Raw genomic sequence first — 54,386 nt, 5'->3', positions numbered from 1 at the left:
TTACTAAGAAAAAGTAAAAGTATAAGTTTACTAATTAAAATAAAAAAACAAAAGAAAATGCTCTATGCTATTTTCTTTGTTTTTTTTCACCTGTATATATTTTGAACTACTATTATTCATCAGTTTCTCTAACCGATTTATATTCTCCGTTAATGCACCTTTCACAAGAGAGAAATCTGTATTGGATTCTTCTTTTTTTCTTTAAAAAACGAAGACTTTTGTACATTGACTTCAGCCATCTCTTCTCCCCCTTTTCAAAAAGATACAACCTTTTATTTATATTATATAGCAAATGTAGAAAGAGTGTACACTTATGATTTTCTTTTTAATTCTTCTTCTAATTCTTCTACTTGCTGCAACGTATCCCCTTTTATTAAAGAGAAATCTGTTGTATCTTCGTTATCTTCTTTAAAAAAATCATTGTCATAATCTTTTACCACTACAATCACCTCTACATGCTAGTGTAGGAATGATTGTCCAATTTTATTCAACTTTGTCGGATTTTGTTTTTAATTTATGTATAGAAGAAAAGGACAGAAAAAGATTCTGTCCTTATTTACTAAAATAACTATGATGTATTGTTAAATTATATACATTTTCAAAATCCCGATCTTGCAGGTTATTTTTCTTTCCATCAATAACAATGAAAACGTCACTTACTATTTTTGCTGGTATAATCCCGACATTTTCTACTTGCACCGCTTTCTGCTCATTCAATTGCTCCATATGTTCTAACGGGACGATAATACTAAATTGTGAGCGAATACCACGAAAGTTTGTATTTAATTCCTTCGCAGCTTCAAAAACAACAATTTTCGCGCCAATCTTTTCCCCATATGAATCTAAAAATGCATTTAAGCTCTTTGTATATTCCTCTTCCGTATGCCATTCCATCGTACCGAATACTGCTGGATTAACATTTTGAATAATTGTCGTGTATATTTCTCCTCTCGCTTTAGATGCAATTAATGATCGTTTTATGGATTGAACTGTCTTGCCAATATCGCTAAATTTTGCACCCCATATTTCTGAAATATTAGGCGTTAAAATGAACGCAATATCAACAAAAATAACCATTGCAGTAAACATTAAAAGATTTTTCCAGAGGGTTAAATCGATTCCTTTTATCATGAAATACACGGTGACAGATATGATAAACAAACCATACCAAGTCTTTCTAATACGTTGCTTCTTCTCCTCGTACAACTCTTCATTTTTCCAATAAAAGAAAACAAGGACTACAAAGACAATCGCTAAAACAAATAAGCCAATTCGAATGTTAGAGATCATTAATCACATCACCCTCCATTCAAAAACTACTCACGATATCATTACATGCGCAAGCTGCTCTCTTTATGACAAAAGACGTGGACAAGCTTCTAAAATTAGCTACATCGCATATATATTAGAAGGTACCACGTCTTTTATCCTGCTATTTGTGAGCAGTAAGACCCCACTGATTAAAATTTCACTTTACCATGAGTCTATATTGTATATGTAGACAAGCATTCATTTCAAATTTTCGTATTAAAAAGAAATATGTTTCGGAATTTCCCCTTCAGGTACTTCTCCATCCATACTTAAATAATAATGACGAATCGGACGTAAGTTTTCGTCTAATTCATAAACAAGCGGAATGCTAGTTGGAATATTTAATGAAACTACACCATCACTTGAAAGGTTGTCTAAATATTTTACTAGCGAGCGAATTGTGTTACCGTGTGATGAAATAATTACTTTATTACCACTTTTTAATGTCGGCGCAATTTCTGAATGCCAATAAGCAAGTACTCTCTTCTCCGTATCCTCTAAACATTCAGTTAATGGAAATTCACCTTTTTTGAGTGTTTTATATCTTGGATCGGTCGCTTCATATCGAGGATCGTCTTCAGTAAGAGCCGGTGGTCTTACATCAACACTTCTTCTCCAAATATGAACTTGCTCCTCACCATATTTTTGAGCAGTTTCATCTTTATTCAGCCCTTGCAATGCACCATAATGTCTTTCATTTAGCTTCCAAGATTTATGTATTGGAACCCAAGTAAGATCCATCTCATGAAGTACAATCCATAACGTCCGAATTGCGCGTTTTAATACAGATGTATAAGCCACATCAAAAGTATATCCGTTTTTCTTTAATATTGCTCCTGCTTCTCTCGCTTCACTTAATCCATTCTCTGATAGATCAACATCTGTCCATCCAGTAAAGCGATTTTCAAGATTCCATAAACTTTGTCCGTGACGAATAAGTACAAGTTTTATCATTATAATTCCCCTTTCGGAAATGTGAATTTTATTGTTCCATTGCGTACACGTATAAAGTATCTAGTAATGTATCTTTTTATCCATTCACTCTATGACCAATCGATAGTTGCCAAATGTATGGATAAAATTTGTTCTTTTTCAAACGATAAAAACAGAAGTTTTTTCATTATTTTTGATCGACTGGTATTTCACGTTTCGATATCCAAGCATCAAAACCTGATCGGCTATTTGCCATTTCATTCATAACTTGGTGCCAATTGTCCTCACATGATTCACCAAATTTTGAAAAAATAGCACCCATTTGTTGTCTTTGTACATCACTCAGTTTTTTCTCTAAATCTGTACCTTTTTCTGTTAAAGACAACTGTTTCACACGTCGATCATGCATAGCTTCATTACTCTCAATTAAGCCCTTTTCCACAAGTTGACGTAGCGGTCCGTGGAGCGCTTGCTTACTTATTTCTAATAGTGATAATAACTCATTTACACTTATCCCTGGAAAACGTGCGATAAAAAATAAAATTCGATGATGTACTCGTTGAATGCCATATTCTTTTATAATTTCATCTGGCTTTTCAGTAAATGTTTTATATGCAAAATAAAATAATGCTAATGCCTCATTCATCTGTTCTTCTTTATGTTGTGTCATCTACTTTCCCCCTGTATGTAAATTATACCACAATCTAGTAATGAATATTTTAATCAACGCATTAGAACTTGTTCAGTCTATTGAAACATTCATTGCATAATTAGGAGATGATTCATTTGAAAAAACAATATACTGTAAGTACATATTTATTGGATAGACTACACGAATTAGGAATTGAACATATATTTGGGGTTCCTGGTGATTATAATCTTGCCTTTTTAGATGATGTGGTAGCACATAAAAATTTAAAGTGGATTGGCAATTGTAATGAATTAAATGCTGCATATGCAGCAGATGGGTACGCTCGCATAAAAGGAATCGCCGCTCTTATTACTACTTTCGGTGTTGGAGAATTAAGCGCTATTAACGGTATTGCTGGCTCATATGCGGAAAACGTGCCAGTTATAAAAATTACAGGTACGCCACCAACAAAAGTAATGGAAAATGGAGCAATCGTCCATCATACGTTAGGAGATGGAAAGTTCGATCACTTTTCCAATATGTATCGAGAAATCACTATAGCACAAACAAATGTAACACCTGAGCATGCTGCTGAGGAAATTGACCGTGTTTTACGTGCATGTTGGAATGAAAAACGCCCTGTTCATATTAATTTGCCGATTGATGTATATAATAAACCAATTAATAAACCGACAGAACCTATTATAAATAAACCTATTTTAAGTAATAAAGAAGCATTAAATAAAATGCTTCTACATGCCATTTCAAAAATAAAAAACGCCAAAAAACCTGTTATTTTAGCTGATTTTGAAGTAGATCGATTTCACGCTAAAGAAAATTTACATCAATTCGTAGAAAAAACTGGGTTTCCCATCGCGACGTTAAGTATGGGAAAAGGAATATTCCCAGAAAAACACCCTCAATTTATAGGTGTTTATACTGGTGATGTAAGTTCTCCGTACTTGCGAAAAAGAATTGATGAATCTGATTGTATTATTAGTATTGGTGTGAAGTTAACTGATACTATTACAGGCGGCTTCACACAAGGTTTTACAAAAGAACAAGTTATAGAAATCCATCCCTATACTGTGAAAATTATAGATAAAAAATACGGTCCAGTTGTAATGCAGGATGTTTTACAACATTTAAGTGATTCAATTGAGCATCGTAATAAAGATACCCTTGAAATTAAGCCATTTATTTTAGAATCATCACCTTTTACTGAAGAGTTCAATCCAAAAGCACAAATGGTCACACAAAAACGTTTTTGGCAGCAAATGTACCATTTCTTACAAGAAAACGACGTCTTAATTGTAGAGCAAGGAACACCTTTCTTTGGTAGTGCCGCTATCCCTCTACCTAATAACACTGCATATGTAGGTCAACCGTTATGGGGATCTATCGGATATACACTGCCCGCTCTACTTGGTACACAGCTCGCCAATTTATCACGGCGCAACATTTTAATTATTGGTGATGGTTCTTTCCAAGTAACTGCCCAAGAGTTATCAACTATACTACGTCAAAATTTAAAACCGATTATATTTTTAATCAATAACAACGGATACACTGTTGAACGTGCCATTCACGGCCAAAACCAACTTTATAATGACATACAGATGTGGGATTACAATAAACTATCAATGGTATTTGGATCCGAAGAAAAAAGTCTAACATTTAAAGTAGAAAATGAAGCAGAATTAGCAGAAGTCTTAACAAATATAACTTTTAATAAGAATCAACTTATCTTTATTGAAGTTATAATGAGCCAAAGCGATCAACCTGAATTGTTAGCTAAACTCGGGAAAAGATTCGGTCAGCAAAATTCTTAATATAAAAGCATAACCTAATTATACAACTAGTAGTGTAAAACTTGTTTTGAGAATAGTTTCGACACTCAAAATACATAAGGAAAAGGATGGAAAGCACCATCCTTTTCTATTTTAAGAGCCTTCTTCGACTAACGCCCCGTGTGACAAGCAAAAATTCTTAATCCATCTTTAACTTTATAGCTTTTGTCGCAATAAATGTTTTAATATGCTTATCTAATATCCTTGTTCCACCAAAATCATCCTCATAAAAACCTGTTATAGCAAAACCAGCTTCAATTTGACCTTGGATTTGGTCTTCTAAAGTATGCGCATATTCTATTGTTTGATTTGAATCGATGTAATCTTGAACTTCATCCTCTGGTAAATAATCCAATGTTGATGAAGGAATTGAATGTTTAACATCCAGAATACCTTTTTGCTCTTGGTTATCATCAAAAATCCATAGTAACGGATTTGTAAATCCAGCAATAAGAACACCTTTATTCTTTAAAACCCTAGAAACTTCATTCCATACAAGATGAACATCTTTTACAAACAAATAAGCTACGCTTTTTCTTTTTTATTCAGCAAGAGTTAACTGCCAAGATACACCATACTTATCATTTAACCAGCCAAACTTTTTACTAAACGGATAAGAACCTAAAGGCATAAGAATCGCTCCATCCTGCGCTAGTTTATGAAAGACCGTTTCAATTTCTTCTTCTGTCTCACAAGTTACATAAAGAGACATAGCTGGAGTGAATGTAAAATTATGATTTACATAACTATCAATACACATAAACTCTTGGCCATTTAGCGTAAAAGTTGCATGAATTACAGTTCCCTCTTTACCAGGTCCATTTTCATCGTAGCGAGAAATACTTACAATTTCTGATTGATCAAATAGTGACGTATAAAAATTCATTGCTTCCTCAGCTTTGCCCTCAAACATTAAAAACGTAGTAATTTTTTGATTTGCGTTACTCATATGGAGACAGCCCCTTGTTATGTATTTATGTAAAACATACGCCAACAAAACCAAACGTACGTTCCTTTTAATATATTGTCTATAAAAACGATGAGTTTGTCAATTATCTACTTTATTATTTCTTCTTAAATAATGCTGTCCAAAGAAATGATTCTCCAAACATTTCTTTCGGTTGTTTCATTTGTTTCATCCTTCTAATCTCAATTACCTCAAATTCTTTAAATATCTCTCTTAACTTTTCTTCCGAGTATGCAAGACCACCTTGTAGACTCCACCCTCTATATACATCCCAATCTGTTATTTCCGATCCATTTCGCTCATCTAAATCGCCTGCCGCAAAACATGTTAATCCGAAATAACCACCCGATTTTAATGAGTTTTTAATTAAATCCACATAATTTATTCTTCTATGCGGTGGAATGTGATGCAAACAGCCCGAATCGTATACAAAATCAAATTCGTTTTGAACCTCTAAATTAAAAATTGAATCACAAATAAAATGAATTTCTACCTCTTTTGCCAATGCCCTTTCTTTAGCCCAATTAATGCCTTCTACAGATAAATCCACTGCGGTTACATCAAACCCTTGAGTCGCTAAATAAATGGCGTTTCTACCTGGACCACATCCAAGTTCTAATACTTTCCCTTTTGAAACTCTCTCTTTTTGTATATACGAAACTAGGTTCTCATCTGGAACATTTTCAAAAAATGGAACATCCTTTTCTCTATTCTCATAAAATTCATTCCAAAATGGTTCTGCAGGTCTTAATAATGAATCAAGCATTTTTAAAATGTCTTCTTGTGTGTGTAACGTTTCATTTTTCATTAATACCCCTCCATAAATTAATAGTCAGAAAATTATTATATATCTTTTTGAACTTTCAAACAAAGAAAAAACTCCTACATTCAATAGGAGTTTTTCCCTTTAAAATCCAAGTATAGCTAACCATTTTAACAACTTCTCTTCTCGTACTTTCAAATGATCATGTTCCTATTTACCCATCCGTATTTCACTAACAATTTCTCCGTCTGCTAAAAAAAGAACTCTTTCTGTTTTCGCTGCTACCTATACAACATGAGTCACTTAATAAGGTTACTTTGCTGAAAAATAAAGCCGATTTCGTTAAGGTATATTTTTGCTAACGCCTCTTCTTTCATACATGATATTTCATACAATCATACTTTTCTAATAAAATAACGCTTTTGTTCACTTTTTTGATACATTTACGAAACATTCATGTGTTATCTTCATTAAGTTCTTTTCTTTTTATAATGTCGTGTGAGATATACCAACAGAGGAAGCCCTAGATCCCCTAATCCTAGGGCTTTTTTATAAGAATTTTATACATTTTATTATTTCCACTAACTCTTTAAATTGTATATACATAATATAAAATTTTCATGTTGTTATATTTTTTGATGGCCTCTTATCTTTCCTTAAAAGGCTTTTTTTCAAATAACGCTTTTATTTAATTTATATTTAAAAAGTTCCTTTTCATAAAGACTTCCCTTATGTGCTATACTCATTCTTAAATAATTGTATAAGGAATGTTAAAAATGGATGATAGATCGTCAAGACAATGGAAATTGCAACAAAAGTTAAGAGCACTGAAAACCAAAAACAACAATGACATAAACCCTTTGTTTAGTGAATGCCTTGAATCCCTAGGAAACGAAACTGTCATTTTCTCCCAAGAAAAAAGCCAGCAGATTGCTACTATTTTAATGAATTCATTTCCTATAACTGTCTCGGGAAGAATAGATTGGGAACAGATAGATAATCAATTCATTGCTTCGAACAAAGAACAACTAATTTCCCTTATTAGAGCAAACCAACTAGATTTTGACGAACAGATTTTTATAATATGGGATAACTATGAAATCCCTGTAGTAAGTACAAATCTTGATAAAGTATTCCAATCACTAGTTGACGTTGATGCAGTCAGTTTTTATTACTGGCTATTAGACAAAGAATATAGATTTGTAATTGAAATAAATGATGAAGAATTGATTAGGATTGGGTTTCGCTAATACTCTAAGCATATGAAGCTAGTTCCCTTCATTTCTTAATATTTTCTTCGTCAATATAGCTATTATTGTCATTATGAAACTAATAGCAAATATAGGTAAATAAATTTTCGTACTGAATCCTTCAAACATAAAACCATATACGACTTGCCCAATTGGTGCCATACATTGAGATACCGCTGTTATAAATGCCATCACTTTTCCTAGATTTTCATTTGGTGTTTTCTTTTGGACTACAGTAATCACATAGATGGATACAATTGTCATAATCATTGCGATTAGAAGAGAAGAAAGTATAAAGAGGATAAATGGTGGATAGTATCCTAAATTAAGAATAAACGGTGTAACTGATAGTGCCACTGGCATTACTAATAAAGCTATGATAAGCATCCAATTATATAATGTTTTCATCTGTAACTTTTTAGCAAAGAAACCGATTGACAATGCCCCTAATATGGTTGCAAAATCAATTAATCCCATTCCAGTTCCATACATCATATCGCTACTCTGCATAGTTACTCGTAACATAATAGGTCCTCCAACAACAAATAACGGTGTCAAAATTAAGTTTAATAAAGCTGCTAATAACATAGCCTTCAAAATAAAAGGTTGCTTTAAAACATAAAGAAAACCTTCTTTCATATCTTTTACAATTGTCGGTATGATATGGCTTTCTTGCGCTCTTTTTATAAAAGGTATTGTAATAAACATTTCTAAAATTGCAGATAAAAAGAAAGCAAGACAACTTGTTATTACGAGCATTTTCAAACCAATTATGCCATATAATATTCCTCCTAGTACAGGTGCAACTATATTAGATAATGCTTGCACACCATTTATGATACCGTTTGCTTGTTCTAACTTTTTCTCTGGAACTAATTGCGGAATACTTGCCATAACAACTGGTGAGTACATTGCACTAATGACTGCTAGTAAAAACATAATTGCTCCAATCAATAAAATAGATACCGATTCAGTTAATAACAAAACTATAAAACTTAATACAATAGCAGCGTTTATAAAATCCAAAATGACCATTACATTACGGCGGTTGAAACGATCTGCTATCGCTCCGCCAAGAGGAGCTAACAAAAACGGGATACTCGTTATGGCATATAACCCTGCAAATATATCGGCACGTCCTGTTATATCTAGCACATATAAAGACAGTGCAAAACGTAATAGTGTTGAACCTAAAATAGTAATAATTTGACCACTTACCATTAAGTGAAAATCTTTCAAGGAAGATTGAATACTTGCTGGCATCCTCATCACATCCTTCATTTAGCATAGACCGACTGCCGGTCTATAATACCCAAACAGAAAAAAGCTATTTCTGTTTCATTAAAACCTCGATCATATAATTAAAGGACCCTTCTTTCGCTCCAACAGATACTTCCATCATTTTAATATAAGCCTTAGCTCTTCTCATCATTTCTTCCGTTTTCCACTGGAATAAACCATCATCAAATATGACTTGTGCTGAAGAGAGTAATAATTCAATTGTTTCTTGTGGGTATGGAGTATAAAATATGCCTTCTTCTATTCCTTGCTCTAAAACTTCCGTTAATACAGGAGATAAATGTATAATGGATTGCACTAAACTTTTCTGATGCATTTCTGCATTATTTGGTTGATGGAATTGTTGGATCATTTTTTCTTTTACATCTCCTGATTTTGGTGATTGTTCCATTAAAATTTTAAATAACTTATCTAAAACGGGGATATCGGGATTGGAGACAATCCTTTTCGCCTTAGTGACATCCTCTTTAATAATCCTCATAATGATTTCATCCATTACTTCCTCCTTCGACTTAAAATAATGATAAAACGTCCCCTTTGCTATACCAATTTCTTTTAAAATATCATTCACGGTTGTTTTCGTATAACCTTTCGTAAGAAACAAACGCTCAGCTGTTTCTAAAATTTCCTTTCTACGCTCCTCATACTCCTTTACAATTCGCATTCAAGTTCTCCTTCCCACCAGACCGACTGTCGGTCTATTAAAATTATATGTTTAGTTTGCAAAAAGTTTCCTATTATCGTACATATACAACACCATACTTTCTATTTCCTTTATAAATTTTTATTTTTTAACGTCCGCTCAATTTGTTTAAAACGTATCTCATGTTTCTTATCGTCACCTTTCATTTTAGGAAAAGAACGATGCCCTCCGCTTGATCCTATTTTTCTCGATTCTTTATCCAGACGCACAACACTTTGTAGTTTTTCAGCTCCTTCACCACAAGTCAGCGCATCTCCTTTACATCGATGACTTCAAAAAATGACAATTGATTCATACGATACGGTTCCCCTCCGTTCGATCTATGTACTTATCAATGGAGTATTTTGTTGAGTTCCAATATGTAATATTGCATATTTCGCACTTTTAATTTTTGTATATGTGATAATTTATTTATAAAAATATAAATTATTAATAAGGGTGATTTATATGAGCAAGTTCCGAAAGAAAATGATTAAATATTTGCAAACATTTTGGGGATGCTTAGCATTTGGTGTATTAATGTTTGCTATCTTCTTAATTACGGATTTAGCAGATGCATCTTTAAATACATTAGGCTGGAGAGACTGGCTAGGTTCTGTAGCAGGCGCAACCATTTTATCTGTTGGGATGTTTACTTTAAATAAATTGAATTTAAAATAAATATTCGGTCAATACTGTATGTAGGCTGTATGCCAACATTCATTTAAAGTAGTCTTCTCTGTATCTCCTTGTATTGAGCAGTTAGCTTTTGCTAGCCGCTCTTTTATTTTGTTCCGGTTCTTGCCTATTAAAGAACTCTTTATCTACTTTCCCCCAATAAGTACACATATCTATTCTCCATTGCTACAAAATGAAATCTTTATTTTGTTTTACGCGTCGCTTCTTCAATCAGCCAAGATGCAATATTAAAATCATTAGCTTCACCCTTTAAAGATGTTCCGTTCCAAAAGCATTCTTTCATCACTTCAAGTAATTCTTCAACAGCTTCAATTCATCTCATATTCATTTTCCTTTTCTTCCAAATAACTATTTTGTTTTACTAATTAGCTGATTAATTTCACAAACACCTTTATCAAACATTCCACGTTTCTTCACCCCGTGAATATTTTTCAAATAAAAATACATACTATTTTCAAGCGGCCGTGTCCACGGCTAATACCTCTTTCTTTTGTTACAGCAAAAGCAGGTAGGCTCTTCACTTATCTGCTTTCTCTGTATATTTTTTAAGAAATCGAAAATAATACCAACAAGCTGTTTGAACTAGCAGCTTCACTCTTCTCGCAATGGGGATGCAAATTATCACAATTAGCTAACTCATTGAGCTCACTGGCAGACAACCAAAATCGTTGTCTGCTTTTTGTATGAGATTTTTCGTTTTACATATACTACTTTTGAACCTGCAGACCAATACGAGCCATTTTGGTGCTTGGTATTTCCCTTCCGGGGATAAGTATCTTTTACTTATCCCTTTTTTGTATAGACATGTATATTTAGGGTAAAACTAATTACAAGCAGATTTTCTGTTTATGCGTAGTTCTAAACAAGATTACTTTTTCTCCTATTAAAGGACGGCAGGTACGACTGCTAGTCCTTTTTTCTTATTTCGCATATTATCACTACATTACCTTCATCGTCATAAGCAATTTCCCCATAAGGATGGCAGTGGTGCTTCTCGAGTTCCTCATTGATCAAAACTAACAAATTAGTTTTCCAGTTTCCAACGATCGTACACCAATACGAGTTTAATCCTTCATAAACTTCTCTTGTTCTATTTCGATAATTGCGGAATGTGTAATGAAAATACTCGCTCGCTTCAATACCTTTTCTTTTAATCAAAGTGTTCTGCTGAATGATAGTAATACCCTTGCTCTAATGGTTTTGGACTATAAAATTTCCTTTATAAATTTCAAATACGGTGAATGAAATTTTGTTTTTTCTTGCCATCATCCTTGTTGTATACAAACAAAAAAAGAGCCACAATATTTTGCGACTCTTTTACAATTATAACTATTTAACGACCACGTCTTTGCTGACCTTGCTTTGTACTACCTTTTTTATTACTTGGCTTATTAAATGATCGGTTATTTTCATTTCTCGAACTATTTCTCGAACTATTTCTCGAACTATTTCTTGAATCACTTCTTGAGCTATTTCTGGAATCACGTCTTGAATCACTTCTTGAACCTTCGCGGCTATCTCTTTGACGATTTTGACCTGATTTCTTCGGAGCCGGCTTTGGTACCGGTTTTCCATTTTCATCTACACGTTTTATCTTCGGTTGTTCGATTATTTCTCTTTGTATTGGTGCACCAAGCGTTTTTTCAATTTCTTCTAAATGTTTTTCATCTTTCGCTGCAACGAACGTAATTGCAAGACCTGATCCACCTGCACGTCCTGTTCGGCCAATGCGGTGAATGTAACTTTCTACATCTTCAGGGATATCAAAGTTAAATACGTGCGTTACACCATCTACATCAAGTCCACGAGCTGCTACATCCGTTGCGATTAAGTACTGAATTTTAGCTTCGCGGAAACTCTTCATAACTCTTTCACGTTTCGCTTGAGGTATATCACCATGAAGTTCAGCACAATTATAACCTAATCCTTTTAAATTATCATAAAGCTTACTTGCTCTAACCTTTGTACGACAGAAAATAACAGCTAAAAATGGCTGATCACGATCCATAATAAAACGAAGTGCATCTGGCTTTGCACGGTCTGTCGTCTCAATGACACGCTGCTCAATTGTATCAACCGTTACTTCTTCACTTTGTACTTGAATCATTTGCGGCTCATCCATATAACGCTTCGCCAATTTTTTAATATCTTTTGGCATCGTTGCTGAGAATAACATCGTTTGTTTACTATCAGGTGTCTCATCTAAAATATCTTCAATATCATATAAGAAACCAAAATAAAGCATTTGATCCGCTTCATCTAATACAATCGTTGAAAGATTACTTAAATCAATTGTTTCACGTCGTATATGATCTAATAATCGCCCCGGTGTCGCTACAACAATATGTGTATTACCTTTTAATTTTCTCAATTGTTGTGCTACATCTTGCCCACCATAAATCGCTAGTACATTAATATCTTCTCTTTGAACAAGCTATTTTTTTAATTTCAGTTGTAATTTGCAGAGCTAGTTCCCTTGTTGGTGCAACAATTAAAGCCTGAACATCACTAGACTCTGGATCAATTTTTTTCTAAAATCGGTAACACGAATGCTAACGTTTTACCCGTTCCTGTTTTCGCCTGCCCAATAATATCTTTACCTGACATAATAACAGGAATTGCCTTCTCTTGAATTGGTGTTGCTTCTGTAATTCCATTTTCACGTAATGTATGATTAAAAGTTTCACTAATTCCTAATTCTAAAAAGTTTTTCAAATAGACCACTTCTTTTCCTTATTTTTCACATTAGCTTTCATTGTACCATTTGTTTCGCCAAATATGAAAAATAAAAAAATTCTTATCTTCTTTTTTTATATTCATCCTGTACTAGATGAACAAAATCTTTTTGCTTTTTCTCAGATTTTATTAATGCTTCCATGTTAGTAGAAGACAAAATGAACTTCTTAATTTTGCTATTACATCAAATAACGAACCCATCTTCTCCCCCCTATACCCTTGCTCAAATTATATATATTCTTCTTTACATATATATTTCAATTTTACCGAAATATAATGTTACTGATTTGGTGGAAATCGCAAAATATATGAACTAAAAAACCGATCTTTTCGATTTAGGAAAGACCGGTTTTCATTAATTTATACAGTAAGCTTTCCTCCATGATAGCAATAATACTCTGCTGCTTTAAAACTTTTAATCCTGTTTAAAGACTCTTTCGCTTTTTCTATATCCAAACAAAAATTCGGATTAGCTATTACTAACTCACGATTCTCTTGAACAGCCGCATCTCCCGTAATTACACAATCTAAATTCGGAAAATATAATGAAATATGCCCCGAAGTATGTCCTGGCGTCGCTACTATTTGACATTCATTATTCAAAATCATTTGACCATCATGCACTTTTTCATCGACGGAAATATGTTTTATATTTTTTAACTGTTGTATAAACCATTTACCAAATTCTTTTTCTTCATTTGGCATACGTTCTAACATTTCTTCAGCTTGAACTAACCTCTCTGATTTTATATCACCACTAATATAGTTAGATTCAATTTCACTAGCAATAACATTAATTTGAGGATATTTCACTTTAAAATCGTATACAGACCCTAGATGATCATCATCATAATGAGTAATAATTATATTTTTTAAGTTTTTCATCTCATATCCATGTTTTAATATTGCATTTTCAATTAAAGGTAAAAAACTTGGATATCCTGTATCGACTAACGTTAATTCATTATGTACTATAATTAAACTTGGATAAACACATTGTTTTTGCCCGTTAAATTCGAATTCAATTGGTAGTTCTATTATTTTCATTTTGCTTCCCCCATACGGCTTATAAAATGCATAATAATAACTAAATCATCCACATACATTTTACAATATATATACTATGTAACGGAACACTATGAATCGTTGCATAATCCACATTATATTATTTTAAACAGGTAATCCCCTATTTTTATGGAAATATATAATTAAGAAAAACAATAAAATTGATTAATCTCTCACTTCTTTGTCCATCCTTTTAAAAAATCTATGTTTTGTAAAAGGAGTGTTTATATGGAGAAACAGACACTTTGGAAAAAGTTCAAAAAAAGCTCTGTAAACCTCGGTAAATCTAGCGTATATGAAAGTATTATTTTATTCTACACAATGAAAAAGAAAGAATTACCTACTAAAGCGAAATTCATAATATTAGCCGCTTTATCTTATTACGTATTAACAATCGATTTCATTCCAGATATAGCTGCTATTATTGGGATTGGCTTATTAGATGATGTTTTAGCAATCGCTGTAGCGCATAAATACGTTATGAGACACGCAGATGCTGAAATTCGAGAAAAGAGCAAAGTAAAGATGGAGTCATTATTTACTTCAGCACAAGCATAATGAAATTATCTAGTCATTTACCTACCTTTTTACTTTCAAATAAAGCTAACTGTAATTAATAATAGTTCCACCTCACTGAATATTACCCTTCACCATGAGAGCATAGCAGAATAAATTCCTAAACAAAAGCATTTCTCTTAGCTCTCAAACCGTAAACAAATAGGGAATCAGCACTTGTTCCTAAGTTCTGACTCCCTTTTATTTGTTCTTATATCTATCTGTTATACAGTTTCATACGTTCCCTTATACAAAACTGCTATTGCCGCTACTATAAGAATCATACCCATAAAAGCAGGTGCGGCATGACCAAGTGATACATAGATTTGTCCTCCAATAATCGGACCAATCATTCTTGCTAAAGCTTGAATAGATTGGCTTCCACCTTGAATCCTTCCTTGTTCATTAGAACTGACAGACTTTGAAAGCATCCCGTTGAATGAAGGCCCGAAAATTGAATCCCCAAAACCAAACATTAGCATTCCAACGATAAGTAGTGGAGAGAGTGAAAATACAGCTGATGCTACAATAAAACTGTATCCTATAATCTCCGAAACCATCCCAAGAATTGCTATTTGTTTATCACTAAGCTTGATTAAAAGCTTTGGCATTATAAAACTTTGTGAAACAATGTCTTGAAAGCCCAAAATTGAAAACATAAGTCCGATTAATGCAGGTTTCCAACTGAAAGTATCCATTGTAAATTGCGTGAAAATTGCTTGTAAAGATCCGTTAGGTATCCAAAGTAAAAACGCTGAGATAAGTAACCATTTTAAATTTTTCATGGAAAGTATATTTGCTAGCTGTGCAAAAGGATTTAACCTTACAAAAGTAATCTCTTTTAACCTGTTATTTTTGTCAAGGCTCTCAGGCATGTATTTCATACCATATAAAACATTTAATAAAGTTATGAACGCTCCAAAGTATAAAGGTACAGAATGACCAAACTTTGCAAGTAAGCCCCCAAGAGTTGGTCCAATAATAGTTCCCGCACCTACAACTGCACTCACCCATCCAAAGTATTTCGTTCTCTGCTCTTTCGGAATGATGTCTGCAAAATATGCGAAGATCGTACTTATGCTTCCGCCTGTTATTCCTTCTATTATGCGTCCAGCAAATAATACCCATAAAGCTCCTCCTATGCCAAAAACCAAGTACCCAATTGCAGAACCAAATAAGCATATTAAAAGTAATGGACGACGGCCATACTTATCGCTTAAAACCCCGAGTGCTGGAGCAGCTAAAAACACGCAGGCCGCATATACGGAAGTTAGTAGTGTAACAACTAATGCTTGTTCTTCCGGATTACTTGTATATGGCTGTACTAAGAATGGGACTACAGGCATGATGATACTGAAACCTATACCACAAAGAAATACAGAAATAAGTCCGAATAGTAACGCATGTTTATCTATGCTTTTTTCTAGTTTCCCTTTCATTTTGTGATCTAAATATAGACATTTAACTTCTCTCCTTAAAATGTTTTGTTGCTTTGTCAACAAAATGATAACCCTGTTTTGTTGATTAGTCAACAAAGATGAAATAATAAAAAAGCAGCCTATTCTCATATTAGAGTAAGGCTGCCATTTTATTATTAAAATGTATTACGATTTAATATGTATACCTTGTTTCTTTATTTCTGCATCCAAATGTCTACTATACTTTTCCACAAAGCTAATTATACTGTCGAATTCTTCTTCAGTTACTTGTTCAAATACAGCTTTATCCCGCTCTTGAAACTCTTTGTGCAGATTTTCATGGATTTTATAAATTTCTTTCCCTTGTTCGGTAAGCTTAAAATAAATTTCTTTCTTATTTTCTAACTTTTGGTAACTTTCAACAAGGCCTTTTTGTATGAGCTTCTTAGTCATTCTACTTATAGCACCGCGAGTCACATAAAAAGCCTCTGCGAGTTGTGTCACGTTAGAATCTGCATTGTTTTCAATATATTCAATGCAGTGAACTTCAGAAGACTTAAACCCTTTAAGACCTTCTTCCATCTTATCTTTATTAAGCCAACCCAGCTTATTATATAATTCCCTGAAACCGTTCATGACCTGTTCTTCTTTATTCATGACCTGCCCTCCTCACCGCTCATTAGCACATTAAAACTATTATATTAAATTTCTGCTTATGTTTCGACAATATTGAAATAATTATTGTAACATTCAAGATATATGTAAAAATTGGCGCTTAAATAAAACAATTCATTAAACAGCAAATTTATTGCTACTTACAGTAAACGGTAGACAAAAAGTAAGAGCTAAGATCATTTCTCTTAGCTCTTCTTTTATAAAACTATTTCACTTCATTAGCGACAAAAAAGTGCTCACATACACTTGATATGCGCTGTAAGTCCACGTTCCCACCGGATATAACAGCTACTACTTTTTTCCCTTTTATATAACTATTAACTTTTCCTGCAAGAAGTGCAGCAGTTGCTAATGCACCTGCACCTTCTACAACAGCTTTCCCACGTTGTAATAAATCTTTCATCGCTACTTCCAGTTCTTTTTCTGATACAGTTACAATATCATCTACTAATTCTTTTACAATTTCAAATGTTAATTCCCCTGGTATTTTAACTGCGCAACCATCTGCAATAGTAGGCGCCTCATAATGTTCTACGATTGCTCCTTTATCGTAAGATGCCTTCATTCCATGAACATTATCTGCTTGGACACCAATTATATTAATCGATGGATTAAAAGATTTTAATGCTACAGAAATACCAGAAATAATTCCGCCTCCACCTATTGGTACAATGACAGTATCTACATCCCACATATCATCAAGAATGTCTAATCCAATTGTACCTTGACCAGCCATTACCTCTACATCATCATATGGATGTAAGTATGTTTCACCTGTTTCCCTTATAATTTCTTCACATTTTACCTTTGCATCATCAAAGGTTTCACCATGTAAAATCACTTCAGATCCATATCCTTTTGTTGCTTCAACTTTTGCCTGAGGTGCAGAAATTGGCATAACAATTTTACTCTTAATACCGAGTAAATGAGCAGATAATGCAACTCCTTGTGCATGATTACCTGCTGAACAGGCGATTACACCTCTTTCTTTTTCTTGATCCGTGAGCCGCGACATTTTATTAAATGCGCCACGAAATTTAAAAGAACCCGTTAATTGCATATTTTCTAATTTCAAATGTATTTCTCCGTCCGTTTTACTAGTCAAATAAAAAGATTTTACTAATGGCGTTTTACGAGCATTTCTATCTAGAATTTTGTGAGCTTTTTTAATATCGTCTATATGTAATGGTAGTTTTCTAGTTATCATACTGACACCTCTTCCAAAGTTCTATTTCTAAGTTTTCGTAAGTCGTAGCTCCTTTATACGAAAAGAAAAAATCTTTATATATGTACCCCACTCTGAAATAAACACATTTGCAAACAATTTAACATCCTCTTCATATCGCGTTCTTTATAATGATTTAAACATGCAATTTGGATCCAATTATTCTTTTGTAAATAAGATGACTCATAATGAACGATGTATCCTTGTAATGCTAATGCATCGCCTACTACTTTAGAAGAATGGTCTTCGCTTAATACAATAGTAAGTATAATTGGCGCGGCATGTTCTTTAGGTGAAACAAGCTTTAAGCCCATATCAGTAATAACTTCTTCAACATACTCGTATGTCTCTTTAATTTTTACAAATACCTTTTCATCTTCAAGTCTCTTCAACGCTTCTTGTAATGCATAAATTAAATTCCATGATTGTGAGTATGGAATGCTTTCATTTTCTTCATACATACCAATGTCCATATAGGCCGGCACAGCCTCGTTTATTTTTACAATGTGGTTATGAAAAACGAAAGAAATTCCTGTATATGATTTAATCGCTTTACCGCTAACACCACTTGCAAAATACACATCCTTCAAGTCTAATGGTATTGCTCCAATTGAGCTTATGCAATCTACACATAGTTTTATTTGATTCTCGTTACAAAGAGTATTTAGCTCGTTTAAATCGTTTAACATTCCAGTAGATGTTTCATGATGAACAAACCAAATCCATTCATAATTTCCAGTTGTCATGATTTCTTCTAATTCGGTATAAATAAATGGATCTCCCATTTCCTTTTTATACGTATCAAAATGTAACCGTGCTCGTTTTGCATGTCCAACTAATCTATTACCAAATTCCCCATTTGTTAATACTAGTCCTTTCCCTTTTAAAGAACGTAACTGTAAAGCAATCGCATCATTTGCTAACGTCCCTGTTCCTAACATAAGCTGTACATGTTTTGCTTTTGTCATGTAAAGTAACCGTTTTTTTACATTGCCCATCATCACTTGAAATGACTTAGAGCGATGCGAAATAGGCCGCGTAGAAAATGCCTTTCGAACGTTCTCTTCAATATCTACTGGACCAGGTAAAAACGTATATTCTTTCGTCATAATCCCCCCAACACTCGACTCTTCAAACATAGCAGGGGTAACATACATTGGCTGGAAGGCTGCTTCTTCTGTACCAACTAACGTATGGAAAGATTTGAATCCCATTTGCTCATATAAAGCTAGTTCACGTGTTGTTGCAGAAATGAGTGCTAATTCATATCCATTTAGAAGTAAATAACGATGTAGAAAACGAATTAATCCTAACAACGCTCTTCCATTTCTATATTCACGTTCTACTGAAAGTAAACGAATTTCATACATTTTTTCTCCATGCTCTTGCAAATAAACATCTAAATTTGAGATTTTATAATCTAACGAGAATGGTCGTTTTCCCCGCACTGCGACCATACCTACTAATCTATCCTCATCTAAACAAATTAAATATGTATTTTCTTTATGAAACCGATCTATACGAAACCGGTCTTTCGTTTCTTCATGTTGTGGTATCTCTTCCACAAAAGTTTTATAATTTAATTTATGTATACTTTCAAATTCCCAATCTTGATCAGCAACTTTATAAATTAACCCCATGCCTTATCTCCTTTATCTATTTAATAAAAAATGATAAGTGGAGATTATCCCCACTTATTAAACATTCATTTTATTCTCGATTCACATATAGAATAAGTACAATAATCATTCCACTTAATATAGTGGTAACAATAGAATAAGAATAAAGAATCATACAAATTGGTAAACAAGCAATTGTAATTAGTCCTGGCTTCGTAAACCCTTTAAATATTAAATAAAATACAATAAAAATGCCTAAGAGGGTAAGCGCTATCAAATAATCAAATGCGATTAGTCCTCCTATAAATGTTGAAATACCTTTACCGCCCTTGCCTTTAAATACAACTGGATAAATATGTCCAATAATAACGGCCAATAATGTTAACATTACGAATGTAGGATCTTCAAAAAGATATTTTGCTACAGCAACAACGATTGCCCCTTTAATCGCATCACCTAAAAATGTAGCGATGAAATACCCTTTTCCATATACGCGCCCCATATTTCTTGCGCCAGGATTTCCGCTTCCTTCATCCCTAATATCAACGTTATGTCTCAATTTTGTTACTATATAAGCGGTCAATATGTTTCCAATTAAATAAGAAGCCACCAAATATAAAAACTGCATACTATTAATCATGTAATCATTCACTTTCTACATGGGATTACATATACAATATTCAATTACTACGTATATTGTACGTTTTTAACATACATCCCTTTATACATTTTAACAAATCATACAAAAATTCTCATACACTATTTTTAAAAATATATATCCCTCATTAAATAATATGTTCCTTTCACTGCCATTTCTGCTTTTGATACGAATGTAATTTCTTTCATACTATCTTCACAGCATTTCTTAAATACAGCAAATATTTCAGGAACTAAACGCAATATACTGCCACTTACTGCAATTGGCGTTGAGTGCTTAAAGTTCAACTTGTTATAAACACTTACTGTAATCCTTGCCAATTCCTTTCCAGCTTGCATCATAATTTCATGCGCATCATCATTGCCATTTCTCGCTTCCTGAATAACTAATGGCGCGATTGCTGCAATTTTATCTTTAGAAGAAGTATATACTAAGCTTTTTATATGAGACGGTGTCAAAAGTTGAAACTGCCTTTGAATGTTCAAACTCAATGGACAAAGACTGATTCCTTGATCGAACTGAATTGCCATTTTCTTTAAAGCTTGTAATGCAATCCAATATCCGCTCCCCTCATCTCCTAAAATATGTCCCCATCCACCGCTATACTGATATACTTCCCCTTTCTTTCCTATACAAATTGCACCTGTACCACCTATAGTTAATATTCCCTCCTTACCTTTTAAAGCAGCTGCATGCGCGATCATTGCATCATTAAAAATTTCAATTTTTGTTCCGTATTTCTTTTTTAAACGTAATATTAATTCATTTGTATTCCCTCCGCTTATACCAGCTAATCCTAAACAAATACAAACGCAATGCTCATTCATTAAACTCTTCTGGCATTGATTAATTGCTTCCATAATATGCAAAAGTGCCTGATCAAAATCTATTAATACATTTCCAAATCTGCTCGTACCTCTTACAACTTCATTTCCATCTTGATCAAATGCAATTGCCTCTGTCTTCGTTCCCCCGCCATCTACTCCAATCATATACTTCATATGTTCGCCTCATTTTCATCTGCGTATGGAGGGAATGTTATATTCCCTAAAATTACGGAATTCTTAGCACCTGTTGCGCTCGGCACATTACTTGAATTACGATGATACGTTTCGTTTGCTAAAATAGCAAACGCAATTGCTTCTTTCGCTGCTGAAGAGTGACCAATATCTTCTTGTATACATATGCTACATTTCTCTTCTCTTAATCCATTCCGTAACATTTCAACAAGTGTATTATTATAACTTCCACCACCTAAAATCACCTCATCAATTTCATAATACGGCAAAATAAACGCCTTATAATGATGAACAATTGAACATGCTGTAAACATCGTGACAGTTGCCAATATATTTTCTTTACTATGCTTTTTAAATCGATTCAATAATCCAGTCACAAACGCTTCTCCAAACTGTTCTCTACCTGTTGATTTTGGTGGTTTCATGTTCAAAAATGGATGGTTCATACAGTATGTTAAAATTACCCCTGCAATATACATAACGTGCATGACCTCCTATTTACTAAAAAACAAGCATGTAAGTAACGAACGTACAACCAATCGAAAACAATATAAATCTAAAAAACAACTGAGCTTTCGATGCAAACGATCCATCAATGAAAGAAACAACTACCGTAAGCAAAACGCTTGCCGCAATACTTGTAACGAGCCAAATACTATGCATTTGTGATAAATTTAGCATGCCTAATAAAGGGACAAAAAGTAAATTTGCACAAATCACTCCAAATAGTAATAAAAACACACCTTTATAACTAAATTTTATATTCATTCTATTTCCCCCTTTCTAGTTTTAATGTGAAAGAAGTGATAGACAAAAAGTCTATCACTCAAAATAACAGCATGTAGATTAAGGATTAACCGACTCTCCGTCACCATTCTTTTCGATTTCAAGCATATTTTTGTCGTACATTTTAAAGAATGGTAAATAAATAAGGAACGATATTGTTATATTTATAAAAACTAATACAATCGCACGCCAATCTCCACCTGTTGCTAAATATGCACCAATTGGAGCAGGTAATGTCCATGGCGGCATAATATGCGTTGGTGTTACAAATCCCATTGCGGTTGCAGCATACGCTATAGTAGCTGTTACTAACGGGGTAATGACGAAAGGAATAATTAAAATTGGATTTAATACAATCGGCAAACCGAATATAACCGGTTCATTTATATTAAAAATCCCAGGGACAATACATGTTCTCGATAATGCTTTTGAATATTTTGATCGACCAAATATAATCATAGCTAACACAAGCCCTAACGTTGCACCCGAACCACCAATCCAAATAAACCATTGATAAAACGGTTCTGGTGCAATAAACGGAAAATGACTCGCTCCACTTGCTACAGCTTCACCGTTCTTTCCTAAATACACATCCCAAAGTGGCCTTGCCACAGTACCTACAACTGATACTCCGTGTATCCCGAAAGACCAGAAAAACGTAATTAAAAATACAGGTATAATAACGCCAAAGTAACTATCACCAGCTTTTACTAACGGTGCGGCTAGTTTATCTACAACGTAATGTAAATCAACTTTAAAAACGACTGTAATAAGACTCATCATAATAATAACGAATGCTGCAGGTATAAGTGCTTCAAATGAACGTGATACTGACGGTGGTACTTGTTCTGGCATTTTTATCGTTACGTTATTCTTCTTACAAAACCTTAAAATCTCAACTGATAAAATAGAGACGATCATCGTCACAAATAATCCATGACCTCCAAGATTTGTCATCGGAAGCATGAATCCTTTTTTATCAATTAACTCAGGCGTTAATGTTAAAAGTAGTGAACATACCGCAAGCTGTGCTCCTGATAAAGCATCTAATTTATAACTTTTCGCTAAATTATATCCTATTCCAAATGCTATATATAAGGACATAATAAACATAGTTAAACGATATGGTATCAATATACTTGTTTGATTCTTTAATGCCCAAACCGATATGAAACTATCTTTCGGCAGTGGTGGAAATGCTACTATTAAAAAAAGCTTCCTACTATAATAAATGGTAACGCCGAAATAACTCCATCACGGATTGCTTGTAGATGCCTCTGCTCAGAAAGCCTTGCCATCGGGCCAGATAAGTTTTTATCAAGAAACGTGACAAACTTATTCATAACGCTTCCTCCTAACTAATTAATTCATTTACAGTTTTTAATAAAGTCGGGCCTCCAAGTGGCGTGTATGCTTGCGGTGGAATGATGCCACACGGAATAGATTCCTCCTCTGCAAATTTTTTTACAGAGTCAAATCGGTGTCTTATTTGAGGTGCCACCATTACGACATCCCAGCCATTCTTTACTTCTTCCTCTACCTCATTCGTTCCAATTGCATGCACTTCCATGTTCACACCATTTTTCTCCGCTTCTTTTTTTAAAGCGTTTACAACAATTGCACTGGACATTCCTCCAGAACAGACGAACAAAACTTTCATTTATTAATCCTCCTATACTTATAATTTATTACCCTTCAAATGAAAGGAAGTTTCACTTTACTAACAAGCATATGAAGTAGTAAATGAATTTAGTTATAATGAAAGTAAATTTCATTAAAAATATTTTTCCTATTAAATTAATGTTTCAATATGCAATTTTCTCTATTGCAAAGTCAACCTCGCCTCCTATATTATTTTAAATAATCATATGATAGGGAGGCGTATAAATGATCGTTAAACGTTTATTAATGATATGTTGTATCGTCATCTTGTTCATCCCTTTCTCTTTCATTCCCCCTCACTCTACTTATGCTGAAGTAAATACTGCATACAAAAAACATGAATTACGTGCTGTATGGATTGCATCTGTTCTGAATATTGATTGGCCCTCAAAAACTGGCTTACCCATTGAAAAACAGAAACAAGAATTTATAAGATTATTAGACGATGTAAAAAGCACTGGTATGAATGCAGTTGTTGTACAAATTAAACCAACCGCTGATGCTTTCTATCCTTCAAATTACGGTCCTTGGTCTGAATACATTACAGGAACACAAGGAAAAGATCCTGGTTATGACCCGCTTGCATTTATGATTGAAGAAACTCATAAAAGAAATATAGAATTCCACGCTTGGATTAACCCATACCGAATAACGATGAATCACACCGATATAAATCGATTATCAAATAATCACCCTGCAAGGCAACATCCCAATTGGGTTGTCCCTTATGGCGGAAAGTTATATTACAATCCCGGTATTCCAGAAGTGAAAAAATTTATAACAGAAGGTGCTTTAGAAATCGTGCAAAATTACGATATTGATGCGCTGCATATGGATGATTATTTTTATCCATATAAAGTGGCCGGTGAAGAATTTCCAGATCAGAAAACGTACGAAACATATAATAACGGTAGATTTACAAATATAGAAGATTGGCGACGTAACAATGTAAATGAACTTGTAAAAGATTTAAATACTGCTATAAAACAAGAAAAATCATATGTAAAGTTTGGCATTAGTCCGTTCGGCGTATGGAGAAATGTAGCTGACGATCCGACTGGCTCTAACACAACCGCAGGCCAAAGAAACTATGATGACCTTTATGCTGACACACGTGAGTGGATACAAAAAGGATATATTGACTACATTACACCGCAAATATATTGGAATATAGGTTTCACCCCAGCTGCATATGACATATTAGTAGATTGGTGGGTTAAAGAAACAAATAACAAACCGATTCACCTATACATCGGTCAAGCGGCCTATAAAATTAATAATAACTCCGTCCCTGCTTGGTCTGATCCAGAAGAATATCCAAGACAAATTGCATTAAACCGGCTATATCCCGAAATAAAAGGTAGTATGCATTTTAGCTTAAAAGATATTAATAACAATCCACTTGGAGCTAAAGATAGACTCTCAAAAGACATATATAAATATCCTGCATTAATTCCGCCTATGTCTTGGCTTGATCATGATCCACCAAAACAACCGACTTTAAAAGGTGCCATTCCAAGAGATGAAGGTATTGCAATCGGTATCATTGACAATAGAGATAATGATTCTACTTATTACGCTATTTACCGCGCGAATGGGAAAAATGAAGTGGATATACAAAATCCGAAAAATTTACTTACTACTGTAAGAAAAACAAAACTTGGAGAAATTTATGTAGATAAAACCGTTATTTCTGGAGAAACGTATACGTATGTCGTAACTGCAGTTGATCGATTGCATAATGAAAGTGTGGCTTCTAGTCATACTACCGTTAGTGCAAAATAAAATCTCATAACAAAAAGCGCCCTAAAGCTGTGATACTTAGCTTTTAAGGCGCTTTTTGTTATTTATTCTTAAACTTCTCAGTCGCTGCTCTCATCTTCACATTTAAATCGTGATCAATTGAGTCGCGAATATCTCGCTCTACTACTTCCATTTCTTTTTGGAAATTTTCCAAGTAGATTTTCAGTTCTTCTTCCTTCTCTGGTCTTTGTGAAGGTGGTAATTGTACTACCAACGATAACATGGCCGTTAAATCTTTCATTAAGAACGTTTCAAGTTTATGTTGTTGCTCAAACATGCGTTGTTCTTGATAATACGGCAAAGCATTTAATACTGAAATTGTAATATCATCAACCGTTCGTTGTAATGAAGGATTTATTGAGCGTTTATACGCTTGAATTGTATTTAATGCATCTGGATATCGATCATAAAAATACAATTTATAAAACGATAAATCTGTCGGTTTTACAGTTTGCTGCGTTTCTTGTCTTAAAAAATCTTTTACTTTCATCGCCGCTACATCAATATCTTCATTCGTAAGCTTTTTCGTTGTTTTTGCCATTACATGTACTTTTTTCTGTTTTTCTTTCGGTAACATCGAGAATACTTGCTCTCTCGTACGTTGACCCGATGCACAGAAAAGAGTGTTTAATGTATGTTGTTCTTTCTTTCCTTCCGTACGAATCCAACGATAAAAGAGAGGGTGTTGTGTAAATTCTTGTAGAAACGGTAATGATTTATTCGATAACTTATCTAAAGAATCGTGTGCTCTTTTATATGGCTTCGTCCATGAAAAATACAGTTTACGTCCGAAATATACAACTAATACAACGACAGTAAATGCGATTAAAAGCAATGTACCTAATAGTACTAATACAGTTTGAATGAAACTCATTTTTTCACCTCCTCTAAAAGTCTGCTATTTTCTTGGGCGCTGAATGAGTTTTTGTTTCATTTCATCATTAAATGTGTCTAGTTCAATAACAAACTTCTTACTTGACTCGATAATACGTTCTGACGATTTCTCAGAAGCTTCAATTGCAGCGAATACGTTTTGGAATGACTCGCGTAATTTATCCATGCTAATTGCAGGATTTTCAAGCAGTTTTGTTGTTTCTTCTGTATTTTGTTTTAATGCTTGAGAATTGCTTAATACCATTGATTCAATTGCTTCATTTGTCGCATTCACTGCATCGATTGTTTTCCGTTGATTTGTTAACGCTAGCTGAATAGCAGCTGAAACCGTTACAACGTTTTGCGTCATCGTAATTGCATTACGAATTGCCTCCGTTAACTTTTCATTATTTTTCTTAATAATGTCTACAGATGCGATAGATTGTAATAACACACTTTTCGCTTGCTGCATATTACGTGTACGTACAAGTATCTTTTCTAACGCATCGTTAATTAATGGAATATCTCTTTGACGTTCTGGATTTTGTTTCTCAGCTTCCAGCATGCCAGCAAGTTTTCTCCCTAAGTATACTTGCTTATCAAGAGCGTGAATTTTATCATGCGATTGCTCTTTAAGCATTTCAAGACCAACTGTATCTTCTTGTAAGTTGTCACGACCAATTAGAAGGGATCTTATAATCTCCTCAATTTGCTTATCTATAGATTGATATTTATGCACGTATGTTTCAAGTGGGTTTTTCTTGAATACTTTAAACATAATTTTCTTCATACCACTTGCTTTTAATGAATTCGGATCAAGTTCTGATACCACTTTTCGTAATTCTAACAATGTATTTGGAATTTCTTCGTTTTTTCCATTCATCATCGCTGTTACAGGACGTTTTAATGCTGACAACGTTTGTCCTGCTGCTTGTTGCTCTTTATCTCCTAAATCTCCTAGCTGAGACAATACTTTTGATAAATCTGTATTTTGCTCGCTATTTAACTTTTGTACATAAAGATCAGCTTCTTTATTCAGTTCCTCTAATTCTGCATCTTTTATAACTGTATCAACCACTACTTCTACATTATTATCTTTCACGATCGATACAGGTTCTTTTTTCTCGAGTTCAGTCAACAAAATCGCTCCTTTATTTATATGTGCGAATTTATATGCACTATATTTCATCTATTATATCGTATTTCATATACATTCTGATTGCTTGAAATCGATTTTTTTAGAAATGCCTGTTTATGCAGTCATTCCCTGTTTCTTACTATAAGTATACCTGTAAACAACATAATTTTCCTCAGACTTAAGACCTAGAGAACGACATGCTGAAGGCGGATTCTTCGTATGTTACGTATATAAATTATGTTCTTCTATCCTTCTGTACTCAATCTTTTGACATACACCCTTTTTCAATGTGATAATTATATTGCGCTCACTCCTATTTCTTCTTGCGCGCTACGAATGCTCCATTTTGAAATGCCAATAACACCGTTTCAAACATTTCATCTTCTTCTATCATTTTTTTAAACTCGGCTAATTCATTTGCATGAGAGGTTGCGTTATCAACAACAAGAAAACCCTTTGGTTGTAAAATGCGTTTTATATGCTCAAGCCACCACATGTATTGCGTACGCTCTGAATCTAGGAAAATAAAATCAAATGAATGATCTAATTGCGCATCTAAAAATGCCCCTGCTTCTTGATTATGAACATCAATCCTTTGTAAAAGGTTTGCCTTTTCAAAATTGACAAGTGCCTCTCCAACTCGTTCTGAAGAAAGCTCTACAGTTGTTACATTTCCATTTGTTTCTTCTACCGCATTAGCTAACCACAATGTAGAATAGCCATTAGAAGTTCCGATTTCTAAAATGTTTTTTGCGCTACACCCTTTTACTAAAATTGATAAAAATTGCCCCATCTCACGAGTAATATTCCGTAATTTTTCTTCCCGTGTTTTTTTATTTCGATCATGCTCTTCTCCATATTGTTCAAGTTGAAATAATAATGAATCTAACGTATCCATTTTTTTCATCGCCTTTCCAAAGCAATATGATGAAAAAGCTCTTGCTGCCCGTCTACTTTTTATTATATGCGAAACAAAAACCTTTTTCCTGTTATATGACAAAGATTTATAATTTTTTATAGCATATTGTTTCGTTTTTTGGTAAAGTTAATTTCTACGTGCAATTATTCCATTCATATTATTTCATATTAAAATTGCAGTTATTAAATTATATAAACCCCATTTAAATGAATCGGTATTTCAAATTCAATTAAGCGCCCTTTTCGGACGCATTTTCTTTGTTTATATATTTCCAGAAGAAAGGATGCTTACAAATGAACGTGATTAGCTTAGATGCTGCTCGAAAACGAAAGCAGCATAAAAAATTAATGATTACTATACCGATTATTACACGTATTTATGAAGAAGACGGGGAAATTAAATTTGAGGTAGCTGGCGAAAAAGATGTACCTCTTGAAATGTTAGAAAAATAATAAAAAAACGCATTTCTGAAGAAATGCGCTTTTTTATATTTTTACATTTAAATGCATAAGTTTTTCAGGGTTAACCATCATATAAATATTTGAAATTTTCTCATCCTCAAATGCAAACGAAAGAACATAAGTTACTTTATTATTTATTGTAACTATAACTCCTGGTATACCATTGACCATTTTGAAATCAACAGTGTACTCTTCTGTCAATCGTTGTGCAATCCCAAAGAACAAACGTATAATTCGATCCGCAGAATAAATCGGGTTAATAGCAGTCGTAACTTTACCACCACCATCAGCTTTGAGTATAGCATCTGTTTTTAATACTTCTAACATACCTTCCGCATCCCCACACTGTAATGATGATACAAACTTTTCAACATAAGAAGCCATTTTCTCCGTGCTTAATTTTGATTGCTTCGGTTTCTCCAACATGCTTTTTCGAGCACGTTGAAAGATTTTCCTGCAGTTCACACTACTCTTATCAACAATTGAAGCTATTTCTTCGTATTCATAACTGAAAACCTCTCTTAATATGAAAACAATCCTTTCTACCTCAGATAATTGTTGTAAAAGTAATAAATATGCGGTGGAAAGGGATTCTTTCATTATAAATGACTTTGATGGCTCATCACTCTCTTCTACAATTGGCTCTGGCAACCACATCCCTACATACACGTTACGTTTATGCGCTGCCGATCGTAATTTATCAATTGAACGATTTGTCGCCATCTTACATAAATATGCTTTCATATTTTCTATAGATTGAGGATCTTCTATATTATTTAGCGAGATAAATACATCCTGAACGATATCCTCAGCATCCATAACACTCCCAAGGATTCTGTATGCTAACGAAAATAATAATGGTTGATACGCTTCATATAACTGCTCCGTTTCCATGATGAACTGCCTCACTTTCATATTGCTTTAAAATGTGTAACGCTGCACGTTTCCCGCTTGCTACCGCAGCATCAGCTAATATTTCATCATGCCCTGCCCAATCTCCTGCAACATAAACACCTTGCATTTCAGGTATATTAGGACCCGGCTTTTCAACACGGTCAATATGAGGAAAATCATGTACTACTGTTATTTTCGGTAAATATTGCTGTGCAACAACTTCTCTTTTCCAATTTGGATGTAACAACTCCATCGTACTTTCCAACTGTTCTTTATCTTCATGAATATGATTCATCTCTAGCATAGGATTATGGTACTTAATTAGACTCACTGCAATTGATCCATCTTCACTTAATTTAGCTGCTCTCGATTGATTTGTGAAAAATATAGGTTGATCTAATCCTAATACAAATTGATGTGTAGGATTGGGTAATTGTCTCAAGCCAATATCTAATGCAGCAACAGTAACCGGTACCGATTGTTCACTCCATCTATGCAAACTTGTTCCTTCTGCACCTTTTATTATTTTACAAGCCTCTTTTGGCGGAGTCGTCACGATGACTGTACCTACTTCAAAAACCTCATCATCAACACAATGTATTCTTTGTTTATCTTCATAATGCTCTATTTCCAAAACATGCTTTTTAGCCAAAAATTTTACCCCGACATCATTCGCTAAATCTCTTAATTTTGTTATTATCGTCTCCCAACCACCATCTACATAAAGCACTCCTGCTTTTATAGAAAGCTGTATTTGCTTTAGTACAGATGATGCTAATTGTATTGTAGGAGCAAACGTATATGTTGTTGTCCGGCATAGCGCATAAAATATATTGCGAACCATTGGATCTTTTATTTCATTTTCTGCCCATGTAGTTAGACTCATTTTCGGAACTTCTCCTACATCTAAATTTCCTAAACGAATCATAAGACGTGAGAATTGTACTTTTGCAGACCACGAAAGTAGTGGTGTTGATAAAATTGAGCGAAAATCTGTTGGGATAGTGAATATATCCCCTTTCCATATTCCATGTGCTTTTGTAGATGGTATTCCACCTGGAAGATTCAAACCGAGCTCATTAAAAATTATAAACGCTGCTCCGCCTCTATATAAAGCATGTGCACCAAGATTCATGCAGATTCCATTTTTATTTATAGTCATCCCTCGGCCACCGAATTGACTGGATTTTTCTAATACAATCACTTTCTTTCCAGCTTTCGCTAAATATATAGATGCTGTTAATCCAGCAAGCCCACCGCCAATAATTGCTACATCAAATGTATTCATAATAAAATCCCTCCTTATCGTTCTACATACAAGACGAACGATTAAGGAGGGATGTGACATGAAAATAAATTTTTATTACCCTACTTTATTTCATTACTTTTTAATTCGGTCATATTGCATACGAAATAACTCAATTGCAAATGGAATATCCTCTTCACTCTTTATATAATAACTGATCCATCCTGATTCAGGTAATACGTGATGTGGTTTTACCAATCCTTGCTTCACTAATTCATCTCGCTTTAACTTCGGAAATGGTAAATCAGCTAATTTATCACCATGAAGATGGCCAAGTTCTTTCTTACCATAATTTATTTCAATACCACCAAATCGATGCGGTTTTTCAGAAACACCCGCCCAGCTGAGTACTTCATTTCTAATCATTTCACTAAATGACATGAACATTCACTCCTTATAAATGATTGATGTACTTTTAAATTAACATTTTCATTACTTTTTTCCATCAATCCAAAGTATGAATGGGAATACGAATATAGTTTAGTATTAACACCTTATTCTTTATGAAATAAGTGAATTTATTAAGCTGCCGACAACAGCACAAAACAAAGACTAGACTCATATCCTAATTTTGTAACCTAACTTCCCTATAGAAAGGCGGGTAATACAATTGACTGCCAACATCGACTATACCTCTCCCTCAACCAATTTTACTTATGATGTAAATAAAAGTAATTTTTTTCGGAAAGATGCCCAAAATTATATAAATGTACTCGGTATTAAACAATTAAATACTTTAGAAAATACTTCTTTATTAGATATTTATTTAAGTACAGGAAATGTTGTAGAACCACATATTCATCAAAATGCAGCTGAACTTGTTTATTGTATTTCAGGGTCTGCTGTTGTTTCTTTACTTAATCCATTTACGAATCAAATTTTAAACTTACCGATAAAACCGGGGCAAGTTGCCAACATTCCACAAGCGTGGTGGCATTATGAAATTGCTACAGCAGATAATACTCATTTATTAGCTATTTTCAATGCCCCAGCGCCAGAAGTTATTTTCGGTTCTGATATTTTAAGATTAACTCCGGCTCATATGATGGCCCATACTTACTGCCTCAATGAACAACAATGGAAACAAGCGGTTTCCCCTATTCAATCAACTACTGTAATTGGTCCTCCGGCAAACTGCAATCAAAACCGTGAAACGAAAAATTATCCAACCCAGCCCCTCGCTCAACAACATAATCCGCATCACCAAGATTCTTATTACTTTCCTCTTTACTGGGGCGTATTAATTTGTAAAATTTCAAAAGAATCATCATTTATCTCCTAGGAAAATACCAAGGAGATTTTTTTATTGTATCTTCTCTTCCTATTAAAAATAGTAACAATTGATAGTGTACATACATATAATATTTATATATTAAATTGGAGGTGATAGTACTATGAGTAATTATAACTATCGAAAAAACTACTCTTATAATAAAAATAGTAGCTCTTCAGCATCCTCTCAATCTTCCAATTCTCAATCTTCCAATTCCCAATCGCAAAGAGACTTAGCCGAGCAAGGCTATGTAAAGAAAAAAGGATGTAACTGCAATAAAAATAAATAGTTTATTTTATGGATGAATTCTTTTTTAAAAGAATTCATCTTTTTTTGCTGATCGGAAATTTTTAAAGTTACATAACTTATGCCTTAAATGAGAAAGGGTAAATTATACTTTTTTATACGAACTTAATAAAGAGTAATTATTCAATTGATTTATTACTTATTTCCTCAAAAAATATAGTCCTTCCTAAATTTATTAGGAAGGACTATATACAAACCCCTGTTTAATTTCCTACTAAACATTGTAACAAATTAAACGATATTAATACCTGCACTTACAAATCCAGCAACTGCAGCTATTGGACTTGCTGCTGTTAATGAAACATATAACAGTATTTTATCCCCAGCTGCTACTGGAATAGCTTCAGGTATGATTCCTGATGCTGTAGAACCAATCGCTATTGCGGCAAATGCTGGTGTTAATAAAAGAGGTGCGCCTTGTACTGTAAACGTATTGCTTGCTGCAGGTGCAGTTAATATTTGTATTTGCACTTGAACAGGTGATAATGGAGCTAATGCAGCTGTTGCACTAAAGAAACCAGCTAATGACGTAATAACCCCTGCGCGTGGTGCTACAAATGCATAATCACCTACACCTAATGCTAATGTGATACTTGTTCCACCAGTTAAAGCTACACCAGGCTGACTAAATCCAAATCCAAGAAGAGTTCCTGTATTAGCTATTAACGCGTTAACTAACGCAGATGGTGTTGTACCTGAAGCAAATGGAATAATAGCTCCGCCACCAGTTGCACCAGTTGCTCCTGTTAAACCTGTTGCTCCTGTTAAACCTGTTGCTCCTGTTGGACCTGTTGCTCCTGTTGGACCTGTCGCTCCTGTTAAGCCTGTTGCTCCTGTTAAACCTGTTGCTCCTGTTAAACCTGTTAAACCTGTTGCTCCCGTTGGGCCTGTCGCTCCTGTTAAGCCTGTTGCTCCTGTTAAACCTGTTGCTCCTGTTAAACCTGTTGCTCCACCAGTACCTGCTGGACCTGTCGCTCCTGTTGGGCCTGTTGGACCTGTTGCTCCGCCTCCTGGACCTGTTGGACCTGTTGGACCTGTTGCTCCGCCTCCTGGACCTGTTGGACCTGTTGGACCTGTTGCTCCGCCTCCTGGAGTAGCACCAATTAATTGAGTTAATAAGTTTAATAAAAGTTGTAAACTTGCAGGGTCAATAATTAAAGAGAAGAAGAATGGTGCAAGAGCACTGTAGAATTGTTGTAATAAAGAAAGTAATTGACTTAGATTTGGGTTAGGAGATTGTAGTAAATTAATAATACTTTGAATTAATTGTTTTAAGAAATTCCCTTCTGGGGAAGGTGCTAATTCATTTAGTAAGTTCAATAGTTGAGTAAACAAATTGAGTAAAGCTAATCTGTTTGCATCACTTGGATTTGCAAAAAACGCTGCAATAGCCGCTATTAAAGAGTTTAGTAAAGTAATTAATCTACCTAATTGCTCACTAGTAATTGGAACTGTTTGTGGATTGTTACAGCAATCTGGAGTGAAAACAATCGGATTATTGCAGTGGTTATGACCAAAACAATTATTGTTTGTCATTTATGTCCTCCTTACTTGTTTTATATTTGAGTTTTTCCTATTATAAGGATCATAAAGTTGTAAAAAAATATGTTATATATTGACTTAAAATAGGAAACATGAAATATAATTAAACTTACAAACGCTATTTAATTATGTTCATGACTCACATATTAATTATATGTTTTTAATAATTGACTGCTTAGATTAAATACCTAAACTTACGGGTTTATTTTATTTTTCCACGTTTATCTCTTAGGTTTAAATACACATATTAATTTGAATATACTCAACAATTAACAGTGCTATTTTTTTATATAAATATACATTATTTCTTTACTAAGATTGTGTTCTCTTTTTAAACATGAAGCCGTTTGTATTATAGAGAACTCTCATATAATATATTGAAAAATTCATTTTATATTTTATTCCAATACACTGTGAAAAGGATTGAAGTTAAAATTCCTATCATTCAACCATTTATGACAGCTAGAAATTGAATGTACCTTCACTTAATTTTAACTATTTAAATATAAAACAAAAAAAGACAGATTCCTTTTCATTAAGGATCTGTCCTTTTAATTAATAATGATAAATTGTAATATAATTGAAGATCCTTGCGATGGAGGTTGAGTATCCAATAAAGTTAATTTACCAGTACTCACCTCATATAATGGCTGTGGTTGCATTATTCCATTAATAAATAAATTAATATATGAAACTTCACTAGGCGATAATATATTCGTTGTACCATATTGAGGTATCCCATCGGCATCTGTATATATAAGTTTCTCTCCATCTGCAAAAGTATAATATAACAAATTGGTTGTTGTGATAGGACCAATACCCCCAGTAGGGCCTGTTGCTCCGGTCGGTCCCGTTTCTCCGGTTAGCCCGGTTACTCCTGTTGGTCCCGTTATTCCAGTCGGTCCCGTTTCTCCTGTTGGTCCCGTTATTCCAATTGGGCCCGTTTCTCCGGTCGGGCCTGTTTCTCCGGTTGGGCCTGTTATTCCGGTCGGCCCCGTTTCTCCGGTCGGCCCCGTTATTCCAGTCGGGCCTGTTATTCCAGTCGAGCCTGTTTCTCCGGTTGCTCCCGTTATTCCGGTTAGCCCGGTTACTCCAGTTGCTCCCGTTATTCCGGTCGGGCCTGTTTCTCCGGTTGCTCCCGTTATTCCGGTTAGCCCGGTTACTCCGGTTGCTCCCGTTATTCCGGGCGGTCCTGTTATTCCGGTTGCTCCTGTTATCCCTGTCGCTCCGGTCGGTCCCGTTATTCCAGTTGGTCCTGTTGCTCCGGTTGGAATATAAATTGGTGGAAGAATCGGAAATGTAGGTCCAATATTTTCTGGTCCTATCATCCCCTTATTCAATGATAATTTGTCATTGCGTTTCAAGTTAATACCTCATTCCACATGTTTTTTAACTCATACATATCATTTAGACCTTATCATTAAAGAATAACTTTATAACTATTCTCTTTTCTTCTCATAATAATTATTACATGTATTAAACATTTTACCGTTGCTATAGCCACTATTATTAATATAATAAATTGATCATTCTATTTAAAAAGTAGTAAATCTATAACATTCTTATTTAAAAAGATGAGGTGATTTATATTCAAGATAATAATGAAATTAGAAAAAAGGAACTAATGTCAATGGCTCTTGACATTATTTTCCCTTACAGGCTTACGGGGCCTACCGGAAGTACTGGACCTACCGGGAGTACTGGGCCTACCGGAAGTACTGGACCTACCGGGAGTACTGGGCCTACCGGAAGTACTGGGCCTACCGGGAGTACTGGTTCAATCGTTACAACAAACTCTATGTTCGCTAATAATACATCAGGTGGTTCTGTTTCAGTCGTATTAGGAGGAACAAACATTCCACTTGCAAATAACCAAAGTCTCGGTAATTTTACAGTTAACGCTTCAAATGACGTATTTACAATTCCTGTAACTGGAAGATATCATTTAACCTATCAAGTTAATACAACAACCGCTCTACTTGCTGGAACTAGACTACTATTAAACGCTTCTACGCCAATTCCTGGCTCTATTTTTTCTCCCACTTTATCTACTTCAAATTATAGTAATAACTTAATTACTAATTTAAATGCTGGTAATACAATCTCACTACAATTATTTGGTATATTATCCGTCGTGAATTTAGTTGGAGGCGGATCAACAGGTGCCTCTCTTACAATTATACGAATTGATTAAAAAATGATTCATTCTTTTTATAATAAACAATCTAAATACTCAATTGATAAATATTACGATAGTGATTAAGTAATAAAAATAAATTTTACTATATCCATAGTAGAAAACATCTATACTAAATTTTCCGTATATATATTATCAATTTACACTTCACCCATGTCGATGTTACATTAAAGATGAAGATTGTTTCTTCTTTACAGACCATCTCAATATGTATTTGAGGAACATCTCCAATCCTATACGCGAGAGCAATACTATATTGACACTCAATTGAGTGTCTTTTTTTATATTCAAAAAATAAAAATCAGACTACTTTATATACTAATCCATCCACATACCCTATGTGGTTTAAAACTTTTAAGAGGAAACCTTCTAACAATAGGTTTCCTTCCATATCATATTAAATAAGAAGCAGGTTAAATACGGAGGTGATTTTGATTAAGACTACTTTAATTTCTCATTTTTACAATGAAGAATATTTACTTCCATGGTGGTTAATGCACCATACAAAGCTATTTGATCATGGCATTCTTATTAATCGTGGATCCACTGATCGTTCAGTTGAAATCTGTAAAACATTCGCTCCTAATTGGGAAATACGAAACTCAAAATCACTCGAATTTGATGCTTATTTAGTTGATCAAGAAGTTATGGAAATTGAAAGAGAAATTACAGGATGGAAAATGGTATTGAATACGACAGAATTCCTGTGCTGTTATAATAAAGAACAATTTTTTAAATCACTTAGCACTATGGGCGGCAATATGTTTTCAATAAGAATGATTATGATGATTGATGAACCGACTTATGGCTACACTAATCCAAGATATAGCTCTCCGCTTGTTAAACAACGTTATCACGGCATAATAATTCAACCTAATCCAAATCAACTATATCTTAACGGTAGATTAATTCACAATAATTCGCACGGGAACTATAGAGTCGGGAGACATGGCTCGCATTATCCTTATAGCATTTACATGGAACCTGCTTTTATTTTTAAATTTTTTTACAGTCCATGGAACGATGCAATGAAAAAACGAAAATTACAAATTGGGCCGACTCTTTCTCAACATAGTGTACGACGCGGATTAGGTTCTCATCACATAACAACAATTGAAAAATTAGAAAAAAAATACAAATACTATGCAACCTTAACTACGGATCTCCGGTTATTCCCAGAATACCAAATTATATTTCCTGATCTTTGTCCTTAATGTCATGAATATTTAGTTTCGACATCCATCCGTTTTTTATTAACATACCAACTCCAACTAAATACTTTTCTCTAGTAGAAATCTGAGCTAGGACGCTTGCAGCACGCAAATTCCTCTTATTTAATCTCATATCACTAGCCTATAATCTTTCATACCATTTCATTAAGCACTTGATGTTGGATCAGAAATAAAAAATGGTAATTCATTTGGAAAATTTTCAATTTCAGATTATATACCTTCTAAAACAAAAAATTCAAACAATAGAACCTAAACTAATGTTTGAAGTTATGGCTTTATTTTTTTCTTATTATTCACTTTGAAATCTTTTTATAATAATATTGAAAAATACGGTATAATATAAATTACTGTTCTTTAGGAGGATCACAATGGCTGATAAGTATAAATTTTTTATTCTCATTGTTACCGCATTTTTTTCATTCTTTTCTTTAATAAAAGATTTCCGCAACACTTCAAAAAGTTTCTTTTGGGGTAGTTTTATCATTCTTACAAGCTTCATGATACTATTAATACATGCTCTAGATTTAACTCAAATACTTTTTTATCCAAAGCAAATTGCGCTTGAATTTATTACCATACCACGTAAATTATTTCTACCATCTGTCACTGAGGCCGCCAGTTTCCCTCCAACACTAAGATAATAATTTGATTAAGAGCTCTTTCTAAAAGAGCTCTCTTTTTTAACATAAACATACCATATACAAAATCCAACCTTAACCACTTAATTACTTATAAGAACCTAACTTATAAAACGCATAATAATTATACTTATTTACTAGTATACAAGCCGTATCTCTTAGTAGAAGCACAGCATATTATACGATACAGGACAAAACTTTCAAAACACTTGTCCGAGTTAATTTTCAAAAAGGGGTGAACATAAATGCCTATCGTTAAACCTTTTATAGCTGGAAGACGATTTGTAAGTACAGCCGCAACAGGAACTGCTGCTGGAGCAGATTTAACTTTTGCTAACACAGACTTCACTGATGACACTGGTGCTGTAACAACATTCCCTGCTTCTTATGCCTTTTTAACACTTTATATTAATGGTGTTATTCAAACAGGTGATACTATTACTGGTGTGACTACTACAGCTGCTACTATTGTAGGAGGAGCAGTCCTAGATGGAGGCACTCCTATCGCAATTGAATTTACTATAACGTAACTTTAGTTGTCTTTTTAGAGGTTTCATTAAAAGAAACCTCTAATTTTAAAAATTCACATCAATTTTAGTAGCAACTACATAATACAGTGCAAATACTAGATAGAATGATAGAAATTTATACTCACTCTCAAAAAGAGCACTTATCTATAGTGATCTTTTATATAGCGCAATAATTTTTCGTCTATTTGCTCTTGGAGAATCGACTAAGCAGTTAGCTAAATTAGCTAACTGCTTTTTCCATATTGTATTTATTATTATTCATAGCTTTATCCGTAATAGTAACGCTTGTGCACTATCTACTATAAATTTTCATATATTGTATTATGCTTGTCCAAAATGTGAAGTTAATACTCACGAAATCTAAATACAAGAAAGGAGTGAAAATATGCGCTCATCCATTCGTAAATTCGCTAATTTTAATTGTGAAGCACAAGCACCTAGTACACTACCTGCCCTAGGTTTTGCCTTCAATGCTACTTCACCTCAATTTGCAACATTATTTACACCACTACTATTACCTAGTACAGGCCCAAATCCTAACATTACTGTCCCTGTAATCAATGATACAATTAGTACTGGAACTGGTATTAAAATTCAAGTAGCTGGTATTTATCAAATTAGCTATACATTAACGATTAGTCTTGATAACGTTCCAGTAGCCCCAGAAGCAGCACGCTTTTTCTTGACATTAAATTCATCGACTAATGTTATTGCAGGATCCGGAACCGCAGTCCGTTCTAATATTATTGGAACTGGTGAAGTCGATGTATCAAGTGGCGTCATTCTAATTAACTTAAACCCAGGTGATTTAATTCAAATTGTCCCCGTTGAAGTAATAGGTACAGTAGATATTCGTTCTGCAGCGTTAACAGTTGCACAAATTCGTTAATAAGGTGAAACTTTAATCATTGGGGTTTAGTTCATCCCCCCATGATTATTAGCCCTCACCAATTGGGTTGCCCGTTAATGCGGGATAAAAACAAAAGACTTGGCTAACTAACATTTAATGTTCCTTATACACACTAAAATATATTTTTATAGATTTGACACACATTTATATCAAACAAGCATATTTTATTGTATGTTGACTATATAGTCATACAAATCTAAAGCGTTCATAAAAGCACACTTATATGTGTGCTTTATTTTTAATTAAAACCTACAACATTCTCAAACAATATCCATATATTATCTTGATTCCTCTCTAAATATATAGTTTGTCTCAGAGCGCTTTTAACAGCGCTCTTTTTATTTAAATTCCGATTTTTAAGGTTCGATTTTATGATTTACGTTATACACATGCTACGCTACTTTTGAAACAAGGTATACATCTAAAGACTGTAAGTGAACAATTCAGTTATAAAGATATGTTCATAACATTAAATCGCTATTCACATGTTTTGCCTGGAATGCAGGAGGATGCTGTTAAAATATGTAGTGAAAAACCATTTGAATAGTAATATTTACAAATATAAAAAATGCGGTTTCTCCTCTCAAGAGAAACCGCAACATATCAATGTTTTTACTATATTTTAAACTGACTCGTATACAGATCAAAATAAAACCCTTTATCTTCCATGAGAGACTCATGATCCCCTCTTTCTAAAATTCTTCCATCCTTTATAACAAGGATTTGATCTGCTTTTTCAATTGTTTTAAGTCGGTGAGCGATCACAAAACTTGTGCGACCTCTCATTAAATTATTTAGCCCTGCTTGTATTTGTAATTCTGTTCTTGTGTCAATATTAGATGTCGCTTCATCGAGAATTAATATATCTGCATCTGCTAAAATTGCTCGTGCAATCGCAAGAAGTTGTTTTTGTCCTTGACTTAAATTCGATCCTTCTGAAGCAATTTCTGTTTCATATTGATTTGGCAAATGCTTAATAAAAGAATGTGCAGATGCTGCCTTAGCTGCAGTGATAACTTCTTCATCAGTAGCATCTAAGCGTCCATAACGGATATTATCCATAATCGAACCAGCAAATAAATACGTATCCTGTAAAACTACTCCTATTTTACTTCGTAAAGAATTAATATCATAATCTTTTATATCTTTTCCATCAATATGAATTTGTCCTTGCTGTATATCGTAAAAGCGAGTTAACAAATTAATGATTGTTGTTTTCCCTGATCCAGTCGGGCCAACTAAAGCAATTGTCTCTCCTGGCTGCGCTTTAAGACTCACTTCTTTTAAAATCGTTTTATTCTCTGCATAGCCAAATGAAACATTCTCAAGTGCAACATGCCCTTGTAAATTTTGTACAACAAATGCGTCTTTTTTATTTTGAATTTCTGGTACCTCATCCATAATCTCAAAAACACGTTCTCCACCAGCAACTGCCGCTTGAATTGTATTCATTAAAGTCGCAAATTGACTTAACGGTCTTGAGAATTGACGAGAATAATTAATAAAAGCCGCAATAACACCCACTGTTGTCATTCCGTTTAAGACCATAACTGATCCAGTCCCAATGACAAGCCCCATACCTAAGTTATTAATAAAGTTCATACTTGGAAAAATAAAAGCTGAAAATGTATCAGCCTTCGTAGCTGAAACTCTTAGCTGTTCATTAATTTTATTGAAATTTTGTACAGTTTCTTTTTCTTTTCCATACAACGTCGTAACATCCGCACCTGTAATTGCTTCCTCAATAAATCCATTTAATTCACCTAAATCTTTTTGACGCTTCGCAAAGTTTTTACCACTATATGCAACTAGTTTTTTTGTAACGTAAAACATAATAGGTACTGTAATTAAAGTTACAATTGCTAAAATCCAATTTAAGGCGAACATCGCAATCGTTACACCTATAAAAGTTAGCGCTGATGAAATAATTTGTACAACACTTTGTGTCAAAGCTTGGTTCAAATTATCTATATCATTTGTCACACGGCTCATTAAATCACCTTGAGAACGCACATCAAAGAACCGTAAAGAAAGCGTTTGGATTTTCTCAAAAATATCTTGTCGTATTTTTTGAATTGTTTTTAATGCAACGTTAATCATGACAAATGTTTGTAACCATGTTAAAAGTACAGTTACACCGTAAATCGCGATAAGTAACATACACATTCTTGCTGTACCACTTAAATCTTTCGGTACAATATATTGATCTATAATGACTCCCATAAAATAGGGACCTAATAATCCAAGTAAAGTAGTAACAACGACTAGAAATATAACAAACATTAGAGCAGCTTTTTGATAGCCCATATAGTTCCATATCCGCATTACAGTTCCTTGGGCATTTTTAGCTTTTCCCATCTTCGGTGTGTTTCGTCCACCTTTATTAGCAAATTGCCCTTGAAAATTACGCATGTTCTTCCCCACCTTCTTTATGCAAATTACCACCTTGGGAAAGATAAATTTCCTGATAAACCTCACTTCGTTCTAACAATTGTTCATGTGTACCATTGCCAACTAATTCACCATTATCTAATACAAGTATTTTATCCGCATCCATTATGGAAGAAATTTTGGACGCGATTAATAATGTCGTTGTGCCTTTATATTTTGTTTTTAAAGCTGTTTGAATAGTAGCCTCTGATTTTGCATCAACTGCTGATGTAGAATCATCTAATATGAGAATCGGTGGTTTTCTCACAAGTGCCCTTGCAATTGATACACGTTGTTTTTGTCCACCTGATAGATTTGTCGCACCTTGTGTTAAATTATATCGATAAGATTCTTCCAGCTTATTGATAAACTCAGTCGCACAAGCTGATGCAGCTGCTACTTCCAGCTCATCATGTGTTGCATTTTCTTTACCATAACGTAAATTCTCTTCTATACTACCTGAGAACAACAAAGCCTTCTGAGGTACAAACCCTATTGAAGCACGGAGTTTTTGCAAATCATATGTTTTAACATCTATTCCATCTATACATATTTCACCTTGATCCACATCATATAGACGTGGTAACAGTTTCGCTAAGGTAGATTTACCACTTCCAGTTGATCCAATAATCCCTACTTTTTCACCTTTTTGTTATGCTAAACGAAATATCCTTTAAAACGTATTCATTATTTTTCGTATAACTATAACTAACATTTTTAAATTCGATATTCCCCTCGATTTTCTCAGGTTCGATTGCATTAGCTGCGCTTATAATATCAACCTCGGTATTTAACACTTGCTGTACACGATCCGCAGATGGAAAAGCTCGCGCAATTTGAATAAATACCATGCTAATCGACATAAGTGACATTAAAATGATATTCAAGTAATTAATAAATGCCAAAATCGCTCCTACTTGAAGCGTTCCATTGAATACTTTTTCTCCACCAATCCATAATGTTGCGACAATCCCGCCACTTACAACTAGCATAATGATTGGCATCATTAAAGAAATAAGTTGCACAGCTCGAATATTTATCTTCGTTAAATTTGTATTTACATTTCCAAATTGGGCGATTTCGTATTTTTGTCTTACATACGCTTTTATAACACGTACACCAGATAAATTTTCTTGTAACTTTGTATTCACTTTGTCCAATGCCTCTTGCACCTTTTTAAATGTACCACTTGCTTTACTTGCAATTAAAATAATCGCAAGTAATAAAATCGGAACAACTACAAGTAATATTGGAAATAACTCTCGCGCTGTTACAAAAACAATAATTATACTTCCCATAAATAACAGTGGACCACGAACGAGAACACGTAATGTCATCGTCATTGCCGATTGAATGGAAGTGATATCATTCGTCACGATCGTTAATAATTTACCTGTTCCAAATGAATCACGATTATTACTAGAAAATGTTTCTATTTTCGCAAACACATCTTTTCGTATGTCTGTAGCGAAATTAACAGCTGCTTTTGTAGAATACATCATACACCCAAGCCCTCCAACTAAACCGAGTGCTGCTGCTCCTATCATAAGAAGCCCCATTTTTATTACATAATTTAAATCCCGATTTGCAATCCCAACATCAATGATATGTTGCATAATAGTCGGTTGAATTAAGTCCATCGCAACCTCAAGTACCATAAATAGCGGTCCAATAATAGCGAAGAACATGTATGGTTTTAAATACTGTAATAACTTACGAAATGATTTCATACATAATCTCCTTTTCCCATGAAATTACCACTGAATAATTCATATCCCTCCTTATTTAAGCGATATTTTTTGTAATTTCTTCATTACTTTTATTATATTATGCAAATTAATATTTAACATTATTAAATGATAAGTATTAATGACTTTCTGGTCAATACATATGCTTTATATTATGTAAATACAAAAACCGCATTCTTAATGAAAAGAATACGGTTTTTCATCTATAATTCTTCAATTGTAAAATTTAAAAACTCAGTCTCAAATCCATTATTTTTAGAAGGACTACACGTGTAAAAACCTATTTTAATAGGCTCACTCCCTATATCCTCCATTAAATGAGCGATTCTTATTTGTTCCCATTGATGGCTCTTTTTCACATATATTGTATAATCACCGCGTTTTCGAATAATTCGAAAACGAAGTTGTTGCTTAGCTGCTTCTGTTGGATAATCTTGCGTTGACCAATCAGAATATCCATTATTCGTTACGACAGCACCTAAGTGAGATGGCCCTTCAGGGATATATTCTAAAGATGTTTTTAGCCAACAGTTCTCCGAAATCATAACAAAAAGACCTGCTTGATCGAATTTTGAATTTGGATTCATACGTAACTGAACTTCAGCTTGAAAGTCTGTCATCATCTCATTATAAAATACATGACCATTCATGACTTCAAAACCATAATGTGTTTTAAGCCAAAAATCGGTTTCTGCTTTCGAACGGACAATAAACGCATGATTATCATTAATTTTATAGTATTCAGGTACATTCATTATAGTGAGTTGCTCAATACGTTCTGGTATATACGATATATTCATAGCTCCTCCATAATAAAGCATTTATATAGACATTTAAAACTCCGCTAATACTGGGAATTTATAACCTTTAAAATCTAACTCTTTATCACTTCGAACCATTAAATACTTGCTAGACTGTAATTCTGTAAACTGTACATCCTCAACCCCTAATTGATCCGGTGAAAAATAAAATTCGATTTCCGTAAACCTTTCATTGATTTCTCCACATAATTCATCTAAAACCGGAAGTACTGGCGCAAATACTCCAAATAATTTCAACTTTTCATTGTCTACTTCATAAACGATTAAAGCATCTAGTTTCTCTGAATAATACAATTTCTCATTCCATTCCGAATCATACATATTCAAATAAAATGAAGGATGGAAGTTTAAAGTTGAAAAACTATTTGAAAGTCTTTGGCTACTATCAATCGTTTCATGTATTAACTGTCTATTCTCTATATTATAGAAATCTAACTTTTTAAGTAGTGAATGGTTATTATTAATATTTTTATCATATGGTATAGTCATCAAATATTCCTGCACAACTTTAAATCCAAATGCTGTATATAGTTCAGGTTTTTCCGTAAACAATAATGCACATTCACATTTCTTATCAATTTCTTCTATCATTTTACTCATTAATTGTGTCATTAGCCCTTGTCTACGGAAATTAGGGTGTGTCATTACTGATTGAATACCCGCCGCATTTATTTTTTCACCATTAATTAATAACGGGAGTGAAAATGCCGCAACATTTGCAATCACTTTATCTTCTTGTAAAAATGATAAAGCTTTATATGTATCATCCCAATATCCTTTATCCGAAAAATCATTCAATGTTTGAGTTGTAATTCCAAACACTTCTTCAAATAAAGGAAATAACTGCTCCCTTTTCGGTTCTTCTATTAGAAGACTTGCCAATTTTTCAACATTCCCCATGTTGTACCTCCAAATGTTAAATTCCATTAAATTAGATATACTTATATGACCTACTCTTAAAAATAGAGGTCTTACCAATCAATATACTATCATAAAACATAAAAAAAAGTCTAATTAATTTTATGTTTCGACTATTTGAAAATAAGTCGAATAAAAAAATATTAAGATTTTCGGATATTAATTAGTTTATTTTATAAAAATAGCGCTTTCTAATTAGCTTTTACTAATAGAAATACACTATTGATAATAAAATATTTTTATTCTTTTATCCCTTCAAGTCTTTCCTTCGTATTAATTTCTTCTCCACTTATACGCTTTTCAAAAGACTTTCTCCAACTATTTGAAAGTGCATTTACTTCTAATATCCTTTTTACCCCTTCAATATTTTGTTTTTCCTTATGCATAATACGGTTAGCGAATGCTACTGAAACACCTTTTGGATCAGACTGTAGTCTTTTTAAGGTGTCGACTGATGATACCCATCCTTCTTTTAATACACGAAAATAAAATCCTGTATATCCTGTTTCTTGAAAATATAGTGGTAACTTTGGAATATTATATTTTTTTGCTAATTTAAAACAAGGTTGCCTTGGTTGTGTTACCTGTACGATTGCCTGTCCTAGCTCAAACGTATCACCAATACAAACATCCTCTTCGCTCATACCACTAACTGTTATATTTTCTCCGAAAGCCCCATATACAAGATCTTGATTCAATTCTTTTTCCCAGTATGGATAGTGATCACCAGTATAAACACAAACTGCTTTATCTACTCCTCCATGATGAACTAAGTCAGCTTGTCCATCCCCATTAAATTTTACAAAGGATAAATATACCGGTTCCTTTACTTGTTTCTTATTTATGCCTGTATGAACTACCTTTCCACCGTATGTAACCTCTTTTGGTAACCCTATATTTAAAGATAATAATTGATATTCATTAGCCATTCTATTTCCTCCTTTAAAGGTGTTACATGTATTTTCTCTCAATTAATTTTTACAACCCTCTCTGTTATATAAAAATGATTATAAAACCTCTAAAATCATTGTTCAATTCAATTATTTATATAATAATGATAGGTATAACCTATTATTATACTTGAGGTGATTCCAATCGAATTACGACAACTTGAATACTTTTTAGCTGTTTCAAAAGAATTACATTTCACAAAAGCAGCTGAGAAATTAAATATTTCACAGCCTTCCCTAAGTCAACAAATACGTGCATTAGAGCATGAAGTAGGAATGCCACTTTTCGATCGAATTGGTAAAAAAATATCTTTAACTGAAGCAGGGAAGATTTTATTATCACATAGTAAAACCATTTTTCATGAAGTCGAACAAGCTCGTTCAGCTATTCAAGACCTAAACGGATTACAGCAAGGTTCCTTAACAATAGGGGCTTTGTTAACCGTCCTAAATTATTTACTACCACTAACTATTTTAAATTTCAATAATTTATATCCCAATATAGAGCTTTCTGTATTAGGGCTTCGCACAGGAGATATTCGTGAAAAACTATTACGAAACGAACTAGATATTGGAATTACATTTCTCCCGGTGCAAGATAAAGAGATTATCTCTATCCCTCTATACAAAAGCGATCTTACATTAGTCGTGCCAACTGGTCATCGATTAGCTGAACGTAATCATGTATCTATTGCTGAATTACAGAACTACCCTTTAATTCTTTTACCTAAAAATTTCTTTTTAACCGAACTAATTACATCTCATTGCCAAAAATTCAACTTTAAACCAAGACCAATTTTAGAAATTAGCACGATGGAATCTTTAATCCAAATGGTTTCCAAAGGAATGGGAATTACAGTGTTACCCAAACCATATATAGACTTTTTACAAAATAAAAACATTCAAGCTATTAAAATAGAAAACCCTACTCCAACAATTGAAATAGGGCTAATTTATAGAAAAGATAAATATATGTGTGCTGCAACTCGAGAATTTATTGAGCAACTAAAAAGTACAGTACGTTCTTTCCAAAACTAAACAAAAGAGATTATCCTATGAAACCGTTTCACAACGATCTAGTAGAATAATCTCTTTTCAAAACAAAGTAAACATTATATTAAACTCTTATAGATTTTAATGTACCTTTTTAGATATTGGAATATATTTAGTAAAATATGCACCAACTAGCAATAATACAATTGAAAATAACCAAGTAAAAGCACCGCCAAAGTGAAACCAATATGCAAACATATTTAAGATTGCGAGTAAAAAGAAGCAAATAGAAGTTAACGCACTTTTCAATCCTTTTATCCCAGATTTTTTTCTCTTTTGATAAGCAATATACATCGCAATAACAAGAAAAAAGATAAGAACAAATGGTAACATAACTTTTAGCATTGGTAATCCCTCCTGTATAAACGCACTCTTTACACTACCATATTATACCACATAGTACTAAAGAACTTTTATTCATTCCTGTTGTTTTTCACTATCTTTCCTTCACATCAGACCTCATCAAAACTCTCAACTAATGATTATTTGCTAACTGATAATTGCCTTGTTAAGATTATGGTAATAATAGAGTTCCAAAATAAAGTGATTTGACATCCGATAAACAAAAACAATACATTGTCCCCACTTATAAGCAATCATCTAATTCATGAAACTAAGAAACTTATTTATCAAAGCAAAAGGAGAATTTATGTATGAGCAATTGCAAACCAATTGATGAATTAACTATTGAAGACCTAAAACAAAACCCCATTTGGGAATGGGCAATAGATGAAGAGGAAAACGAAGAACATGACGAAACATGGGTAAAACCAGCAGCAACTACTAATTTTACAGAGGAGCTAAACGGTTCAATCGTACTAGGCAAACTATTCTTACATAATGGTGAAAAATTCCCTATGATGTTTGAAATTGACATTGAAAATAACGAGGCAGTAATTCGTTCTGTTGTTTATTATAACGAAGCAGAAAATGAGTATATTGCTATAGAAGATATTGTGAAAATGGTCGAAATGCCGTTATCGATTATTATTAACCTAACAATTCATGCAGAATCCAAAACCTTACGCTTCACTGCACATAAAGTAGATATTTGTAAAAGTTCAATAACGACTAATTAAAATTAAAGTTGGGCGAAATAAAGAAAACAATTATTAAATAAAGTGAAGCTTTAATCAGTGGGGGTCTTACTGCCCAGCAAATAGCGGGATAAAAACCGGAAAATGATTATCGATTCCCCGGTTTTTCAAACTAGATTAAAGTATTCCCTTTTCTACTAAAGTCTCTGCGATTTGAACTGAATTCCAAGCCGCACCTTTTAATAGGTTATCAGAAACAATCCAGAGGTGGAATCCGTTTGGCATATCAGGATCTTTACGTATTCTTCCGACAAATGTATCTATTTTCCCTTCTGCATATAATGGCATTGGATACAGCTGTTTACTAGGGTTATCCTGCAAAATAACACCTGGTGCATCCATTAATACTTCCTTAATTTCCGTAACGGTTGCTTCTTTTTCCAGTTCTATATAAACCGATTCTGAATGCCCTGATACAACTGGAACACGTACACAAGTAGCTGCCATTTTCAGGTTTTCATCTTCTAATATTTTCTTCGTTTCTTGAATCATTTTTACTTCTTCAAAAGTAAAATCATTGTCTGTAAATATATCTACTTGAGGCAGTACATTAAACGCTATTGGGTAATGTTTTTTATCTTTTTTCGCCGGTAATATATTACTTTTCACTTCTTCACCAGCAAGCATAGACTTAGCCTGCTCTTGTAATTCATGAATCGCATGAATGCCAGAACCCGATACGGCTTGATATGTTGAAACGATAATTCTTTCTAAACCGAATGATTTTCGAATCGGCTGAAGTGCTGTTACCATCTGTAATGCTGAACAATTTGGAACTGCAATGATACCTTTATGCTGCTTTAAAGTATGCGCATTCACTTCCGGAACAACGAGCGGTACACCTTGTGCCATTCGGTACTCACTTGTGTTATCAATTACAATCGCACCACTAGAAACTGCATGAGTTACAAATTGTCTAGATACTTCTCCCCCAGCGCTAAAAAAGGCAATATCTACACCTTCAAAGCTAGTTGTTTTTGCCTCTTTTATAATTATCTCTCGTCCTTTGAATCTTACTTTCTTACCAGCGGATCGTTTTGACGAAAGCAATGTAACTTCAACTATATTAAACTTCATTTCATTCTCTAACAGTTCAATAATTTTTTGCCCTACCGCACCTGTAGCCCCAACAACAGCTACATGATAGCCCTTTTTTTTCATCTTTTCTCCTCCAATATCACCTAAATGAATATTTCTACAATTTCATTTTATACAGAATTTAATCATTTGGAAAATTAAAATACATGATATAATCATTCACAAATCATGATAATAAAAGAGGGATCGTTTATGGAAATGAGACATGTTAAAACATTTTGCGCCATTGTGAAGTATGGTAATTTTTCTAAGGCTGCGCATGCGCTAGGTTATGCGCAATCTACTGTTACAGCACATATGAAAGCTTTAGAGAACGATTTACATATTCCTCTTTTCGATCGGTTAGGGAAAAAAGTGCTACTTACAAAAGCAGGTCATCAATTTCATCCTTATGCATTAGAATTACTTTCAATATATGAAAAAGCGCGAGAAATCCCCCAAAATAAAGATTATTTAGAAGGTACATTAAGTATTACATCTAATGAATCATTAGCGGTATACCGATTACCACAATTATTACGTACTTACAAACAGAAAAATCCAAAAGTAAATATCGTACTTGAAACAAACACAAATGAACAAGCATTACAAAAATTACGTGAAGGAGAAACAGACGTTGTCTTCATAATTGGAGAAAGTATAGAACATAATGATTTTATTACGCGTACTTTTAGTAATGAAACATTTGGATGGATTTTACCATCTTATTCCTCTGCGCATACAAATCCATTCCAGTTATTACAAGACACCCAGTTCATTTTTACAGAACAAAGCTGCGGCTATAGGCCAATGGTAGATCGTTTTTTACGTCAAAGTGGAAATATTCCAGCTAAAACATTTGAAACTTCCAATGTTGAAGTTATTAAACAATCCGTTATGTGTGAGTTAGGCATTTCAATTCTTCCTTATATCGTTGTACAAGAAAGTTGCCAAAAAGGACAACTATGTTTTCAACCTATCGAAACTCCAACAGTTATTCAAAGTTATGTAATCTATCATAAATCTAGATGGATTTCCCCGGTATTACAATCGTTCCTTTCCTTACTTGAACGAGACTAAAATATTAAGACGTACATAGAAAGAGAGTAATTGCCTAATAAGCAATTACTCTCTTTCATTAATTAGTATACTATTTATTAGTCTGTCCCCCACCTGCAATTAATTTACTACCTGAATATGTACCTTTTTTCATAAACACTTGATTAATTAATTCTTTTTGCTCAGCTTCCGACATTACTCCTTTTCCTTCTCCTAAATTCCCACTTTGTAATTTCCAAATCTTATTGTGATCCCCATCAACCTTTTCATATTTTCCTTGTTTCCATCGTTCTAAAATTTCTACATATGTACTTCCCTGTACAAGATCATTACTCTTTACAATATCAATTAAGCTTTCAATCCGCTCTTGTGTAATAAAAATATAGCCCCACTTTTGATCAGCTTTCGCTTTTTGATGTGCCATTTCATGTAATGCTGTCTGTATGTTCTCATCTGTCCATTTAAAATTTTTATTAAAACCACTATTCGGCAATGAATAATTTCCATTTTCTAAAAGCTTTGCATCTTCTGCTTTTACGTTACTATCAGCTAATACTTCTACTGCTGGAGCAGCTGGTGATGCCTTTTTCGCAGCTGGTTTACTATTATTTAAATAATGCAGCATACCATATGTTAAACCTACTCCAATTACCGCCATACCAGCTATAACACCTATTATTTTCAAAAATGTTTTCATCTCGCTTGTTTCCTCCCAAATATCTCCGTTCTGACTACCTAATTATTTCTTATATAAAAACTGTTACTTCATTCAAAATATCGCATCCCATCCCCTATCATATTATTTATATATACTTCCTCATATTGTATTTCTTTTTCTTTAAAATTGAAAGATTATTCTGTTAAATAATGAAAATATTCTACAAATTTTTCCTTTATATTTATAAAGAAACAAAAAAACAACGAGCGCGTTCTACAACACTCGTTGTTTTTACTTTATGCACGATTTTCTTTTAACCACTTCGTAATAGCATCTAACTTCGAAACATCAAAACGTCTTTCTTCACACACGTTCAAATTTTGTGAGTTTCTCACTATTTCTAATTCATTATTTCTTACACTTTTTGCCTCAATTAATTTACAATACCCATCTGTAACAGTATTTAAATTTTCATAATAACGCTGAAACGATTTTGATATATGTAAATGTTTTTCAAAGTTTCTCCTTCTTTTCGTTTCATCAGATACTTTCCGTTTTCTAAGTTCTTCATCGTTCGTATATAAATAAAAATATTGATCCGGAAAGCCAATTTCCCTATTTATCATCTTTTCTTTATAAAAATTTTCTATTAAAGATAATGGCTGATTAAATATATCAAAATGAAAACACCAATTATAACTAAGTGGCTGATAAATATCGCCATCGAGTATTACTAATTCATATTGCTTTGACTTCTGAACAGCTATATTCCAGCGCTCAACTTGTTTTTCAAAATACCATGTTCTATGTTCATTTTTTGGCCTTTCAAATAAAGAATTCACTTCAGGTATTATATAAGCACCATAATTCTTTTCTAATTCACGGCACGTGGTACTTTTACCAACAGCGCTTGCTCCCTCAAATGCTATTATCCCCATAGTTTCTCCCTCTTTCATTAACTAAAATTTCGTTGTTTCGCTTTTCTTCCCCATAACTTTCTCCATAAAACAATTGAAGCGACAGTGAGCATGATTGTTGTAATGATACTACCTTCAATTCCGAACGTGCCTCCATGCAATGTTTCTGGTCCATTTGTTATAGACTTAAAAATTGGAGTAGAATATACAGTTGTGCCACTAACTGCAAAACCATATACATTATATTGAGCCCAGTTCCAAATTGAGTGCCATGCACATATTCCCCACAGACCGTCTTCTTTCAATACATATAAAGCTGCGAAAACACCCACTAATATTATATTCGATATAGATAATATTGTAATTCCTGGATTAAGTAGATGAAGAAATCCAAATAAAAATGAAGTTACAATTATTCCAACCCATATACGACTTCTAACAGAAAGAACCGGGAATAACCAACCTCGTACAATAATTTCTTCCGTTGCCCCTTGTATTAAAAATGCAACTAGAGATCCTACTATTCCTACTATCACTGTTGAGGTAATATGTTGTACTTGCAATTTCACACTCCCCATTAATAATAGTAGAATAACTGGCGTTGAAATAAATAAAAACCCTATTAACGCACCTTTTAAATACTTTCTCATCCATTTCTCTTTCCAAAAGCCAATGGATGAAAAAGGTCTTTTTTCTACAAAACGAACCCATATAAATAAAATAAATATAGCTCCGCCAAACGTTAACACCATTCTAACATTGTCATAAATACCTTTCATGAATATCGTTTCAGCTTTCGGTAAAAATAACATAAATAACATAAAAAGTTCGCCTAAAGTCAAAAATATAATGGCTAATATTACAGCAAAGACTGGATGGACCTTTTTTCTCCCTGCTTTTGCTGCTTCAATTATTATAAATGAATTATTTTTCACTTTCTTTTCTCCTTTTATAATATTTAACTACCAACAGTAACCAACCATATTTTACCACGAAAAATATATTATTAATATTTACTCTAAGTTTTTCTTACATGATTTTGCATAAATCCCAATTAGGAATAATATATAAATAAAAGAGGTGCCTTTGTGCCTTTACTATTATCACCCAGATTACTCAGTGGTATTACCAGCACTTGCTATTTCCCACCATTTGTTGTAAGATAGTAATTAAGGTCAATTTAACACTATATTTTCTTTGCATATTATCAAGTATCAATCGGGGACAGTTTGTACTCCTTATGGGTTTTTGATAATATGTGAAATTTTATTTTCATTCAAATAAGGCCGATCATATTGTAATTTTTCTACTTTTAGGAGGCATTACCATGACATTAACAGGTAAAGTAAAATGGTTTAACAGCGAAAAAGGTTTCGGTTTCATCGAAGTTGCAGACGGTAACGATGTATTCGTTCACTTCTCAGCTATCACTGGCGACGGCTTCAAGTCTCTTGACGAAGGTCAAGAAGTTAGCTTTGAAGTTGAAGAAGGTAACCGCGGACCTCAAGCTAAAAACGTTGTAAAGCTATAATTCAAACAATAAAAAGGTTGTTACCAGCAAGGTTAACAACCTTTTTAATATATAACTAAAATTTTTTACATAAAAGGAGTGGTTACATGTATCGCAATCGAAAGAACGATGTAGCAGAAGTACCACCAGAACAAACCCCTGTTTGGGAATGTGAATCAGAGGATTGTTTAGGATGGATGAGAAAGAACTTTTCATTTGAAGAAGAGCCTAAATGCCCTTTATGTAAAAGTAGCATGAAAAGCGGAGAACGTTTATTACCTAAATTAGGTTAATTTATAATAAAAAAACCTCTTTTAATTAAG

The 54,386-nt window shown here is 33.6% G+C and carries 51 protein-coding genes and 8 pseudogenes; 17 read left to right on the top strand and 42 right to left on the bottom strand.

Annotated elements, in window-relative coordinates:
• Positions 1-30: 30 nt before the first annotated feature.
• The 5 genes and pseudogenes from spoIISB to HMPREF1014_RS12085 form a co-directional block, all read right to left on the bottom strand.
• Positions 31-239: pseudogene (spoIISB, locus tag HMPREF1014_RS12105) on the bottom strand (stage II sporulation protein SB).
• 72 nt (positions 240-311) lie between these two features.
• Positions 312-440 (bottom strand): hypothetical protein, encoded by a 129-nt coding sequence (locus HMPREF1014_RS12100; RefSeq protein ID WP_000237818.1) that lies wholly within the window; start codon positions 438-440, stop codon positions 312-314.
• A 112-nt stretch (positions 441-552) separates the two neighbouring features.
• Positions 553-1,290 carry a type II toxin-antitoxin system SpoIISA family toxin gene (locus HMPREF1014_RS12095; protein ID WP_000624978.1) on the bottom strand — a complete coding sequence of 246 codons (738 nt, stop codon included), beginning with the start codon at positions 1,288-1,290 and terminating at the stop codon, positions 553-555.
• A gap of 237 nt (positions 1,291-1,527) precedes the next feature.
• Positions 1,528-2,265 (bottom strand): 2,3-diphosphoglycerate-dependent phosphoglycerate mutase, encoded by a 738-nt coding sequence (gpmA, locus tag HMPREF1014_RS12090; protein WP_000594152.1) that lies wholly within the window; start codon positions 2,263-2,265, stop codon positions 1,528-1,530.
• A 166-nt stretch (positions 2,266-2,431) separates the two neighbouring features.
• Positions 2,432-2,914 carry a MarR family winged helix-turn-helix transcriptional regulator gene (locus HMPREF1014_RS12085; protein ID WP_000191888.1) on the bottom strand — a complete coding sequence of 161 codons (483 nt, stop codon included), beginning with the start codon at positions 2,912-2,914 and terminating at the stop codon, positions 2,432-2,434.
• 107 nt (positions 2,915-3,021) lie between these two features.
• Between HMPREF1014_RS12085 and HMPREF1014_RS12080 the strand changes: the two genes are divergently transcribed.
• Positions 3,022-4,707 (top strand): alpha-keto acid decarboxylase family protein, encoded by a 1,686-nt coding sequence (locus tag HMPREF1014_RS12080; RefSeq protein ID WP_043307200.1) that lies wholly within the window; start codon positions 3,022-3,024, stop codon positions 4,705-4,707.
• A 157-nt stretch (positions 4,708-4,864) separates the two neighbouring features.
• On the opposite strand, the pseudogene HMPREF1014_RS12075 reads toward HMPREF1014_RS12080, so the two are convergent.
• From HMPREF1014_RS12075 to HMPREF1014_RS32585, 4 genes and pseudogenes are all read right to left on the bottom strand, one after another.
• Positions 4,865-5,254: pseudogene (locus HMPREF1014_RS12075) on the bottom strand (SAM-dependent methyltransferase); the annotation flags it as partial.
• A gap of 12 nt (positions 5,255-5,266) precedes the next feature.
• The gene (locus HMPREF1014_RS12070; protein ID WP_000063589.1) at positions 5,267-5,674 is read right to left on the bottom strand and encodes a VOC family protein; all 408 of its coding nucleotides are present in this window, start codon (positions 5,672-5,674) and stop codon (positions 5,267-5,269) included.
• Positions 5,675-5,789: 115 nt separating this feature from the next.
• Positions 5,790-6,500, bottom strand: coding sequence for a class I SAM-dependent methyltransferase (locus tag HMPREF1014_RS12065; protein ID WP_000787495.1), 711 nt, complete (start codon positions 6,498-6,500; stop codon positions 5,790-5,792).
• 99 nt (positions 6,501-6,599) lie between these two features.
• A pseudogene (locus HMPREF1014_RS32585) lies at positions 6,600-6,740 on the bottom strand (ABC transporter ATP-binding protein); the annotation flags it as partial.
• Between the two features lie 491 nt (positions 6,741-7,231).
• Here HMPREF1014_RS32585 and HMPREF1014_RS12060 point away from each other — a divergent pair.
• The gene (locus HMPREF1014_RS12060; protein WP_000342721.1) at positions 7,232-7,705 is read left to right on the top strand and encodes a CDI toxin immunity protein; all 474 of its coding nucleotides are present in this window, start codon (positions 7,232-7,234) and stop codon (positions 7,703-7,705) included.
• A gap of 18 nt (positions 7,706-7,723) precedes the next feature.
• On the opposite strand, the gene HMPREF1014_RS12055 is transcribed toward HMPREF1014_RS12060, so the two are convergent.
• From HMPREF1014_RS12055 to HMPREF1014_RS31860, 3 genes are all read right to left on the bottom strand, one after another.
• Positions 7,724-8,968 (bottom strand): MFS transporter, encoded by a 1,245-nt coding sequence (locus HMPREF1014_RS12055; RefSeq protein ID WP_001111713.1) that lies wholly within the window; start codon positions 8,966-8,968, stop codon positions 7,724-7,726.
• A 64-nt stretch (positions 8,969-9,032) separates the two neighbouring features.
• Positions 9,033-9,668, bottom strand: a complete 636-nt coding sequence (locus tag HMPREF1014_RS12050; RefSeq protein ID WP_001223583.1) for a TetR/AcrR family transcriptional regulator — start codon at positions 9,666-9,668, stop codon at positions 9,033-9,035.
• Between the two features lie 110 nt (positions 9,669-9,778).
• Positions 9,779-9,916 (bottom strand): hypothetical protein, encoded by a 138-nt coding sequence (locus HMPREF1014_RS31860; protein ID WP_003301264.1) that lies wholly within the window; start codon positions 9,914-9,916, stop codon positions 9,779-9,781.
• 238 nt (positions 9,917-10,154) lie between these two features.
• On the opposite strand from HMPREF1014_RS31860, the gene HMPREF1014_RS12045 reads away from it, so the two are divergent.
• Entirely contained in the window at positions 10,155-10,367 is a 213-nt protein-coding gene (locus tag HMPREF1014_RS12045; RefSeq protein ID WP_000033156.1) for a hypothetical protein, read from the top strand.
• 1,351 nt (positions 10,368-11,718) lie between these two features.
• Here the strand turns inward: HMPREF1014_RS12045 and HMPREF1014_RS12040 are convergent.
• A pseudogene (locus tag HMPREF1014_RS12040) lies at positions 11,719-13,109 on the bottom strand (DEAD/DEAH box helicase).
• 372 nt (positions 13,110-13,481) lie between these two features.
• Positions 13,482-14,168 carry an MBL fold metallo-hydrolase gene (locus tag HMPREF1014_RS12035; RefSeq protein ID WP_000691170.1) on the bottom strand — a complete coding sequence of 229 codons (687 nt, stop codon included), beginning with the start codon at positions 14,166-14,168 and terminating at the stop codon, positions 13,482-13,484.
• A gap of 246 nt (positions 14,169-14,414) precedes the next feature.
• Between HMPREF1014_RS12035 and HMPREF1014_RS12030 the strand changes: the two genes are divergently transcribed.
• On the top strand, positions 14,415-14,744 hold the full coding sequence (locus HMPREF1014_RS12030; protein ID WP_000415089.1) for a YkvA family protein: 330 nt from the start codon (positions 14,415-14,417) through the stop codon (positions 14,742-14,744).
• A 221-nt stretch (positions 14,745-14,965) separates the two neighbouring features.
• Here the strand turns inward: HMPREF1014_RS12030 and HMPREF1014_RS12025 are convergent.
• The 10 genes and pseudogenes from HMPREF1014_RS12025 to HMPREF1014_RS11980 all read right to left on the bottom strand — a co-directional run bounded on the left by HMPREF1014_RS12025 (position 14,966) and on the right by HMPREF1014_RS11980 (position 23,801).
• A pseudogene (locus tag HMPREF1014_RS12025) lies at positions 14,966-16,202 on the bottom strand (MFS transporter).
• Positions 16,203-16,345: 143 nt separating this feature from the next.
• Entirely contained in the window at positions 16,346-16,816 is a 471-nt protein-coding gene (locus tag HMPREF1014_RS12020; RefSeq protein ID WP_001030892.1) for a MarR family transcriptional regulator, read from the bottom strand.
• A 223-nt stretch (positions 16,817-17,039) separates the two neighbouring features.
• A complete protein-coding gene (tdcB, locus tag HMPREF1014_RS12015; RefSeq protein WP_000632950.1) occupies positions 17,040-18,041 on the bottom strand; it encodes a bifunctional threonine ammonia-lyase/L-serine ammonia-lyase TdcB in 1,002 nt (333 codons plus the stop codon).
• Between the two features lie 74 nt (positions 18,042-18,115).
• Positions 18,116-19,699, bottom strand: a complete 1,584-nt coding sequence (locus HMPREF1014_RS12010) for an aminotransferase class V-fold PLP-dependent enzyme (protein ID WP_000523050.1) — start codon at positions 19,697-19,699, stop codon at positions 18,116-18,118.
• Positions 19,700-19,769: 70 nt separating this feature from the next.
• The gene (gene plsY / locus HMPREF1014_RS12005; protein WP_000610872.1) at positions 19,770-20,318 is read right to left on the bottom strand and encodes a glycerol-3-phosphate 1-O-acyltransferase PlsY; all 549 of its coding nucleotides are present in this window, start codon (positions 20,316-20,318) and stop codon (positions 19,770-19,772) included.
• A 125-nt stretch (positions 20,319-20,443) separates the two neighbouring features.
• The gene (locus HMPREF1014_RS12000; RefSeq protein WP_000876617.1) at positions 20,444-21,337 is read right to left on the bottom strand and encodes a BadF/BadG/BcrA/BcrD ATPase family protein; all 894 of its coding nucleotides are present in this window, start codon (positions 21,335-21,337) and stop codon (positions 20,444-20,446) included.
• Positions 21,334-21,816, bottom strand: a pseudogene (locus HMPREF1014_RS11995) (anhydro-N-acetylmuramic acid kinase); the annotation flags it as partial. The gene HMPREF1014_RS12000 and the pseudogene HMPREF1014_RS11995, both read right to left, overlap by 4 nt.
• Positions 21,817-21,856: 40 nt before the next feature.
• Positions 21,857-22,123, bottom strand: coding sequence for a hypothetical protein (locus HMPREF1014_RS11990; RefSeq protein WP_001021965.1), 267 nt, complete (start codon positions 22,121-22,123; stop codon positions 21,857-21,859).
• 78 nt (positions 22,124-22,201) lie between these two features.
• Positions 22,202-23,484, bottom strand: a pseudogene (locus HMPREF1014_RS11985) (PTS sugar transporter subunit IIC).
• A gap of 11 nt (positions 23,485-23,495) precedes the next feature.
• The gene (locus tag HMPREF1014_RS11980; protein ID WP_000865907.1) at positions 23,496-23,801 is read right to left on the bottom strand and encodes a PTS sugar transporter subunit IIB; all 306 of its coding nucleotides are present in this window, start codon (positions 23,799-23,801) and stop codon (positions 23,496-23,498) included.
• 227 nt (positions 23,802-24,028) lie between these two features.
• Between HMPREF1014_RS11980 and HMPREF1014_RS11975 the strand changes: the two genes are divergently transcribed.
• On the top strand, positions 24,029-25,588 hold the full coding sequence (locus HMPREF1014_RS11975; protein WP_000636008.1) for a glycoside hydrolase family 10-like protein: 1,560 nt from the start codon (positions 24,029-24,031) through the stop codon (positions 25,586-25,588).
• A gap of 58 nt (positions 25,589-25,646) precedes the next feature.
• On the opposite strand, the gene HMPREF1014_RS11970 is transcribed toward HMPREF1014_RS11975, so the two are convergent.
• The 3 genes from HMPREF1014_RS11970 to HMPREF1014_RS11960 all read right to left on the bottom strand — a co-directional run bounded on the left by HMPREF1014_RS11970 (position 25,647) and on the right by HMPREF1014_RS11960 (position 28,524).
• Positions 25,647-26,480 (bottom strand): DUF3974 domain-containing protein, encoded by an 834-nt coding sequence (locus HMPREF1014_RS11970; RefSeq protein WP_000008381.1) that lies wholly within the window; start codon positions 26,478-26,480, stop codon positions 25,647-25,649.
• A 24-nt stretch (positions 26,481-26,504) separates the two neighbouring features.
• Positions 26,505-27,617 carry a toxic anion resistance protein gene (locus HMPREF1014_RS11965; RefSeq protein WP_000137398.1) on the bottom strand — a complete coding sequence of 371 codons (1,113 nt, stop codon included), beginning with the start codon at positions 27,615-27,617 and terminating at the stop codon, positions 26,505-26,507.
• 313 nt (positions 27,618-27,930) lie between these two features.
• Positions 27,931-28,524 carry an O-methyltransferase gene (locus HMPREF1014_RS11960; protein WP_002005067.1) on the bottom strand — a complete coding sequence of 198 codons (594 nt, stop codon included), beginning with the start codon at positions 28,522-28,524 and terminating at the stop codon, positions 27,931-27,933.
• A 305-nt stretch (positions 28,525-28,829) separates the two neighbouring features.
• Between HMPREF1014_RS11960 and HMPREF1014_RS31545 the strand changes: the two genes are divergently transcribed.
• Positions 28,830-28,988, top strand: a complete 159-nt coding sequence (locus HMPREF1014_RS31545) for a hypothetical protein (protein ID WP_001100984.1) — start codon at positions 28,830-28,832, stop codon at positions 28,986-28,988.
• A 33-nt stretch (positions 28,989-29,021) separates the two neighbouring features.
• On the opposite strand, the gene HMPREF1014_RS11950 is transcribed toward HMPREF1014_RS31545, so the two are convergent.
• From HMPREF1014_RS11950 to HMPREF1014_RS11940, 3 genes are all read right to left on the bottom strand, one after another.
• Positions 29,022-29,891, bottom strand: a complete 870-nt coding sequence (locus HMPREF1014_RS11950; protein WP_000447142.1) for a sigma-70 family RNA polymerase sigma factor — start codon at positions 29,889-29,891, stop codon at positions 29,022-29,024.
• The gene (locus HMPREF1014_RS11945; protein ID WP_001091199.1) at positions 29,869-31,179 is read right to left on the bottom strand and encodes a phytoene desaturase family protein; all 1,311 of its coding nucleotides are present in this window, start codon (positions 31,177-31,179) and stop codon (positions 29,869-29,871) included. Before HMPREF1014_RS11945 ends, HMPREF1014_RS11950 begins: the two co-directional genes overlap by 23 nt.
• A gap of 93 nt (positions 31,180-31,272) precedes the next feature.
• A complete protein-coding gene (locus HMPREF1014_RS11940; protein ID WP_000010317.1) occupies positions 31,273-31,578 on the bottom strand; it encodes a luciferase domain-containing protein in 306 nt (101 codons plus the stop codon).
• Positions 31,579-31,807: 229 nt separating this feature from the next.
• On the opposite strand from HMPREF1014_RS11940, the gene HMPREF1014_RS11935 reads away from it, so the two are divergent.
• The gene (locus tag HMPREF1014_RS11935; protein WP_000126320.1) at positions 31,808-32,479 is read left to right on the top strand and encodes a cupin domain-containing protein; all 672 of its coding nucleotides are present in this window, start codon (positions 31,808-31,810) and stop codon (positions 32,477-32,479) included.
• A 528-nt stretch (positions 32,480-33,007) separates the two neighbouring features.
• Here the strand turns inward: HMPREF1014_RS11935 and HMPREF1014_RS11930 are convergent.
• Complete coding sequence (locus HMPREF1014_RS11930) at positions 33,008-34,312, bottom strand: exosporium glycoprotein BclB-related protein (protein ID WP_000183799.1); 1,305 nt, start codon at positions 34,310-34,312, stop codon at positions 33,008-33,010.
• 557 nt (positions 34,313-34,869) lie between these two features.
• Positions 34,870-35,682, bottom strand: coding sequence for a DUF4183 domain-containing protein (locus HMPREF1014_RS11925; protein WP_000827706.1), 813 nt, complete (start codon positions 35,680-35,682; stop codon positions 34,870-34,872).
• A 215-nt stretch (positions 35,683-35,897) separates the two neighbouring features.
• On the opposite strand from HMPREF1014_RS11925, the gene HMPREF1014_RS11920 reads away from it, so the two are divergent.
• From HMPREF1014_RS11920 to exsF, 5 genes are all read left to right on the top strand, one after another.
• A complete protein-coding gene (locus HMPREF1014_RS11920; protein WP_043307179.1) occupies positions 35,898-36,512 on the top strand; it encodes a BclA C-terminal domain-containing protein in 615 nt (204 codons plus the stop codon).
• A gap of 434 nt (positions 36,513-36,946) precedes the next feature.
• Positions 36,947-37,729 (top strand): glycosyltransferase family 2 protein, encoded by a 783-nt coding sequence (locus HMPREF1014_RS11915; RefSeq protein WP_000598286.1) that lies wholly within the window; start codon positions 36,947-36,949, stop codon positions 37,727-37,729.
• Positions 37,730-38,115: 386 nt separating this feature from the next.
• Complete coding sequence (locus tag HMPREF1014_RS11910) at positions 38,116-38,388, top strand: hypothetical protein (RefSeq protein ID WP_000774115.1); 273 nt, start codon at positions 38,116-38,118, stop codon at positions 38,386-38,388.
• Between the two features lie 242 nt (positions 38,389-38,630).
• On the top strand, positions 38,631-38,915 hold the full coding sequence (locus HMPREF1014_RS11905) for a DUF4183 domain-containing protein (protein ID WP_001123247.1): 285 nt from the start codon (positions 38,631-38,633) through the stop codon (positions 38,913-38,915).
• 385 nt (positions 38,916-39,300) lie between these two features.
• Positions 39,301-39,804 (top strand): exosporium protein ExsF, encoded by a 504-nt coding sequence (gene exsF, locus HMPREF1014_RS11900; RefSeq protein ID WP_001257877.1) that lies wholly within the window; start codon positions 39,301-39,303, stop codon positions 39,802-39,804.
• Positions 39,805-40,440: 636 nt separating this feature from the next.
• On the opposite strand, the gene HMPREF1014_RS11890 is transcribed toward exsF, so the two are convergent.
• From HMPREF1014_RS11890 to HMPREF1014_RS11870, 5 genes and pseudogenes are all read right to left on the bottom strand, one after another.
• Positions 40,441-42,237, bottom strand: a complete 1,797-nt coding sequence (locus HMPREF1014_RS11890) for an ABC transporter ATP-binding protein (protein ID WP_001243555.1) — start codon at positions 42,235-42,237, stop codon at positions 40,441-40,443.
• Positions 42,230-43,985, bottom strand: a pseudogene (locus tag HMPREF1014_RS11885) (ABC transporter ATP-binding protein). The gene HMPREF1014_RS11890 and the pseudogene HMPREF1014_RS11885 overlap by 8 nt, the downstream one beginning before the upstream one ends.
• Positions 43,986-44,206: 221 nt before the next feature.
• Entirely contained in the window at positions 44,207-44,803 is a 597-nt protein-coding gene (locus tag HMPREF1014_RS11880; RefSeq protein ID WP_001027681.1) for a DUF1349 domain-containing protein, read from the bottom strand.
• A 33-nt stretch (positions 44,804-44,836) separates the two neighbouring features.
• Entirely contained in the window at positions 44,837-45,724 is an 888-nt protein-coding gene (locus HMPREF1014_RS11875; RefSeq protein WP_000528676.1) for a GNAT family N-acetyltransferase, read from the bottom strand.
• A 257-nt stretch (positions 45,725-45,981) separates the two neighbouring features.
• Positions 45,982-46,671: an MOSC domain-containing protein gene (locus tag HMPREF1014_RS11870; RefSeq protein WP_001263003.1), complete on the bottom strand. Its 690-nt coding sequence runs from the start codon at positions 46,669-46,671 to the stop codon at positions 45,982-45,984.
• Positions 46,672-46,827: 156 nt separating this feature from the next.
• Between HMPREF1014_RS11870 and HMPREF1014_RS11865 the strand changes: the two genes are divergently transcribed.
• Positions 46,828-47,730, top strand: a complete 903-nt coding sequence (locus HMPREF1014_RS11865; protein WP_000612234.1) for a LysR family transcriptional regulator — start codon at positions 46,828-46,830, stop codon at positions 47,728-47,730.
• A gap of 96 nt (positions 47,731-47,826) precedes the next feature.
• Here HMPREF1014_RS11865 and HMPREF1014_RS11860 read toward each other — a convergent pair whose 3' ends face one another.
• A complete protein-coding gene (locus tag HMPREF1014_RS11860; protein ID WP_000921856.1) occupies positions 47,827-48,090 on the bottom strand; it encodes a hypothetical protein in 264 nt (87 codons plus the stop codon).
• Positions 48,091-48,398: 308 nt separating this feature from the next.
• Here HMPREF1014_RS11860 and HMPREF1014_RS11855 point away from each other — a divergent pair, with 308 nt between their 5' ends.
• Positions 48,399-48,824, top strand: a complete 426-nt coding sequence (locus tag HMPREF1014_RS11855) for a hypothetical protein (RefSeq protein ID WP_000063766.1) — start codon at positions 48,399-48,401, stop codon at positions 48,822-48,824.
• Positions 48,825-48,959: 135 nt separating this feature from the next.
• Here HMPREF1014_RS11855 and HMPREF1014_RS11850 read toward each other — a convergent pair whose 3' ends face one another.
• A complete protein-coding gene (locus HMPREF1014_RS11850) occupies positions 48,960-50,003 on the bottom strand; it encodes an aspartate-semialdehyde dehydrogenase (protein WP_000726549.1) in 1,044 nt (347 codons plus the stop codon).
• 129 nt (positions 50,004-50,132) lie between these two features.
• Here HMPREF1014_RS11850 and HMPREF1014_RS11845 point away from each other — a divergent pair, with 129 nt between their 5' ends.
• Complete coding sequence (locus tag HMPREF1014_RS11845; RefSeq protein WP_000425904.1) at positions 50,133-50,999, top strand: LysR family transcriptional regulator; 867 nt, start codon at positions 50,133-50,135, stop codon at positions 50,997-50,999.
• 70 nt (positions 51,000-51,069) lie between these two features.
• Here HMPREF1014_RS11845 and HMPREF1014_RS11840 read toward each other — a convergent pair whose 3' ends face one another.
• From HMPREF1014_RS11840 to HMPREF1014_RS11830, 3 genes are all read right to left on the bottom strand, one after another.
• Positions 51,070-51,675, bottom strand: a complete 606-nt coding sequence (locus HMPREF1014_RS11840) for a PRK06770 family protein (RefSeq protein ID WP_000846981.1) — start codon at positions 51,673-51,675, stop codon at positions 51,070-51,072.
• A 257-nt stretch (positions 51,676-51,932) separates the two neighbouring features.
• Entirely contained in the window at positions 51,933-52,592 is a 660-nt protein-coding gene (locus HMPREF1014_RS11835; protein WP_002005064.1) for a nucleoside/nucleotide kinase family protein, read from the bottom strand.
• The gene (locus HMPREF1014_RS11830) at positions 52,592-53,488 is read right to left on the bottom strand and encodes a CPBP family intramembrane glutamic endopeptidase (protein ID WP_000794817.1); all 897 of its coding nucleotides are present in this window, start codon (positions 53,486-53,488) and stop codon (positions 52,592-52,594) included. Before HMPREF1014_RS11830 ends, HMPREF1014_RS11835 begins: the two co-directional genes overlap by 1 nt.
• Before the next feature lie 392 nt (positions 53,489-53,880).
• On the opposite strand from HMPREF1014_RS11830, the gene cspD reads away from it, so the two are divergent.
• Both cspD and HMPREF1014_RS11820 read left to right on the top strand, forming a co-directional pair.
• A complete protein-coding gene (cspD, locus tag HMPREF1014_RS11825; protein WP_000176366.1) occupies positions 53,881-54,084 on the top strand; it encodes a cold-shock protein CspD in 204 nt (67 codons plus the stop codon).
• Positions 54,085-54,170: 86 nt separating this feature from the next.
• Positions 54,171-54,356 (top strand): cold-shock protein, encoded by a 186-nt coding sequence (locus HMPREF1014_RS11820; RefSeq protein ID WP_000286203.1) that lies wholly within the window; start codon positions 54,171-54,173, stop codon positions 54,354-54,356.
• The last annotated feature ends 30 nt before the right edge of the window (positions 54,357-54,386 follow it).

Source organism: Bacillus sp. 7_6_55CFAA_CT2 (assembly GCF_000238655.1).
GTDB classification, from domain to species: domain Bacteria; phylum Bacillota; class Bacilli; order Bacillales; family Bacillaceae_G; genus Bacillus_A; species Bacillus_A cereus.
Note: the sequence above shows the minus strand (reverse complement) of the source record. Positions and strands in the feature narration are given on the sequence as shown.

What these genes read in the sequence shown, in the direction of transcription:
- HMPREF1014_RS12095 (WP_000624978.1), bottom strand. Translation starts at nt 1,290, where the DNA reads ATGATCTCTAACATTCGAATTGGCTTATTTGTTTTAGCGATTGTCTTT.
- gpmA (WP_000594152.1), bottom strand. Translation starts at nt 2,265, where the DNA reads ATGATAAAACTTGTACTTATTCGTCACGGACAAAGTTTATGGAATCTT.
- HMPREF1014_RS12085 (WP_000191888.1), bottom strand. Translation starts at nt 2,914, where the DNA reads ATGACACAACATAAAGAAGAACAGATGAATGAGGCATTAGCATTATTT.
- HMPREF1014_RS12080 (WP_043307200.1), top strand. Translation starts at nt 3,022, where the DNA reads ATGATTCATTTGAAAAAACAATATACTGTAAGTACATATTTATTGGAT.
- HMPREF1014_RS12070 (WP_000063589.1), bottom strand. Translation starts at nt 5,674, where the DNA reads ATGAGTAACGCAAATCAAAAAATTACTACGTTTTTAATGTTTGAGGGC.
- HMPREF1014_RS12065 (WP_000787495.1), bottom strand. Translation starts at nt 6,500, where the DNA reads ATGAAAAATGAAACGTTACACACACAAGAAGACATTTTAAAAATGCTT.
- HMPREF1014_RS12060 (WP_000342721.1), top strand. Translation starts at nt 7,232, where the DNA reads ATGGATGATAGATCGTCAAGACAATGGAAATTGCAACAAAAGTTAAGA.
- HMPREF1014_RS12055 (WP_001111713.1), bottom strand. Translation starts at nt 8,968, where the DNA reads ATGCCAGCAAGTATTCAATCTTCCTTGAAAGATTTTCACTTAATGGTA.
- HMPREF1014_RS12050 (WP_001223583.1), bottom strand. Translation starts at nt 9,668, where the DNA reads ATGCGAATTGTAAAGGAGTATGAGGAGCGTAGAAAGGAAATTTTAGAA.
- HMPREF1014_RS12045 (WP_000033156.1), top strand. Translation starts at nt 10,155, where the DNA reads ATGAGCAAGTTCCGAAAGAAAATGATTAAATATTTGCAAACATTTTGG.
- HMPREF1014_RS12035 (WP_000691170.1), bottom strand. Translation starts at nt 14,168, where the DNA reads ATGAAAATAATAGAACTACCAATTGAATTCGAATTTAACGGGCAAAAA.
- HMPREF1014_RS12030 (WP_000415089.1), top strand. Translation starts at nt 14,415, where the DNA reads ATGGAGAAACAGACACTTTGGAAAAAGTTCAAAAAAAGCTCTGTAAAC.
- HMPREF1014_RS12020 (WP_001030892.1), bottom strand. Translation starts at nt 16,816, where the DNA reads ATGAATAAAGAAGAACAGGTCATGAACGGTTTCAGGGAATTATATAAT.
- tdcB (WP_000632950.1), bottom strand. Translation starts at nt 18,041, where the DNA reads ATGATAACTAGAAAACTACCATTACATATAGACGATATTAAAAAAGCT.
- HMPREF1014_RS12010 (WP_000523050.1), bottom strand. Translation starts at nt 19,699, where the DNA reads ATGGGGTTAATTTATAAAGTTGCTGATCAAGATTGGGAATTTGAAAGT.
- plsY (WP_000610872.1), bottom strand. Translation starts at nt 20,318, where the DNA reads ATGATTAATAGTATGCAGTTTTTATATTTGGTGGCTTCTTATTTAATT.
- HMPREF1014_RS12000 (WP_000876617.1), bottom strand. Translation starts at nt 21,337, where the DNA reads ATGAAGTATATGATTGGAGTAGATGGCGGGGGAACGAAGACAGAGGCA.
- HMPREF1014_RS11990 (WP_001021965.1), bottom strand. Translation starts at nt 22,123, where the DNA reads ATGAATATAAAATTTAGTTATAAAGGTGTGTTTTTATTACTATTTGGA.
- HMPREF1014_RS11980 (WP_000865907.1), bottom strand. Translation starts at nt 23,801, where the DNA reads ATGAAAGTTTTGTTCGTCTGTTCTGGAGGAATGTCCAGTGCAATTGTT.
- HMPREF1014_RS11975 (WP_000636008.1), top strand. Translation starts at nt 24,029, where the DNA reads ATGATCGTTAAACGTTTATTAATGATATGTTGTATCGTCATCTTGTTC.
- HMPREF1014_RS11970 (WP_000008381.1), bottom strand. Translation starts at nt 26,480, where the DNA reads ATGAGTTTCATTCAAACTGTATTAGTACTATTAGGTACATTGCTTTTA.
- HMPREF1014_RS11960 (WP_002005067.1), bottom strand. Translation starts at nt 28,524, where the DNA reads ATGAAAAAAATGGATACGTTAGATTCATTATTATTTCAACTTGAACAA.
- HMPREF1014_RS31545 (WP_001100984.1), top strand. Translation starts at nt 28,830, where the DNA reads ATGAACGTGATTAGCTTAGATGCTGCTCGAAAACGAAAGCAGCATAAA.
- HMPREF1014_RS11950 (WP_000447142.1), bottom strand. Translation starts at nt 29,891, where the DNA reads ATGGAAACGGAGCAGTTATATGAAGCGTATCAACCATTATTATTTTCG.
- HMPREF1014_RS11945 (WP_001091199.1), bottom strand. Translation starts at nt 31,179, where the DNA reads ATGAATACATTTGATGTAGCAATTATTGGCGGTGGGCTTGCTGGATTA.
- HMPREF1014_RS11940 (WP_000010317.1), bottom strand. Translation starts at nt 31,578, where the DNA reads ATGTCATTTAGTGAAATGATTAGAAATGAAGTACTCAGCTGGGCGGGT.
- HMPREF1014_RS11930 (WP_000183799.1), bottom strand. Translation starts at nt 34,312, where the DNA reads ATGACAAACAATAATTGTTTTGGTCATAACCACTGCAATAATCCGATT.
- HMPREF1014_RS11910 (WP_000774115.1), top strand. Translation starts at nt 38,116, where the DNA reads ATGGCTGATAAGTATAAATTTTTTATTCTCATTGTTACCGCATTTTTT.
- HMPREF1014_RS11905 (WP_001123247.1), top strand. Translation starts at nt 38,631, where the DNA reads ATGCCTATCGTTAAACCTTTTATAGCTGGAAGACGATTTGTAAGTACA.
- exsF (WP_001257877.1), top strand. Translation starts at nt 39,301, where the DNA reads ATGCGCTCATCCATTCGTAAATTCGCTAATTTTAATTGTGAAGCACAA.
- HMPREF1014_RS11890 (WP_001243555.1), bottom strand. Translation starts at nt 42,237, where the DNA reads ATGCGTAATTTTCAAGGGCAATTTGCTAATAAAGGTGGACGAAACACA.
- HMPREF1014_RS11880 (WP_001027681.1), bottom strand. Translation starts at nt 44,803, where the DNA reads ATGAATATATCGTATATACCAGAACGTATTGAGCAACTCACTATAATG.
- HMPREF1014_RS11875 (WP_000528676.1), bottom strand. Translation starts at nt 45,724, where the DNA reads ATGGGGAATGTTGAAAAATTGGCAAGTCTTCTAATAGAAGAACCGAAA.
- HMPREF1014_RS11870 (WP_001263003.1), bottom strand. Translation starts at nt 46,671, where the DNA reads ATGGCTAATGAATATCAATTATTATCTTTAAATATAGGGTTACCAAAA.
- HMPREF1014_RS11860 (WP_000921856.1), bottom strand. Translation starts at nt 48,090, where the DNA reads ATGCTAAAAGTTATGTTACCATTTGTTCTTATCTTTTTTCTTGTTATT.
- HMPREF1014_RS11855 (WP_000063766.1), top strand. Translation starts at nt 48,399, where the DNA reads ATGAGCAATTGCAAACCAATTGATGAATTAACTATTGAAGACCTAAAA.
- HMPREF1014_RS11850 (WP_000726549.1), bottom strand. Translation starts at nt 50,003, where the DNA reads ATGAAAAAAAAGGGCTATCATGTAGCTGTTGTTGGGGCTACAGGTGCG.
- HMPREF1014_RS11845 (WP_000425904.1), top strand. Translation starts at nt 50,133, where the DNA reads ATGGAAATGAGACATGTTAAAACATTTTGCGCCATTGTGAAGTATGGT.
- HMPREF1014_RS11840 (WP_000846981.1), bottom strand. Translation starts at nt 51,675, where the DNA reads ATGAAAACATTTTTGAAAATAATAGGTGTTATAGCTGGTATGGCGGTA.
- HMPREF1014_RS11835 (WP_002005064.1), bottom strand. Translation starts at nt 52,592, where the DNA reads ATGAAAGAGGGAGAAACTATGGGGATAATAGCATTTGAGGGAGCAAGC.
- cspD (WP_000176366.1), top strand. Translation starts at nt 53,881, where the DNA reads ATGACATTAACAGGTAAAGTAAAATGGTTTAACAGCGAAAAAGGTTTC.
- HMPREF1014_RS11820 (WP_000286203.1), top strand. Translation starts at nt 54,171, where the DNA reads ATGTATCGCAATCGAAAGAACGATGTAGCAGAAGTACCACCAGAACAA.